The 47685-nt window shown below is 60.2% G+C and carries 39 protein-coding genes; 17 read left to right on the top strand and 22 right to left on the bottom strand.

Annotated elements, in window-relative coordinates:
• Nucleotides 1-23: 23 nt before the first annotated feature.
• The 4 genes from boxA to EOS_RS06285 all read right to left on the bottom strand — a co-directional run bounded on the left by boxA (nucleotide 24) and on the right by EOS_RS06285 (nucleotide 5630).
• A complete protein-coding gene (boxA, locus tag EOS_RS06300; RefSeq protein ID WP_047845748.1) occupies nucleotides 24-1274 on the bottom strand; it encodes a benzoyl-CoA 2,3-epoxidase subunit BoxA in 1251 nt (416 codons plus the stop codon).
• Nucleotides 1275-1352: 78 nt separating this feature from the next.
• Nucleotides 1353-2780 (bottom strand): benzoyl-CoA 2,3-epoxidase subunit BoxB, encoded by a 1428-nt coding sequence (boxB, locus tag EOS_RS06295; RefSeq protein ID WP_047845747.1) that lies wholly within the window; start codon nucleotides 2778-2780, stop codon nucleotides 1353-1355.
• A gap of 65 nt (nucleotides 2781-2845) precedes the next feature.
• On the bottom strand, nucleotides 2846-4585 hold the full coding sequence (gene boxC, locus EOS_RS06290; RefSeq protein WP_075645290.1) for a 2,3-epoxybenzoyl-CoA dihydrolase: 1740 nt from the start codon (nucleotides 4583-4585) through the stop codon (nucleotides 2846-2848).
• Between the two features lie 109 nt (nucleotides 4586-4694).
• Complete coding sequence (locus EOS_RS06285; protein WP_047845746.1) at nucleotides 4695-5630, bottom strand: helix-turn-helix transcriptional regulator; 936 nt, start codon at nucleotides 5628-5630, stop codon at nucleotides 4695-4697.
• A 162-nt stretch (nucleotides 5631-5792) separates the two neighbouring features.
• Here EOS_RS06285 and EOS_RS06280 point away from each other — a divergent pair, with 162 nt between their 5' ends.
• The 8 genes from EOS_RS06280 to EOS_RS06245 all read left to right on the top strand — a co-directional run bounded on the left by EOS_RS06280 (nucleotide 5793) and on the right by EOS_RS06245 (nucleotide 17080).
• The gene (locus tag EOS_RS06280) at nucleotides 5793-6275 is read left to right on the top strand and encodes a DUF4863 family protein (protein ID WP_047845751.1); all 483 of its coding nucleotides are present in this window, start codon (nucleotides 5793-5795) and stop codon (nucleotides 6273-6275) included.
• A gap of 44 nt (nucleotides 6276-6319) precedes the next feature.
• Nucleotides 6320-7915 (top strand): 3,4-dehydroadipyl-CoA semialdehyde dehydrogenase, encoded by a 1596-nt coding sequence (locus EOS_RS06275; RefSeq protein WP_047845745.1) that lies wholly within the window; start codon nucleotides 6320-6322, stop codon nucleotides 7913-7915.
• Between the two features lie 129 nt (nucleotides 7916-8044).
• Entirely contained in the window at nucleotides 8045-9646 is a 1602-nt protein-coding gene (locus EOS_RS06270; RefSeq protein WP_047845744.1) for a benzoate-CoA ligase family protein, read from the top strand.
• A 30-nt stretch (nucleotides 9647-9676) separates the two neighbouring features.
• Nucleotides 9677-10504, top strand: a complete 828-nt coding sequence (locus EOS_RS06265; protein WP_047845743.1) for an alpha/beta fold hydrolase — start codon at nucleotides 9677-9679, stop codon at nucleotides 10502-10504.
• A gap of 119 nt (nucleotides 10505-10623) precedes the next feature.
• Nucleotides 10624-11871 (top strand): NRAMP family divalent metal transporter, encoded by a 1248-nt coding sequence (locus tag EOS_RS06260; protein WP_047845742.1) that lies wholly within the window; start codon nucleotides 10624-10626, stop codon nucleotides 11869-11871.
• A gap of 384 nt (nucleotides 11872-12255) precedes the next feature.
• Nucleotides 12256-13224 (top strand): ferritin-like domain-containing protein, encoded by a 969-nt coding sequence (locus tag EOS_RS06255; protein ID WP_047845741.1) that lies wholly within the window; start codon nucleotides 12256-12258, stop codon nucleotides 13222-13224.
• 748 nt (nucleotides 13225-13972) lie between these two features.
• On the top strand, nucleotides 13973-15724 hold the full coding sequence (locus EOS_RS06250) for an ABC transporter permease (RefSeq protein WP_047845740.1): 1752 nt from the start codon (nucleotides 13973-13975) through the stop codon (nucleotides 15722-15724).
• Nucleotides 15725-15736: 12 nt separating this feature from the next.
• Nucleotides 15737-17080 carry an ABC transporter ATP-binding protein gene (locus EOS_RS06245; RefSeq protein WP_082163236.1) on the top strand — a complete coding sequence of 448 codons (1344 nt, stop codon included), beginning with the start codon at nucleotides 15737-15739 and terminating at the stop codon, nucleotides 17078-17080.
• Nucleotides 17081-17114: 34 nt separating this feature from the next.
• Here the strand turns inward: EOS_RS06245 and EOS_RS06240 are convergent, their stop codons facing one another.
• The gene (locus tag EOS_RS06240) at nucleotides 17115-18527 is read right to left on the bottom strand and encodes an aminotransferase-like domain-containing protein (RefSeq protein ID WP_047845739.1); all 1413 of its coding nucleotides are present in this window, start codon (nucleotides 18525-18527) and stop codon (nucleotides 17115-17117) included.
• A gap of 152 nt (nucleotides 18528-18679) precedes the next feature.
• Between EOS_RS06240 and EOS_RS06235 the strand changes: the two genes are divergently transcribed.
• Nucleotides 18680-18988: a DUF2917 domain-containing protein gene (locus EOS_RS06235; protein ID WP_047845738.1), complete on the top strand. Its 309-nt coding sequence runs from the start codon at nucleotides 18680-18682 to the stop codon at nucleotides 18986-18988.
• Nucleotides 18989-19092: 104 nt separating this feature from the next.
• On the top strand, nucleotides 19093-20331 hold the full coding sequence (locus tag EOS_RS06230) for a pyridoxal-phosphate-dependent aminotransferase family protein (protein ID WP_047845737.1): 1239 nt from the start codon (nucleotides 19093-19095) through the stop codon (nucleotides 20329-20331).
• Between the two features lie 21 nt (nucleotides 20332-20352).
• Here the strand turns inward: EOS_RS06230 and EOS_RS06225 are convergent, their stop codons facing one another.
• From EOS_RS06225 to EOS_RS06210, 4 genes are all read right to left on the bottom strand, one after another.
• Nucleotides 20353-21258 carry an ABC transporter permease gene (locus EOS_RS06225; RefSeq protein WP_047845736.1) on the bottom strand — a complete coding sequence of 302 codons (906 nt, stop codon included), beginning with the start codon at nucleotides 21256-21258 and terminating at the stop codon, nucleotides 20353-20355.
• Nucleotide 21259: 1 nt separating this feature from the next.
• Nucleotides 21260-22174 carry an ABC transporter permease gene (locus tag EOS_RS06220; RefSeq protein ID WP_047845735.1) on the bottom strand — a complete coding sequence of 305 codons (915 nt, stop codon included), beginning with the start codon at nucleotides 22172-22174 and terminating at the stop codon, nucleotides 21260-21262.
• Nucleotides 22175-22242: 68 nt separating this feature from the next.
• A complete protein-coding gene (locus tag EOS_RS06215) occupies nucleotides 22243-23481 on the bottom strand; it encodes an ABC transporter substrate-binding protein (protein WP_087881893.1) in 1239 nt (412 codons plus the stop codon).
• A gap of 147 nt (nucleotides 23482-23628) precedes the next feature.
• Entirely contained in the window at nucleotides 23629-24687 is a 1059-nt protein-coding gene (locus tag EOS_RS06210) for an ABC transporter ATP-binding protein (RefSeq protein WP_047845733.1), read from the bottom strand.
• A 314-nt stretch (nucleotides 24688-25001) separates the two neighbouring features.
• Here EOS_RS06210 and EOS_RS06205 point away from each other — a divergent pair, with 314 nt between their 5' ends.
• From EOS_RS06205 to EOS_RS06190, 4 genes are read left to right on the top strand one after another with little or no spacing between them, the layout of a single operon-like run.
• Nucleotides 25002-25988, top strand: a complete 987-nt coding sequence (locus EOS_RS06205) for a polysaccharide deacetylase family protein (protein WP_047845732.1) — start codon at nucleotides 25002-25004, stop codon at nucleotides 25986-25988.
• Nucleotides 25985-26722: a GntR family transcriptional regulator gene (locus EOS_RS06200; protein WP_047845731.1), complete on the top strand. Its 738-nt coding sequence runs from the start codon at nucleotides 25985-25987 to the stop codon at nucleotides 26720-26722. Before EOS_RS06205 ends, EOS_RS06200 begins: the two co-directional genes overlap by 4 nt.
• Before the next feature lie 20 nt (nucleotides 26723-26742).
• Nucleotides 26743-27333: a flavin reductase family protein gene (locus EOS_RS06195; protein ID WP_047845730.1), complete on the top strand. Its 591-nt coding sequence runs from the start codon at nucleotides 26743-26745 to the stop codon at nucleotides 27331-27333.
• An 18-nt stretch (nucleotides 27334-27351) separates the two neighbouring features.
• Nucleotides 27352-28938 (top strand): gamma-glutamyltransferase family protein, encoded by a 1587-nt coding sequence (locus tag EOS_RS06190; protein ID WP_047845729.1) that lies wholly within the window; start codon nucleotides 27352-27354, stop codon nucleotides 28936-28938.
• A 54-nt stretch (nucleotides 28939-28992) separates the two neighbouring features.
• Here EOS_RS06190 and EOS_RS06185 read toward each other — a convergent pair whose 3' ends face one another.
• Nucleotides 28993-30285: a hypothetical protein gene (locus EOS_RS06185; RefSeq protein ID WP_152693085.1), complete on the bottom strand. Its 1293-nt coding sequence runs from the start codon at nucleotides 30283-30285 to the stop codon at nucleotides 28993-28995.
• 323 nt (nucleotides 30286-30608) lie between these two features.
• On the opposite strand from EOS_RS06185, the gene cysC reads away from it, so the two are divergent.
• Nucleotides 30609-31211 (top strand): adenylyl-sulfate kinase, encoded by a 603-nt coding sequence (cysC, locus tag EOS_RS06180; protein ID WP_047845727.1) that lies wholly within the window; start codon nucleotides 30609-30611, stop codon nucleotides 31209-31211.
• A 226-nt stretch (nucleotides 31212-31437) separates the two neighbouring features.
• Here cysC and EOS_RS06175 read toward each other — a convergent pair whose 3' ends face one another.
• The 10 genes from EOS_RS06175 to EOS_RS06130 all read right to left on the bottom strand — a co-directional run bounded on the left by EOS_RS06175 (nucleotide 31438) and on the right by EOS_RS06130 (nucleotide 43407).
• Entirely contained in the window at nucleotides 31438-32463 is a 1026-nt protein-coding gene (locus EOS_RS06175; protein ID WP_053063779.1) for a class 1 fructose-bisphosphatase, read from the bottom strand.
• A 97-nt stretch (nucleotides 32464-32560) separates the two neighbouring features.
• Nucleotides 32561-34009, bottom strand: coding sequence for a glucose-6-phosphate dehydrogenase (zwf, locus tag EOS_RS06170; protein ID WP_047845726.1), 1449 nt, complete (start codon nucleotides 34007-34009; stop codon nucleotides 32561-32563).
• Between the two features lie 66 nt (nucleotides 34010-34075).
• Nucleotides 34076-35128, bottom strand: a complete 1053-nt coding sequence (gene fba / locus EOS_RS06165) for a class II fructose-bisphosphate aldolase (protein ID WP_047845725.1) — start codon at nucleotides 35126-35128, stop codon at nucleotides 34076-34078.
• Between the two features lie 153 nt (nucleotides 35129-35281).
• On the bottom strand, nucleotides 35282-37318 hold the full coding sequence (gene tkt / locus EOS_RS06160; protein ID WP_047845724.1) for a transketolase: 2037 nt from the start codon (nucleotides 37316-37318) through the stop codon (nucleotides 35282-35284).
• Nucleotides 37319-37388: 70 nt separating this feature from the next.
• Nucleotides 37389-38090 (bottom strand): dihydroxyacetone kinase subunit DhaL, encoded by a 702-nt coding sequence (gene dhaL / locus EOS_RS06155; protein ID WP_047845723.1) that lies wholly within the window; start codon nucleotides 38088-38090, stop codon nucleotides 37389-37391.
• A complete protein-coding gene (locus EOS_RS06150) occupies nucleotides 38087-39091 on the bottom strand; it encodes a dihydroxyacetone kinase subunit DhaK (protein ID WP_047845722.1) in 1005 nt (334 codons plus the stop codon). Before EOS_RS06150 ends, dhaL begins: the two co-directional genes overlap by 4 nt.
• A 26-nt stretch (nucleotides 39092-39117) precedes the next feature.
• Nucleotides 39118-39885 (bottom strand): SDR family oxidoreductase, encoded by a 768-nt coding sequence (locus tag EOS_RS06145; protein WP_047845721.1) that lies wholly within the window; start codon nucleotides 39883-39885, stop codon nucleotides 39118-39120.
• A 15-nt stretch (nucleotides 39886-39900) separates the two neighbouring features.
• Nucleotides 39901-40902: a substrate-binding domain-containing protein gene (locus EOS_RS06140; protein WP_047845720.1), complete on the bottom strand. Its 1002-nt coding sequence runs from the start codon at nucleotides 40900-40902 to the stop codon at nucleotides 39901-39903.
• Nucleotides 40903-40945: 43 nt separating this feature from the next.
• Nucleotides 40946-41932 carry an ABC transporter permease gene (locus tag EOS_RS06135; protein WP_047845719.1) on the bottom strand — a complete coding sequence of 329 codons (987 nt, stop codon included), beginning with the start codon at nucleotides 41930-41932 and terminating at the stop codon, nucleotides 40946-40948.
• On the bottom strand, nucleotides 41929-43407 hold the full coding sequence (locus EOS_RS06130; protein ID WP_087881892.1) for a sugar ABC transporter ATP-binding protein: 1479 nt from the start codon (nucleotides 43405-43407) through the stop codon (nucleotides 41929-41931). Before EOS_RS06130 ends, EOS_RS06135 begins: the two co-directional genes overlap by 4 nt.
• 289 nt (nucleotides 43408-43696) lie before the next feature.
• Between EOS_RS06130 and rpiB the strand changes: the two genes are divergently transcribed.
• Complete coding sequence (rpiB, locus tag EOS_RS06125; protein ID WP_047845717.1) at nucleotides 43697-44167, top strand: ribose 5-phosphate isomerase B; 471 nt, start codon at nucleotides 43697-43699, stop codon at nucleotides 44165-44167.
• An 87-nt stretch (nucleotides 44168-44254) separates the two neighbouring features.
• The gene (locus EOS_RS06120) at nucleotides 44255-45241 is read left to right on the top strand and encodes a sugar-binding transcriptional regulator (protein ID WP_047845716.1); all 987 of its coding nucleotides are present in this window, start codon (nucleotides 44255-44257) and stop codon (nucleotides 45239-45241) included.
• A 30-nt stretch (nucleotides 45242-45271) separates the two neighbouring features.
• Here EOS_RS06120 and EOS_RS06115 read toward each other — a convergent pair whose 3' ends face one another.
• A complete protein-coding gene (locus tag EOS_RS06115; RefSeq protein ID WP_047845715.1) occupies nucleotides 45272-46411 on the bottom strand; it encodes an ABC transporter substrate-binding protein in 1140 nt (379 codons plus the stop codon).
• 94 nt (nucleotides 46412-46505) lie between these two features.
• On the bottom strand, nucleotides 46506-47519 hold the full coding sequence (locus EOS_RS06110; protein WP_047845714.1) for a zinc-dependent alcohol dehydrogenase family protein: 1014 nt from the start codon (nucleotides 47517-47519) through the stop codon (nucleotides 46506-46508).
• Nucleotides 47520-47685 lie beyond the last annotated feature (166 nt).

Below are 47685 nucleotides of genomic sequence, written 5' to 3'. Positions count from 1 at the left end.
CGGCGATGCCGTTTGGAAAGCGCTCAATAGGTCTCGAGATGCAACCGTCCATCGCGCTTGAGCGTGCGCCATAACGGATCCCATTCAATGCCGTTCTGCTCGGCGATATCCCGCAGCGCCTGAAGCACCCCGTCCTCCATCCCCTTCAGCCCGCACACATAGATGTATGTGTTGTCATCGCGCAGCATCTGCCCGACATCGGTCGCACGTTCGCGCATGGCGTCCTGTACGTAGCGCTTCGGCTGGCCCACGGTGCGTGAAAACGCCAGCGTGGTATCGATGAAATCCTTCGGCAGGTTCACGAGCGGCCCGAAGTAAGGCAACTCCTCTTTCGTGCGCGCGCCGAAAAACAGCATCAGCTTGCCGGTCGCGCCTTTCAGACGCCGGCGCCGGCGATACTCGGTCATTGCGCGCATGGGTGCCGAACCGGTGCCCGTGCAGATCATGAGCAGATGCGAGTTCGGATGGTTCGGCATCAGGAACGTGCTGCCGAACGGACCGATCACATTGACCTTGTCGCCCTTCTTCACGTCGCACAAATAGTTCGAGCAGACGCCGTCGGCTTCATTGCCGCGATGGTCCTGCGTGACGCGTTTGACCGTCAGCGACAGGTTGTTATAACCCTCGCGTTCGCCGTCCCGCGGACTGGCTATTGAGTACTGACGCGCGTGATGTGTCTTGCCGTCCTTCGTCGTGCCCGGCGGCAAGATGCCGATCGACTGGCCTTCGACAACCGGAAACGGCGTCGTGCCGAAATCCAGCACGATGTGATGAATATCGCTTTCGGTGGACTCGCCCGTGAGGCGGTAATTGCCTACGACCGTCGCCACCACCGGCAGCTTGTGCGTGTACAGATTCACGTAAGGCTTGGCCGCCGACCAGGGCGGCAGCGTCGAGCCACGCACCGTATCCATGTCGATGCCTTCCGACGTTTCGCCGGTGCTCTCCGCCTCATCGGCATCCGCCTGCGGCAGGCTGTCCAACGCCGCGCTTGCCGTCGTGTTCTGCGCCGGCAGCTCGTCCCACGTGAACTGCTCTTCAATGCTGTACGCCTGCGACTTTAGCACCGTGCGCCAGTTGTCGATGGAGCCGGTCGGGCACGGCGAGATGCATGCCATGCAGCCGTTGCAGACCTCTGCCTTGACGACGTAGTTGTTAGAGTCGTGCGTGATGGCGTCGACCGGGCACGTCTCTTCGCATGTGTTGCAGCGAATGCAGATTTCCGGGTCGATCAGATGCTGCTTGAGGACTTCTATCGGGGCTGGACCATTCATTGTTATCTCCACCTGCACCCGGGCCGCCGCGGCGTACTACAACATGCCGCGACATCCCGGACGCACCTCCTGCATTGCTTAATTGAAGCGCACGTATTCGAAATCGACCGGCTGGCGGTTGATGCCCATTGCCGGAGGCGCGATCCAGTTGGCGAACTTGCCCGGCTCGACCACGCGCCCCATCAACGAGGCAACGTATGCACGATCTTCCGGCGTCGGCAGCCATTTTGCCTCGTTCGCCTTCCATTCGTTCTCGTTGACCACGCGGCCATCCGGCGCCACGCGCACGCCGGCGAAGGTGCCGATCTGCCGGTTGAACGCTTTGTGCGGCACGGTCAGGCGAACGTCGATACCCGCCTTTTCCAGCACCTTGTTCCAGCGTCCGACGCCTGCCACCGAGTCCTTGATGTAGTCGTCGCGCAGCACTTCGTTCATGGCGTTGAGCATGGGCACTTCACGCTCGACCAGCTTGCCGTCTTCAACGTCCAGCAACTTGTAGTGCTGGCCGTTCAACTGATGATCGTCGTCGCGTTTGGTCTCTTCGTAACGGCCCTTAAGTCCAGAGCTATAGAAGGTCGCTGCATTCGACGAATGATCCGCACCGAACAAATCGATGGTGACCGAGTAGTGGAAATTCAGATACCGCTGGATGGTCTCAAGGTCGATCACGCCCGCGGCGCGCACCTTGTTGACGTCGTCGGTCTTCAGTTCGTTCATGACCTGAGCGGTGCGCTGGATCACGCGCGAGACGCCCGATTCGCCCACGAACATATGATGCGCTTCTTCCGTCAGCATGAACTTGGTCGTGCGCGCGAGCGGGTCGAAACCGGATTCGGCGAGTGCTGACAACTGGAACTTGCCGTCGCGGTCCGTGAAGTACGTGAACATGAAAAACGCGAGCCAGTCGGGTGTGCGTTCATTAAACGCGCCGAGAATGCGCGGATTGTTGTCATCGCCTGAACGGCGGTCAAGCAATGCTTCGGCTTCCTCACGACCGTCACGGCCGAAGTAGCGATGCAACAGGTACACCATCGCCCACAAGTGACGCCCTTCTTCCACGTTGACCTGGAACAGGTTGCGCAGGTCGTACATCGACGGCGCCGTCAGACCGAGATGCCGTTGCTGTTCGACCGATGCCGGTTCCGTATCGCCCTGCGTCACGATAATGCGCCGCAGATTCGCACGATGTTCACCCGGCACGTCCTGCCACGCCGCTTCTCCTTTGTGCTCACCAAAGCTGATCTGACGATCCGCCATGCCCGGTGCAAGGAAAATGCCCCAGCGATAGTCCGGCATCTTCACGTGATCGAAGTGCGCCCAGCCGCCGGCATCCACGCTCACCGCCGTGCGCAGATACACGTCGTAGTTCGGCGAGCCTTCGGGCCCCATGTCGCCCCACCACGACAGGAAGTTCGGTTGCCATTGCTCGAGCGCGCGCTGCAGCGTGCGGTCGTCGGCGAGGTTGACGTTGTTCGGGATCTTTTCGCTGTAGTTGATCGTGGACATGGTTATTTCCTTAAGCCGTGACGTTGATGAACGCTTGAATGGTCGAGACCGGGACGTAAAACGCGTCAGACGCGGTTGAGGTCGAACTGCGCCTTGCTGCCCTTGCCGTAGACCTTGAGGGCACCCTTCTCGCCCACGGCGTTCGGCCGGTTGAAGATCCAGTTCTGCCACGCAGACAAACGTCCGAAGATGCGCGTTTCCATCGTCTCGACGCCGTTGAAGCGCAGGTTGGCTTCCAGGCCCGTCAGCGCATCCGGCGACATGGCCGCGCGTTCTTCAATGGCGATGCGGATCTCGTCGGCCCAATCGATGTCATCCGGCGACGCGGTGACCAGCCCAAGACGCTCGGCCTCGACCGGCTTGACCTGCTGGCCGATTTGCTGGTGCGCCGCGTTCATCGGCTCGGTTTCATCGTAGAAACGGCGGCCGAGACGTGACTGGCCGGTGATCATCGGATAGAGGCCGAAGTTGGCCTCGGAGAGCGTCAATGCCGGCTCTTCGTCCTCGTTGCTCGGCAACGCGGCCATGTAGCTGCGGTCGCAGGCGAACGCCAGTTCGGCGAAGGTCCCGGCAAAACACGAGCCCGGTTCGATCAGCGCAAACAGCGTGCGCGACGAGACATCGATACGCGCCAGCGTGCGGCGCACCATGCCGATGGTTTCGCGCACGAACCAGTGATTGCGATGCTCAATGAGCGTGGCGTCAGCGGCAAGCAGCGTGCGTGCATCGCCTTCCGTCTTGAAGATCCACGTGCCGATATCGAGTTCATTCGTGCGCATGCACAGGATAGCGTCATCGAGTTCGCGGGCGAACCGCAGGGGCCACCAGTTGGCGCCTGCCTTCAAGATCGATTCAATATCCGATTGCGGATTCACCGACGGCGCTTTGGCCGTGAACGTCGCTGTGCGGCGAACACGATCGATGCTGACATCGACGGTTGCGTAGCCCAGACCATCTTCGCGATCGGACCGTTCAATACGCGTCAGCACGGTGCCTTGTGCATCTGCCGGCCGGTCGCTTTGCGCAGCCAGTTCCAGCGCGCGCGCCTGAACCGTCTCCTTGAATACGTTCGGCTTGACGACTTCATCGACGAGGCGCCACTGCTTCGCACGCTCGCCGCGCACGCCTTCGACGATGGTGCAAAAGATATCGGCGCGATCGTGACGGACCTTGCGTTTGTCAGTCACACGCGTGAGACCGCCGGTGCCCGGCAGCACGCCGAGCAGCGGCACTTCCGGCAACGCGACAGATGACGAACGATCGTCCACCAGATAGATTTCGTCGCAGGCAAGCGCCATTTCATACCCGCCGCCGGCGCACGCGCCATTCACCGCTGCGAGAAATTTAATGCCGGAATGACGCGACGTATCCTCAATACCGTTACGCGTCTCGTTAGTGAACTTGCAGAAGTTGACCTTCCACGCATGCGATGAAAGGCCGAGCATGAAGATGTTGGCGCCCGAGCAGAACACCCGGTCCTTGAGACTCGTTACCACTACCGTGCGTACTTCCGGATGTTCGAAACGCACGCGCTGGAGGGCGTCGTGCAATTCGATATCGACGCCCAGATCATACGAATTGAGTTTCAGCTTGTAGCCGTCGCGAATGCCGCCGTCTTCGGCAATATTGATGCCGAGCGTCGCGACCGCGCCGTCGAACGTCAGCGACCAGTGTTTGTAGCGGGCGGGCTCCGTACGGTAATCGACGCGCTGGCTGGTGGACGGCGCTGCCGATTGAGCTGCGGGCTGGGCCGCCGGGACCGCGCCGTTGACGCCTACCTGCTCCGTTGATTGAGCGACTGACATGGATGTCTCCTTCGTACACTGGATATGATTTGTGTACGATAGTGCATCTTAAGAATCGCTGCAAGCACTTTAATGCTCTTATCGGGTTAATGCTGAGTCCACGCGCCCGCTATTCGGACGCAAGTCGCGCGGCCAGCCTGTCTCGCAGCGATAAATAGCATTCCGCCAGCGATTTTCCGCTGGTATCGAAGGTCATGTCGGCGCGGCCGTACAGCTCGCTGCGCCCAGCCAGGATGCGCTTCAGGTCATCCATCGATTCCTTGTTGCCCGACATCGGCCGCAAGTCGCCCTGGGCAACTACGCGGCGCATGTGGTCTTCGGGCGTCGCCTGGAGCCATACGGTAAAGCAGTGCGTCAGCAAGGCGTTCAAGGTGGTCGCCTCGGACACCAGCCCGCCCGGCGACGCAATCACCGCACGCGGATGCTCCTGGATCACCGCTTCCAGCGCGCGATGTTCATATCGACGGTAAGCCGTTGCTCCATATAGCGCGTGAATCTCCGACGGCGGGCAGCCGGCCAGTTGCGCGATGACCCGGTTGATCTCGACGAACGGCACTTTCAGTTCGTCGGCGAGCATGCGGCCGAGCGTCGACTTACCCGCGCCGCGCAAGCCGATCAACGCGATCCGTTCCAGCCGGTGCGGATCCTGCGGCGCCGTGGCCAGCATCTCTTCCAGCGCGATCCGTGCGCGCTTTAGCGTGTCGTGATCGCGGCCGTTCAGCAATTCCCGAATGCGCAGCCAGTCGGGTGTCAACGTGGTTTCGTCACCCACGATCTCTGCCAAGGTGCAGTTTAATGCCTTCGTCAGTTGCCGGAGAAACAGCACCGAGGCATTGCCAACGCCCGATTCGAGGTTCGCCAGATATCGCTCGGATACGTCGGCCTCTTTCGCGAGTGCTTTTCTCGTCAGTCCACGACGCGCACGCAGCAAACGAACGCGCTCGCCCATCCCGACAAGGAACGGATCGCGGCTCTCGCGCTCTTTTTCGATGTCCGCGCCCTGATCTCCGCCCTCAATTGGCTGTAAAACGGCGGTTTGCTTCATATCTATGAATCCCTTTAGGATATTTTATGTACTATAGTGCTTGACATGCACTGTGTCGCAAGCTAAGTTTAATGCACTCAGCACGAGAAAGTTGGGCTGCCTTCGCGAATGCCGCAAGGCGCGTCCAGCGTCCAACAGCGCTTTAGCGCGACGGAGATACGCATGTTCCCCAATGAGTTCCAAGGCTTTATCGCGCGCGTGACGGAAAGGATCGCGTCCCGGCCACTCGATGCGAACCTCGAAGCGTGGTTGAACGCCGAGTACCCGGCCGGCAGCGCGGAATATACCGAACTCGCCAATGCAATCCGCGCCGGCGTGGAAGAAGGCTGGCTCGCCGATCGAGAAGCAGGCGGCATCCGCTACGGGCGCATCTTCAAAGCCCTGCCTGACACCCATGGTTTCTCTGTCGACGTTGTGCGGATGAGCGACATCGCCGGCCCGCATCACGTGCATCCGAACGGCGAAATCGACCTGATCGTGCCACTTACCGAAGGGGCCACATTCGACGGCCATCCCGCCGGCTGGTGCGTGTACGGACCCGGCAGCGCGCATCGGCCGACCGTGGCTGGAGGCAGCGCGCTTGTGCTTTATCTGTTGCCCGAGGGCGCCATCGAATTCACGAAGCACGCGGCAAGCGCCACTTGAGCGAACGCACGCCAACTCTTTGCATGACCAACAAGGGCATTTGAATGGCCGAACTATTGAACAACTATATTGCCGGCGAACGAGTCGCTGGCCACGGAGACGGCACAACGCTCATCGATCCGGTCACAGGCGAAGCCCTGGTCCGCGTCTCAAGCGAAGGCCTCGATCTGCGCGCTGCATTCGACTATGCGCGAACGCATGGGGGTGCGGCACTGCGTGCCTCGACATACGCCGCTCGCGCCGCCCAGCTTTCGGAAGTTGCCAAACTGCTGCAAGCACACCGCGACGACTACTACGCCATTTCGCTCGTGAACTCGGGAACGACGAAGAACGATTCGGCGGTCGATATCGACGGCGGCATTTTCACGCTTTCTTATTACGCAAAACTGGGCGCCTCGCTGGGCGATGTGCAAGCGTTGCGCGACGGTTCGCCCGCAAGCCTGAGCCGCGACCAGAGTTTCAAGTCGCAGCATGTGCTGACGCCCACGCGCGGTGTTGCGCTGTTTATCAACGCGTTCAACTTTCCGTCGTGGGGCTTGTGGGAGAAGGCCGCGCCTGCGCTCTTATCGGGTGTGCCGGTGATCGTCAAGCCCGCCACCGCGACGGCGTGGCTCACGCAACGCATGGTGGCCGATGTCGTCGATGCGGGCATCTTGCCGGCCGGCGCGTTGTCGGTGATCTGCGGCAGTTCGGCGGGCTTGCTCGATCAGATCGAAACATTCGATGTGGTCTCGTTCACAGGCTCCGCGGAAACAGCCGCGAAGCTGCGCGCCCATAGCGCATTCGTCGCGCGCGGCGCTCGGCTTAACGTGGAAGCCGACAGTCTCAACAGCGCCATCTTAGCCACCGATGCCTCGCCGGGCACCGCTGCGTTTGACCTATTCATCAAGGAAGTCGTGCGCGAGATGACCGTGAAGTCGGGCCAGAAATGCACGGCCATCCGCCGTGCGTTCGTGCCGAACGAATATCTGGGCGCCGCGGCCGATGCGCTCGTCGCAAAGCTCTCGGCCGTGACCGTGGGCAACCCGCGCAACGAGTCCGTGCGCATGGGCTCGCTCGTCAGCCGCGCACAATACGACGCGGTTCGCGCCGGCATCGCCTCTTTGCGCGAAGAAGCGCGCCTGGCGTTCGACGGCTCGCAGGTTCAGCTCGTCGATGCCGATCCGGCCATCGCTGCATGCATCGCGCCGCATCTGTTCGTGATTGACGACGCAAGCAGCGCCGTGCGTGTTCACGACGTCGAAGTGTTCGGTCCCGTCGCGACACTCTGCGGTTATGAAGTCACGACGGCCGATTCGCGTCTCGAGGAATCTCAGGCCGTCGAACTCGCGCGGCGCGGTCAGGGTTCGCTCGTCGCTTCGGTGTATTCGAATGACGACACGCGCCTTGCCCGCATCGCGCTGGAACTCGCCGACACACACGGCCGCGTCCACGCCATTTCTCCCTCGGTCGCTCAGAGTCAGACAGGCCATGGCAACGTCATGCCGATGTCGCTGCATGGCGGTCCGGGCCGCGCCGGCGGCGGCGAGGAACTCGGCGGACTTCGCGCACTGAATTTTTATCATCGCCGGGCCGCGGTCCAGGGACCGGCTGCTTCGATCGACGCGCTCATCGAGTCGACGGGTCAGATCGAAATTTGAAGTAAAGCGGGTCGGCTGTTGAGGCTTCACCGGCCCGCGACGATCCGCGCGTCAAACAAAACCGAATGCATGGCGGACGGCACTATCCGTTGCGACTATGCATCGCCCCATCATCAGGAAGGAGACATCATGGACGCCATCATTGCGCCGCCCGCTACCGCTGAAAAACCGGCTGCCGATACACCGCCAGTCAAATTCAACTTCGCGACGCATCTGTTTGCGTTAAACGAAACGCGGGCGCAGAAGGTTGCGTACATCGACGACGACGGGACCACGACGTATAGCGAATTAGCGGAGCAGGCGCGCCAGTTCGCATCGGTGCTGAACACACTGGGCATTCATCCCGAGGAGCGCATCCTGCTGGTGATGCTCGACAGCGTGGACCTGCCCATCGCGTTTCTCGGGGCGTTATATGCGGGCGTCGTGCCGGTTGTCGCGAACACCTTGCTGACCCCGCCGGACTACGCCTACATGCTCGAGCACAGCCGGGCGCGTGCGGTCATTGCATCGGGTCCGTTGCTGCCGACCATCGCACAAGCACTCGCCGATACGGCCAACGAGGGCTGTGCGCTGATCGTCTCTCAAACGCAAGAGGACAACCTGCCGGGAGCGCGCGTATTCAAGCGGCTGTTGGCCGCTGCAGAACCTCGTTCCACGCCGTTCGTGAGCAGCGCCGACGGCATCGCATTCTGGCTGTATTCGTCGGGCTCGACGGGTAAGCCCAAGGGCGCCGTCCATACGCACGCCAACTTGTACTGGACCGCGGAACTGTACGCGAAGCAAGTGCTTGGCATCCGTGAAGACGACGTCGTCTTTTCCGCGGCCAAGCTGTTCTTTGCGTATGGACTGGGCAACGCGCTGACCTTCCCTCTTTCGGTTGGCGCGACGGCCGTGCTCATGGCCGAGCGCCCCACGTCGGCTGCCGTCTTCGCGCGCCTCACGCAATACAAACCGACTATTTTCTGCGGCGTGCCCACGCTCTACGCCAACATGCTTGCATCGCCCGATATGCCGGCGCGCGCCGATCTTCGCTTGCGGATGTGCACGTCAGCGGGAGAAGCGTTGCCGCGCGAGATCGGCGAGCATTTTGCAGCGCACGTGGGCTGCGAGATTCTCGACGGTATCGGCTCGACGGAGATGCTGCACATCTTCTTGTCGAATCGTGCAGGCCACGTCGCATACGGAACAACGGGCACCGCCGTGCCCGGTTACGAAGTCGAACTACGCGACGAAAATGGCCAGCCGGTCCCGGACGGCGAGATCGGCGATCTGTATATCAGGGGCCCAAGCGCCGCGCTCATGTACTGGTGCAACCGCGAGAAGTCCCGCGCGACGTTTCTTGGCGACTGGCTGAGGAGTGGTGACAAATATCGCCGCCTGCCCAACGGGAACTACGTCTACGAAGGCCGCGGCGATGACATGCTGAAAGTGAGCGGCCAGTTCGTGTCACCTGTCGAAGTCGAGATGGTACTGATGCAGCACCATGACGTTCTCGAAGCGGCGGTCGTCGGCGTTACGCGCGATGGTCTCGTCAAAACGCGCGCGTTCGTGGTGGTTAAACCCGGCATACCGGCGACAGAAGAACTTGCCGCCGAACTCAAGGAGTTCGTCAAAGCGAGGATGGCACCTCATAAATACCCGCGCGAGATCCGGTTCGTTGACGATCTGCCGAAAACCGCGACTGGTAAAATCCAGCGGTTTAAATTGCGCGAACCGACCCTCGATGACTGAAGGTCTCCCTCCATTGTCTGGCTGCGAGTTATGGACCGATTAGTACAGCACACCCCTGCGATCTCCGTTGCCGATCTGCCCGCAAAGGACGGTCGCGAATCACTTCGTCTCGAGTATCAATGGTTGAATGCCGGCCGGACCGATGCCCCCGTCATCGTGTTTTTGCACGAAGGGCTTGGATCGATTGCCATGTGGAAGGACTGGCCGCAGAAGGTATGCGAGCAACTTGGGTTCCGCGGCCTGGTCTATTCGCGCCCGGGTTATGGCGGTTCGACCCCGCGTGAAGCCGATGTGAAATGGCCGGTCGATTTCATGCATCGCCAGGCTTATGACGTTCTGCCGGCCTTGCTCGATGCCATCGGGATAGACGATGCCGAACGTGCCCGCATGTGGGTTATCGGACATAGCGATGGTGGTTCTATCGCGCTGCTTTATGCGGCGGCTTTTCCTGACGCGCTTGGCGGCGTGATCGCAATTGCGCCGCATGTGTTCGTTGAAGATGTGTCCGTCAAAGCGATCGCCGAAGCGACGGTTTTATATATGCAAGGCGACTTGCGGGACAAGCTGTCGCGTTATCACACCGATGTTGATTCAGCCTTCTACGGATGGAACGATATCTGGCTGAACCCGGAGTTCCGGCAGTGGGATATCACGGGCGTTCTCTCTTCCATTCAGTGCCCGCTGCTCGCCATCCAAGGTCATGACGACGAGTACGGAACCATGGCGCAAATCGACGCGATTGCATCGCACATACCGCACGCGCAGTTGACCAAGCTGTCCGCTTGCGGGCATTCTCCCCACCGGCAATGCCCCGCGATGCTCGATGCCGCGATAGTCGCATTCGTCAAGAGTATCTGAAGGTCCGCCTGTAGTAACGATGCGTAACGATGCAGGTTGGGCGCCACGCGCCCAAATGGGTAGCCGAAATCTCGCTACAATCGGTCTCCCAATACACCTTTCGCATCCTTCCAAAACGCATGGCTGGTTCCTCGCTGCTCAAACCGAAGGTCTCGCCCAGCCTGCGATGGCTTACTCTATGGGGACCCGGGCTGCTCGTCATGCTCGCGGACTGTGACGCCGGAAACGTGGTGACGGCGGCGCAAAGCGGCGCGCAATGGGGCCCTCAGCTCCTGCTGGTTCTCCTGGCGCTCATCCCCTTGCTGTACATGGTCCAGGAACTCACTGTCCGGCTGGGCATTTTTACCGGACAGGGCCACGGCGAGCTTGTCCGGTCGAACTTTGGTCCCTTATGGGCATGGATATCCGCAGGCGGCTTAGGCATTGCCGTGCTGGGTTCGCTGGTGACCGAGTTCACGGGAGTCGCCGGCGTGGGAGAGATGTACGGCGTCTCCCGGTCCGTCTCGTTGCCGCTCGCCGCCGCCTTCCTGGTGGCCATCGTGTTCACCGGTTCGCATAAGCGCGTGGACAAATTCGCCATCGTCATTGGCGCCTTCGAATTGTCCTTCTTCGTGGTCGCCTGGCATGCCCACCCGGACATCCACGAGATGTTCCGGCAAATGGTCAAGCTTCCGCTGTCCAATCCCCATTACGGATATCTCGTGGCAGCGCTGATTGGAGCGACCTTCAATCCCTGGATGATCTTCTATCAGCAGGCCGCGATCGCCGATAAAAAACTAGGCGCGCAGGACTATTCCGCCGCTCGATTCGAAACCGCCGCCGGCGCTGTCCTCACGCAGTTGTTGACGGCCGCTGTACTTGTCGCGGTTGCGGCAACGCTGTCGAGAGACGGTCAGCAACACGCCTTTCAAAGCGTGGGTGAAATCAGCAGCGTCCTTGCAACGGCCGTGGGGCCACGCGCCGGACGTTTCCTTTTCAGCGCGGGTGTTTTGGGAGCGTCGATGGTGGCGGCCATCGTCTGCTCGCTGTCTCTGGCGTGGGGACTCGGTGAAGTCGCGGGATACAAGCGCTCGCTTGAAGACCAGCCGGCGAGCGCGCCGTGGTTCTACGGCGTGTATGTTGCCTCGGTCGTCGGCAGTGCGGCCATTGTCTGGCTGGCGCCCAACCTCGTGTCGCTGAACGTGGCCGCACAGGTCGTCAATGCGCTGATGCTGCCGCTAGTAGTGGGCTTGCTCATCGCCCTCAGTGTCACCGCGCTGCCGCCTCAGCACCGGCCTCGTGGTATCTATCTATGGCTTGTTTCCGGCATTGCCGCGGTGGTGTGCGCGGCAGGTGTCCTGGGTGCAAGCCTGAGCTTTTTCTCCTGAGAAGCTCCGTCGTGGTCTCGCGTTCACGCAGTGTCTAGTTGCAACGCCGCGTGACCGCGCATCCCATGAGTGTCGGTATCGAATACCGGATCAAGCACTCTGCAATACGTCAAAACGACCAACGGTATCTTTCACCCTCCTCCCCCGGTAAGCACTCGAAATATTTTTGACCGCGCACGCATCCGTCTTGAGGTCGGCCTGCGTATCCAATCGTACGTGACATGAGAGGTGCCGGATCAGCCCTGCTGCTCCGCGCCGTGCTTCGTCACGAGTTCGTGATTCACGTTTGCCTCGTCGCCTGCTGGCCGCTGCTTTTCTGTCTCTGGCTTTCATCGGGTGCAGTCGCCGTATCAGTTAGTTTACAGAACGGTTCAGGGAGAAATCATGTCAGAAGATTCAACGGTCATGGATGTGCTCGTGCGGCGTGCCGACAAGCTCGCAAAACGCAGGCAGTTCTTCAGAAGCGCAGGCGGCGTCGGTCTTGGGCTCATCGGCGGCACGATCCTGGGTGCATGCGGCGGCGGTTCGTCGAGTGCATCGGCGCAAAGCGGCCCGACCGATCCGGAAATACTCAACTTCGCGCTCAACCTCGAATATCTCGAAGCGACCTTCTATGCCTACGCGACCACCGGCGCGGGCCTCTCGTCCAGCCTGATGAGCGGTGCAGGTACCCCGGGCACGGTCATTCCCGGCCATGCCGTGACCTTCACGGACCCCGTGGTCCAGGCGTATGCCAATGAGATCGCCAAAGACGAACTCGAACACGTCACGTTCCTGCGCACAGCGCTCGGTGCATCGGCGGTGGCCATGCCGGCCCTCGATGTCGGATACCAGAACCCGAGCGGTGCGTTCTCGAAAGCGGCGCAGGCGGCCGGCCTGGTTCCCGCGGGCACGGCCTTCGACCCTTACCTGAACGATGAGACCTTCCTGCTCGCCGCCTTCATCTTTGAAGACGTGGGCGTGACGGCCTACAAGGGTGCGTCGCCGCTGATCACGAACAAGACCTATCTGGAAGCGGCTGCGGGTATCCTGGCGGCCGAGGCGTATCACGCCGGCCTCGTGCGCACCGTGCTCTATGCAAAAGGTATTGCGAACCCGTCGCTCGGCCTTATTGCGTCGGCCGGTGCCGTCTCCAATGCACGCAACGCGCTTGACAACGTGGGCAACGACGATCAGGGCATTGCAGGAGCAACATCAAGCATCTCGAACATCGTGCCGCTCGATGCCAACGGCATAGCGTTCAGCCGCAATTACGCGAATGTCCTGAACATCGTCTACCTCACGAGCGCGGCGGTCACGCAGGGCGGCTTCTTCCCGGTGGGTGTCAACGGCACCCTGCACATGAGCGCCTGATCGAAGGCGGGGAAAGTTTTTGCAGCACCGATGCCGGATTCCGCTGCTTGAGGCGAAGTCCGGCGCGGCTTGTAAATGGACGGACGATTGAGTCCAAAAGAACAAAAGCATAACTAACTTCTTTCGGTCAACATGGCGCACCTCAAGCGCGGTGCCATAAGTAATGCCTCCCCGCGACCAGCGCTCTGGCGCTCTGGCGCTCAGGAAAAGTGCGCGCTGCCGCCGGCCTAAGGCGAACAGAATCCAAACAGTCTCACGCACATTCCTCAACGCGCCCGAAAGGCAAACGAAATACTCATGTTTCTATTTAGCCTTCAAAAAGCCAACAAACACCTTTAGCGTTCAGATGCGTTAATCGATACAGGCCCAACCCCAAGTACCGCGCCGAAGCACTCGCTTTGCACGTGCTCATTCAATTAAAGACCTCTGTACATATAAATTTTCGAGCGCAAACGTATAAGTTTGGCCTCCGAGGTTGTGCCTGAAACACGCTTTGTAGTAGTGTCGGGCCGTCCAGACAGAGCGGTCGGAATAAACCGGATAACCCGTGCCCGGGCTGGCCGCGTGCACGCTATTGCTTAGCCGCACTCCTTAACGATTACAGCTTACAGTTCGCGAATTATCGCGGCTCAGTCAAATACCGATGCCTTCATATCTTTGCATCGGCGGATCAACGCATGGTGGCAACTCGAGGCTTGCGCCTCGATGGGGCCTGCCATGTTTTCAAGCGTAGCTGTTCGGAGAATATATGGACTTCGGATTCAACCTGAACCGCACCGCTAACGCGTCCGCCTGGCGGCTGTTGCCTAATCGCTGGGACTTCGTCGCATTCCCCCTGATCATCAGTTTGATCGCGATGGCGGCTATCGGTTTCCATCAGACCATGGCGCCCATTGCTACGCTCAAGACGCAAGCCATCTCGCTCGATCCGTCGAGCCTGCCTGAATACGCGCTGCGCACGACCTTGCGGATGCTCGCGGCCATGTTTGCATCGCTCGTTTTCACGCTGATATACGGCACGCTCGCGGCCAAGAGCCGCCGCGCGGAAAAGGTGCTGGTGCCAATCCTGGACATCCTTCAGTCGGTTCCGGTCCTTGGCTATATCTCGTTCACGGTCACGTTCTTCATTGCGTTATTTCCGACGCGCGTAGCGGGTGCCGAGTGCGCCGCGATCTTCGCGATCTTCACGAGCCAGGCGTGGAACATGACGTTCAGCTTCTATCAGTCGCTGCGGACCACGCCGCGCGACCTGGACGAAGTCGCGCGCAGCTTCCACCTCACCGCATGGCAGCGATTCTGGAAGCTGGAGGTGCCCTTCTCCATGCCGGGCCTCATCTGGAACATGATGATGTCCATGTCGGGCGGATGGTTCTTCGTAGTTGCATCCGAAGCCATCACCGTCGGCAACAATACGATCACGCTGCCCGGCATCGGTGCGTATCTGGCGCAGGCCATCACTGAAAAGAACATGGGCGCGATAGGTTGGGTCATTCTCACCATGACCATCGTGATCCTTGCCTACGACCAATTGCTGTTTCGTCCGCTCGTCGCATGGGCCGACAAGTTCCGCATGGAAACCACCAGTTCCGGCGTTGCCCCGGAGTCGTGGTTGCTCGGCCTGATTCGACGCACGCATTTGATTCACCGCTTGCTCGTGCCGGCCGGCTGGGTCTTCGCCAGCGCCGCGCGTATACCGCTGCGCCTGCCCTCGTTCGATCGCGCGAATCTGCGTGTCACGAAGCGCAGGACGCCGTCGCGCATCGGCGACATTATCTGGAGCATTGTCGTCATTGCGGTCACGATTTATGTGGTCTGGCGCGTGGTCAGCTATGTGCGCACCGGCGTCGCTCTCGATGAAGTCGGCCACGTGTTTTTCCTTGGCTTGATCACGTTGCTGCGCGTGGTGATCCTGATCACCATCTCGTCGCTCATCTGGGTTCCGCTCGGCGTGATGATCGGATTGCGCCCTGCGCTCGCCGAGAAGGTGCAGCCGCTCGCGCAATTCCTGGCGGCTTTTCCGGCGAACCTGCTATTCCCCATTTTCGTGATCGTGATTGTTCGCTTTCACCTGAACCCCGATATCTGGCTGTCGCCGCTCATTGTGCTCGGCACGCAGTGGTACATCCTGTTCAACGTCATCGCGGGCGCCACGGCTTATCCGAACGACTATCGCGAGGTGGCAACCAACTTCAGGATTCGCGGCTGGCAATGGTGGCGCCAGGCCATATTGCCCGGCATCTTCCCGTATTACGTGACGGGTGCGATCACCGCTTCCGGGGGCGCGTGGAACGCAAGTATCGTTGCCGAGTTCGTGCAGTGGGGCGATACCAAGGTATCAGCGCACGGGCTCGGCTCGTACATCGCGCAAACCACCGCTGCGGGCGATTATCCGAAGATCATCTTGGGCATCGCCGTCATGTCCTTGTTCGTCACACTGTTCAATCGCCTGCTGTGGCGCCCGATGTACACCTTTGCCGAAGCCAAGCTTCGAGTCGATTGAGGACCTATCTCCATGCCAAACTCAGATTTCAACGTGGCTTCCCGTGTCGGGTCGACGACCCCGGCCGCCCGTACTTCGGAAGAGATCCTGAACATCCGGAACGTCTCCCGGGGCTTCAAGAAAACCCAGGGCGACCTGCTCGTGCTCGACGGCGTAAACCTCTCCCTGCGCCAGGGGGAGATCGTCGGGTTGCTTGGACGCTCGGGCTCGGGCAAGTCAACGCTGCTGCGTATCATCGCGGGTTTGATCGAGCCCACCGATGGCGAGGTCACGTACAAGGGCAAGCCGCTTGAAGGTCCCGCCGACGGTGTGGCAATGGTGTTCCAGACCTTCGCGCTGTTCCCGTGGCTAACGGTGCTGCAGAACGTGGAAGCGGGCCTGGAAGCACAGGGAGTGGGTGCGGCCCCTCGACGCGAACGCGCGCTTGCGGCCATCGACCTGATCGGTCTGGACGGGTTCGAGAACGCGTATCCCCGCGAACTGTCCGGGGGCATGCGCCAGCGTGTAGGCTTCGCTCGCGCGCTGGTGGTCGATCCCACGCTGTTGCTGATGGACGAGCCCTTCTCCGCGCTCGACGTGCTGACCGCCGAAAACTTGCGTACCGACCTGCTCGATCTCTGGACGCAGGGCAAGATGCCGATCAAGTCGGTGCTGATCGTCACGCATAACATTGAAGAAGCGGTGTTCATGTGCGACCGGATCATGGTGTTGTCGTCGAACCCAGGCCGGGTGATCGCCGAGATCGAGGTGCCGTTCAAGCATCCTCGCAATCGTCTCGATACGGCGTTTAGATCGCTCGTCGACGAGATCTACGCCAAGATGACGGCCCGGCGATCCGATGAGGCCACCAAGCAGACGCTCGAATTCGGCAGCCGTTTGCCGCATGTATCGACCAACCTGCTGGCCGGTCTGATTGAAACGCTCGCGGTGGCCCCCTACAACGGCCGCGCGGATATGCCGGTCATTGCCCGGTCGCTGCATCTCGAAGTCGATGACCTGTTCCCGATCGCGGAAATGTTGCAGCACCTGGGTTTTGCTGAACTGCGCGAAGGCGATATCTTCCTGACGCCGGCGGCACACGTGTTCGCCGACCTGGGTACGCATGAACGCAAGATGATGTTCGCCGATCATCTGTTGAAGCACGTGCCGCTGGCTGCGCGTATCAAGAAGGTGTTGAACGAGCGTCCGGGACACCGGGCTCCGCGGGTGCGCTTCGAACAGGAACTGGAGGATTTCCTCTCCGACGGTGCCGCCGAAGACACGCTCGACTCGGTGATCAACTGGGGGCGCTACGGGGAAGTCTTTTCCTACAATGACCAGACCGAACTGTTCAGCCTGGAGGACGTGGAGTCCTGATTGTTTGTTGGAACTTATGGTGAACGGCGCGAGGTTATCGTTTGCCCGCGCCCTTTCCCATGTGTTCGAAGAATCGAATGGCCCGCGGGTCGTCGGCATGCGCCGTGTTGATCCGGACCCAGGGCGACGCCTCGCCGCTCGGGCGATAGTAGCTGCCCGGCGCAAGCGTAATGCCGAATTTCAACGCATGGTCGACCAGGACCATGGAGTCCTCAATACCGGGCACGCGGGTCCACACGAATTTGCCGCCGCTGGGTTCGTCGAAGACTTCCCAGCCGTTTTCCTCAAGACGCAAAACTGCTGTTGAGAGCGTATCGCGAATCCGGCGACGCAGCCGCTCGAGATACTTGCGATATGTGCCGCGTTCGAGCAAGGCCGCCACCACACATTCGCTAAAGCGGGAACCGCCCAGGCTAGTCAGCACCTTCACATCAACAAGGTCCTTGATCAGCTCGCGCTTGGCCGCCAGATACCCAATCCTCAGCGACGACGACAGCGTCTTCGACAATCCCCCCACATAGATCACGTGATCGAGTTGATCCAGCGACGCAAGCCGTTGAGTCGGCGTGGCCTGGAAGTCTGCGTAGATGTCGTCTTCAACGATCGTGAAGTCATGCTGCTGTGCGAGTTGCAGTAACTTGAAGGCCACTTGTGGCGCGACGTTCGTCGCGGTCGGGTTGTGGAAGACGGTGTTGATGAAGAACAGTTTCGGCTTGATGGTCTTAAGCAGATATTCGGCGACGTCGACATCTGGCCCATTAGCCAGCCGCGGAACGCCCACAATCCTGACACCCTGCAGCTTGAGCAACCCGAACAGGTTGTAATACCCCGGATCTTCTACAAACACGGTGTCTCCCGGCTTGAGCATGAACCGGACAATCAGATCGAGCGCTTGGCTCGCGCCGTTGGTCACAACAATGTTCGACACATCGGCTTCAATACCGACCATTCCCAGGCGTATCTGGATCTGATACCTGAGATTGGCGTCGCCATGCGGCATTGCATAGTCGATCACGCTGCTCGGGTCCATCCGCATGACCTGGCGCATGGTCTGGGTGATGCCCTCGATATCCCGCCACACCTCGGGCACGAAACCGCTACTCAGCTTCAAGGCCTCGCCGGGGTAATTGAACTGCAGCATGATCTGGTGCGATTCTTCTTCCGCGAGACGCGGGTCCGAGCCGCCCGAAGCGCTGCTCTCGCTACCCATGTGATTCGCCACGTAGAAGCCCGAACCATGCTTCGGCACGATAAAACCCAGTGATGAAAGCCGGTCATACGCCTCGATGACCGGAAAGCGGCTGATCTGCTGACTGGCCGCAAGCGCCCGGATGGACGGCAGTTTCACCCCGGCCAAAAGCTGCCGCGAGCGGATCAGGGTCGAGATGCCGGTCACGAGCTGATCGGTCATGGGAACGCCGTTTTGCGGATCGATAACGAGGTTCATCGCGTGATCTCTTTGAAGTGTGCAGGGAAATTCACTGAACAGTGCGGCGCAACTGTTCGTGACTGTACATTCCTAAGATTGGAGTTTAAATAAATAATGTAGTCAAGAGGCCGTCTCTCTGTGAGCGGCCATGTTGGAGATGGGAGAAGGCCATGCGTGAAATCCGGACCTTGGAGCAGGAACCCCATGATGCGCCAGCCTGCTGGCTCATCGATCGCCCCCACACCCTGACGGTTTGCCGGGGTACGGTGTGGCTGACTATTGAAGGCGAGCCTGACGACTGGTGGCTGCGAGCCGGCGAAACGCTGGAGCTTGCGCCGCGCACGAAGGTCTGGATCAGCGCATCCGAATCGAACAGCCGTTTTATTTTGGCATCGGCACCGGTATTTTCGCCCACGCGACGGTTCGCTTTTTACTGGTTGCTGATCCGGTTCGGCCAGCGCAGATCGCGGGCGCTGTGAGCGCGTGTAGACTACCGGCATCCGACAGCAGCGGGTAAACCGCAAACGATTCGCTTAGCTAAGCAATTTGGCCGCCCCACAACGCAACCATTCAACCAGCCTCGATGAACGATCGACATTCCTTCTCCGCAGATTCCGGCACACCGGATACGTCCAGCGTCGCTTGCCCGACGGTCCTGCCGCTCTCTTCCATTCTTCCCGAAGAGCCTCTGCTGATGATGGGTGCCGGTCCCGTGCCAATTCCCGACGCCGTGGCGAAAGCCAACGGCGTCGTGATCAATCATCTTGGCTCGACGATGGCCGCGGTCATCGGCCAGGTCAAGACGATGGCGCGGTACGTGTTTCAGACCGAATCGAAATGGGTGATGGGCGTTGCGGGACCGGGATCGGCGGCCATGGAAATGGCCATCACGAATCTTGCCTGGAAAGGCTCGCGGGTCCTCTGCATCTGCAATGGGTTCTTCAGCGAGCGCATGGCGGAGATGGCGAGGCGAACCGGCGCCCAGGTGGAAACGCTGAACGTGGTCGACGGCACCGCGGCGGACACGGAAAAAGTGACGGAGGCTATCGACCGGTTACGCCCGGAGATTGTCACGATCGTGCATGGCGAGACGTCGAACACCGTCTGGAATCGCAGCCTCGAATCGATCTCTTCAATCGCCCGCGCCGCCGGTGCGCTGGTGATTGTCGATGCGGTCTGCACGCTGAGCACCATGCCGCTCCCGATGGATGCATGGGGTATCGACGCCGTAATCACCGGGGGCCAGAAAGGGCTGTCGTCGATTCCCGGTGTTTCGCTGCTCGCGTTCTCCGAAGCCGCCTGGCAACGAATCAAGACGCGCCCGGTGGCGCCTACACACTGGTGCCTCGACGCGTCGCTGGCAGCGAACTTCTGGCACAACGCGTCGTACCATTACACGGCGCCGGTGTCCGGTGTGCTCGCGCTCCATGAAGCACTGCGACTGGTCTGCGCGGAGACCCTCGAGCGCCGGTTCGCGCGTCATCTCAGGTGTTCGAACGCGCTGCAGGCAGGCATTGAGGCGCTCTCGCTCAAACTCTACGTTCCGAAACAGAGCCGGCTGAATTCGGTGGTCGGTATCGAGTTGCCGAAGGGTCTCAGCGGCACTGACGTATGCGCTCATATCTCGCGTCATCATCACGTCGAGATTGCGGGCTCCTTCGGTGCGCCCATCGTACGGATCGGTCAGATGGGCGAGCAATGCCGCGAGCATCATCTTTTTAGAACCATCCATGCCCTCGGCCGGACGATGGTCGACCTGGGCGTGCCGGTGGATCTTCCCGCCGGCGTGGCCGCGCTCGAACGGTCGCTATCGGCGGCGTAACTTGAGAGCGCCTGGCAGCTATCAGCCGGCAAGCGCCCGCGAACGTCGCCGGCTCAGCCATTGCACCGTCAGCAGCCCGACCACCATCACGGTCAGGGACAGCATCGTGGTCATCGTGCCGAGCGCGTAGATCACGGGCGTTGTCACGGAAGTCGTGAGTCCCTGAAGCTCGAGCGGCAGCGTGTTCTGGTCGCCGATAGCCTGTGACGTGCGCGCAATTTCGTCCCAGGACAGCGTAAAACCGAACATCCCGACGCCAATCACCGACGGCCCGATGATCGGCAATACGACATGGCGAAAGTTCTGCCACGGCGACGCACCGAGGTCGCGAGCCGCCTCTTCGTACGCGGGGTTGAAGCGGTTGAATACCGCAAACATCACGAGCAACCCGAAGGGCAGCGTCCAGGTCAGATGCGCGCCGAGCGCCGAGGTATAGAGGCCCATCGACGTTGTGTAGTTGTCGGCAAACGACTGATGACCCCACGCGCCTGCAAGGTACTTGACGCCGTTGTCGAGCAGCCGGAACGTCAACCCGATACCCAACGACACGATGATCGACGGCATGATCAAGCTCGCGACGGACACGTAGAACACGGCGGTATCGCCGCGAAAGCGCTTGCGAAACGCGAGTCCCGACGCAACCGAGAACAGCACCGTCAACACTGTAACAACTGCCGCGAGGCGCACCGAGCGCCCGAACGCGGCCCAGATGTCGATGTCGCCAACGCCCTGCCGCAACACCGCGAACCAGTGCAACGAAACCCCGCGCATGGGGAACGTGAGACCGCCTTCCGGTCCCTGGAACGACAAAATAAAGATGGTGATGACCGGCCCGTAGAGGAACAGCACGAACAGCGCGAACACGAGCGCGAGCCAATAGAAACTGGCTGGCCGGCGTTCGCGGTGTTTCAGACGAATCGCAGCCATTTCAAAGCTCCTTGCGGATATCGACTACGCGCGTGAGGCCCCAGACGATCATCAGCACGACGGCCAGCAGGATGATTGCGTTAGCTGCAGCGGCGGGGAATTGCAGGTAGCCGGTCTGCACCTGGATGATCTTCCCGACCGATGCAATCTGCTGACCGCCCATGACACCGACCGTCAAGAAATCACCCATGACGATGGTGATCACAAAGATAGAACCGATCACAATGCCCGTCTTCGACAACGGCAGCACCACTTCGCGGATCACCTGCCAACCGCTCGCGCCTGCGTCGCGCGCGGCTTCGAGCAGCGAGCGGTCAATGCGCATCATCGCGTTGAAGATCGGCACGATCATGAAGAACGTATAGAGGTGCACAAAGGCGAGCACGACCGAGAAGTTCGAATACAGCAGCCATTCGAGCGGTTGGTCGATCATGTGCGAGGACAGCAGCGCCTGGTTCACGAGCCCGTTGCGGCCGAGCAGCGGTATCCACGAGATCATGCGAATCACGTTCGAGGTCCAGAACGGAATCGTGCAGACGAGGAACAATACCGTCTGCATGCCGGATGAACGGATATGAAACGACAAGAAGTACGCGATCGTGAAACCGAGCACCAGCGTCACCGCCCAGACGATCGCGCAAAACTTGATCGTCGACCAGTAGGTCTTGAATGTCACGCAGACATCGGTCATCGAGGAACAGCCGTCGAAGATCGCCGCGTAGTTCTTGAACGTGAACGCGGGGATGATCTGGTATTCGTTGAAGTCCCAGAAGCTCACGATCAGCGTGATGACCAGCGGCACAAGGAAGAACAGAACGAAGGTCAACGTGAGCGGCGTCGCCTGTAGCCATGCGGCCGCGCGCCGGTGCTTGACCGGTGTGTCCAGCGGTTGGATGGGAAGCTCGATCGATGCCATCGCGGATTACCTGTTGAAGAAACGGAGGCTGCCGGCGTGCCTGATATGCATCAGGCACGCTACGCGTATCAGGCTGCGATGAACTCGTTCCATTTCTGGACCATATAAATGTTCTCGTCCATCACCGCGTTCCAGCAAGCGATCGCCCCCATGCGCTGGTTGTACGAACCGCCGTCGCGCACCGTGCCGACCTTTTCCAGCAACTGGCCATCGGGCGCCTTGATATCCTGCGCGGCCGGTTTGCCTTCGATCCAGTAGTCCCACTCGTACGGCTGCATATGCGTCTTGGCGGTGTCGAGCACGCCCGCGTAATAGCCCTGGCGCATGAGATACGCGCCAGCCCAACCGTCCTGGAACCAGTTGATGAACTCGTAGGCCGCGTCGAGCTTGCGGCCCTGCAACGACCGCGGCAGCCCGAAGCCTGACGCCCACGAGCGATAACCCTCCTTGAGCGGCTGGAACTTGCACGCAATGCCCATCGTGCGGACCTTCGTGACGGCGGGTGACCACATCGACTGGATCACCACCTCGCCGGAAGCCATCAGGTTCACGCTCTCGTTGAAGTCCTTCCAGAACGCACGGAACTGGCCAGCGCGCTTCGCCTCGATCAGGATCTTGATGGTCTGGTCGATCTCGGCCTTGGTCATGTTGCCCTTGTCGCCGTACTTGACATGACCCATCGCCTCGATTGCCATGGCCGAGTCCATGATGCCGATCGCGGGAATGTTCAGCAGTGCGGCCTTTCCCTTGAACTCGGGGTTCAGCAACTCGGACCAGCTATTGATCGGACGTTTGATCAGGTCGGGACGGATGCCGAGCGTATCGGCGTTGTAGGTCGTCGGGATCAGCGTCATCCATTCGGTGGGTGTAGCCGAGAACTGTGTCGACTGCGCGCCGGTCAGGAACATCACCTTCTTCGGCGCCGTGCCCTGGTCGCCGATCTTCTTGCCGTCGACCTCGCCCCGGGTAAGCACCGGCGTGATCTTGTCGGCGAGCTTGATCTTCTTTGCGTCCATGCCGGCCAGCGTGCCGGCGGGGATCAGCTTCTTCAGCGAGAAATACTCGGTGTCGACAATATCGAACGAATTCGGCTGCGTGATGATGCGCTTGGCGACGTCGTCGGTGGTCACCGGGATGTACTGGATCTGGATGCCGGTGTCTTCCTGGAATTTCTTGGCGATGTCCGAACTCTGGTTCACCGCCGTGCCCAGGTAGCGAAGCGTGATCTTTTCCTGCGCATGCACGTACGGAAACCCGGCAATACCCGCTGCGGCGACCGCGCCCTTGAGCAAGGTGCGGCGCGACATGCCCTTGCCCGCGCCGAGGCTGGATTCAGTGTCTGCGGCGCTCGCCGGCGTCTCGCTCGTGCTGGGATCGGACGGGTGTTCGTAACGCTCGGTCATTGCAATCTCCCTTGGTTGAAATCGTCGTTCAGTGCCGCAGAAAGCAGCCTCTTATGCCGCGAATGCATGCGCGTCCTGCTCGTTCCACCAGACCACGACACGCGCGTCCGGTCCCAGGCGTTGCGGGTCGTATTCGTTGTCGGGGAGCAGTGAAACCAGGTCGGGCGAACCGTCGAGCGGCGCGAGCGTCATGCGCAGGTGGGTACCCTGATATTCGGTCTCTCGAACCGTGCAAGGGATACCGCCGATGCGGCTGAAGCCGGTTTCGCTCGCGGGCGGCTGAACCGGCGTGACCCCGTGCGGCGCAATGCGCAGATGATCGGCGCGCACGGTGAACGCGCGGCCGTTCGCCGCGAGCACGTTGTGGCCACCCAGGAATCGCGCGACGAATTCCGTGCGCGGCCGGTTGAAGACCTCGTGCGGCGAGCCGCTCTGCTCAATGCGCCCGTGGCTCATGACCACGACCATATCCGCGAGCGCCAGCGCTTCTTCCTGCGAGTGCGTCACGTGCACGAACGTGATGCCCAGCTCCTTCTGCCACCGCTTGAGTTCGGCACGCATCTGCACGCGCAGGAACGGGTCGAGTGCGGACAGGGGCTCGTCGAGCAGCAGGCAGCGCGGTTCGTTCAACAGCGCGCGGGCAAGCGCGACACGCTGTTGCTGGCCGCCCGATAGCTGCGATGGCTTGCGTTCGGCAAAGGCGCTCATCGCGACGAGTTCCAGCAGTTCGCCTGCGCGCTTGCGACGTGCGTCCTTCGCGACGCCGCGCATCTTCAGGCTGAACGCGACGTTGTCGAGTGCGGACAAGTGCGGGAACAGCGCATAACTCTGGAAGACCATCGCGGTGCCGCGCGTGGCAGGCTGCGCACGCGTGACGTTGCGCTGGCCGATGAGGATGTCGCCGTCGGTGATCGATTCGTGGCCGGCGATCATGCGCAGGGTCGATGTCTTGCCACAGCCAGACGGTCCGAGCAGGCAGCAGTACTGTCCACCGGGAATCCGCAGGTCGATCGAATCGACGGCGAGCGCATCGCCATATTGCTTCGATACGTGCACCAGTTCGATATCGGCGGCTTCGGTTTTAAGCACGGCTGAAGTGGACTGACTCATGCAGGGCGTTTCCTGAATTAGAACGGCAACGAGCGGCGACACGCGACGAACGGAAGGTCTTTGCATGCCTCGAATGCAAGACATATGCCAATTCGTTCGCATAATCCAAACTTGGTTGCCAACTATCTCCTCTATTGAACGTAGACGATATGGCGTGTAAATTGCACACAATCCAAAATCGATCTGTTGGCAATCAAGCCGGCTAATCCGCACGATTGAGGTGCGCCGCCGGTCCGCCACGGGGCGCGATCCACCAAAAAGGTTCACGCGCAACGCCATCCGCGCCACATGTTCGTCACTCAAGGCTTTTGCACATGGACACCAACCGCCACGCTTGTGCATCGCAGGAACCTGCGTTCGGTCCGCTCGCCACGCACGGCCGCTTTCCGTACCGGCCGATCACCGACACCGATTCGTTTCGATGGCCCGGCGACACCGGGCTCGCCGTCTATCTCGGGTTCAACATCGAGCACTTCGCGTTCGGCGAAGGACTCGGCGCGACGCTTGGCCCGGTCTCGCCGCAGCCCGACGTGCTCAACTACAGCTGGCGTGAATACGGCAACCGCGTGGGCGTGTGGCGCTGCCTCGAACTCTTCGACCAGCTCGACATGCCGTCGGGCACGCTGATCAATACGGCACTCTATGACCACTGCCCGGAGGTCATCGACGCCTGTCTCGCGCGCGGCGACGAACTCATTGCACACGGCCATACGAATACCCAACGCCAGAGCGACCTGGACGAAAACAACGAACGTGCCTTGCTGCTGCATTGCCGCGAACGCATCGCAGCACATACCGGCACGCCGCCTTCGGGCTGGCTCTCGCCGTGGATCTCCGAGTCGCGCGTTACGCCAGACCTGCTCGCGGAAACCGGTTACGGCTATACCCTCAACTGGTGCCACGACGACCGCCCGGTGCGCATGGCGACACGCAACGGCTCGTTATGGTCCATCCCCTATCCACAGGAACTCAACGACTTGCCGATGATGGTCGGCCGCCATCTCGACGCGTGCGCCTTCGCCGACATGATCATCGACCAGTTCGACGAAATGCTCGACCAGGCGAACCGAAGCCGCCATCCGCAGGCGCTCGTGATGGGCATCGCGCTGCATCCCTATCTCGTCGGACAACCTTACCGGTTGCGGCATTTGCGGCGCGCGCTACAGCACATTGCGGCCGCCCGCGCGAACGGCAACGTATGGATGACGACACCCGGCGCGATCGCCCGTCACATGGACGAGATGGAGCGCCTGGGCCTCGCCGGCACGCCGCAACCAGCCCACCTTCCCGTAGAAAAATGACCTCGAAACCCGCACTGAGGGTCGCTGCAAAGCCCCTGAAAGAAGCCGTGCGCGGCACAACCCAGGACGCCGATGCCCACCTTTACCAGGCCATCTTCGACGGCGTGCTCAACCATCGCCTGACGCCCGGCACCAAACTTCCAGAGCCAGAGTTGTGCCAGTTGTTCGGCGTGGGCCGCGCGGTTGTGCGGCGCGTGCTGGAGAAGCTTGCCTACGAGGGCATCGTTGCATTGCGGCCGAACAAGGGCGCGGCGATCGCCGAGCCGACGCCTGAGGAAACACGAGAGATTTTCGAGGCACGCCGCTCGATGGAACGCGTGCTGGTGGAACTGGCCGTGCAACGCGCGAGCGCAGGCGACATCAAGGAACTCCGGCGTCAGCTAGCCGATGAACACGAAGCGATGCATCGCTTCGACCAGCCTTCATGGGCCCGGCTTGCAAGCGACTTTCATCTGCGTATCGCGGCGCTTGCAGGCAACTCGATCCTGCAACGCTACCTGACGGAACTCGTGTCGCGATGCTCGCTGATCGTGGGCGTGTACGAGCCGCCGGGCCATGCGCCCTGCGAACACGATGAACATGCAGCGATCGTCGACTGCATCGAGGCGCGCGATGCTGAAGGCGCAATCACTCGCATGGAAGCCCATCTTCGCGAACTGGAAGAACGCCTGGAGACATCGCGCATGCAGGGCGAGAAAAGCCTTGGGGAATTGCTCGGCATGATCCGGACGTAAGCTCACTCACACAGGCCATCATGGAAATCGACTTCGAAGCCATCACCGAATATCAGCGATACAAACTCATGGCGAGCCTGATCGTGCCGCGCCCGATCGCGCTGGTTACGACCTTGAGCGCGAGCGGCACGATCAACGCCGCGCCGTTCTCGATGTTCAACATGCTGGGCGAGGAACCGCCCATCGTGATGATCAGCATCAACCGTCTCGACGATGGCTCGCTCAAGGACACCGCTGTGAATATTGCGCGCAGCCGCGAGTTCGTCGTGCATCTCAGCGACGAGGCGATGGCGGAAAAAATGCATCGCTGTGGAGAACGCCTCCCGCCCGATATCAGCGAGCTCGAGAAGGTCGGGCTGACGCCGGTCGCAAGCTCGCGGGTCGCGCCGCCACGGATCGCTGAAGCGCCGGTGGCGTTCGAATGCACGCTGTGGGAGACGCTCGAGACCACGAGCCGGCAAATATTTATCGGACGTGTTCACAGGCTACATGCACGCGACGAATTGATCGATATCGAAACATGGCGCGTGCGGCTTGAACACTATTTCCCGGTCGGACGGTTTGGCGCGAGCGACTACGTGACCACCCGCGAGCGCTTCACGCTCGGCTGACCGACCCACGGAGCATCGATGCACAACAAGACACTGGCCACGTCCACCGAAGGCATGGTCACCAGTCCCCACGCGCTCGCGAGCGCCGCCGGACTAGAGGTGCTGCGCGCGGGCGGTAACGCGATTGAAGCGGCCATTGCTATCGGCGCGGCGCTGAGCGTGACGTATCCGCATTTCACCGGTCTCGGCGGCGATGCATTCTGGGTCATCGGCGACCGGACGGGCATGCTGCGCACGTTGTCGGGGATCGGCCAGGCGGCGCAGAATCTGCCCGCATACTCCGGCGCCATTCCGCTGCGCGGCGCCGGCTCGACCCTGACCACCGCAGCCACCGTCGACACCTGGCATCAGGCGTATGCGATCAGCCAGGCATCGTGGGGTGGCCAACGCGCGTGGTCGTCGCTGTTCGATCGCGCTATCGAATATGCATCGGAGGGATTTCCGGTCACGCCATCGCAGCACTTCTGGCAGCAGTTTCGCGCCGATGAATTGCACGCTTTGCCGGGCTTTTCGACGGTGTTTGCTCCGGGCGGCCAGCTACCGGAGATTGGCGGGCGCTTCGTTCAACCGGCGCTTGCGCGCAGTCTCCAACGCATCGCGACCTATGGCGCGCGCGAGTTCTACGAAGGTGAGCTCGCGGAACGCATTGCACGCGGCTTGCAGCAGGCCGGCTCGCCGCTCACGCAAGCCGACCTCGCCAAGACCCGCGCACGCGACGAAGCGCCGCTACGCGTGGCGTATCGCGGCGGAGAACTGGTCAGCCTGCAGCCGCCGACGCAAGGCGTCACCACGCTGCAGATCATGGGCACGCTGGCCCGCTTCGATTTGTCGTCCATCGCCGAGGGCAGCGCGGACTATTACCACTTGCTCGTGGAAGCGGTGAAATGCGCGTTCGTGGACCGGGACCGCTTTGTCTCGGACCCGGAGTTCAATCGCGTTCCCGTCGACGACATGCTCTCGGCTGGAACGCTCAATGCCCACGCACGATCGATCAGCCTGCACAAAGCGCGCGCCTGGCCGCACGTGTTTCGTCCCGGCGATACGGTGTTTATCGGTGCAACGGATCGTGAAGGCCGTAGCGTCAGCCTGCTGCAGACGGTGTACTTCGACTGGGGCAGCGGTATCGTGGCGGGCGATACCGGGATTCTCTGGCACAACCGCGGCGCGTCGTTCAGCGTCGATCCCGCGCATCACAATGCCTTGCAGCCGGGCAAGCGCCCGTTTCATACGCTCAATCCCGGCATGTACCTGAAGCATGGCCGGCCGCACCTGCTGTTCGGTACGCAGGGCGCGGACGGCCAGCCGCAGACGCTGGCAGCGGTCCTGACGCGCCTGATCGACTACGGCATGGACCCGTTGAGCGCACTGGCTCGTCCGCGTTTCCTGCTCGGCAAGACCTTCTCGGATAGCCGCGATGCGCTGAAGCTCGAGGAGGATGCCAGTGCCGAGGTATTCGCGACACTGGCCGCGCGCGGGCATGAGGTGAGCGCTATCGCAGCGCAGAGTCCGCTCGCCGGCCATCCAGGGGTGATTCGAATTGAACCGGACGGCGTGGTGTACGGGGCGCATGACCCGCGTAGCGATGGTCGGGCGATGGGACTTTAAGGGCACGTGGTTCTCGCGTGCGCATTCTAACGGGTCACTCGCGCCTCGGCGTTTTCAACCATTCCCCAAGCCTCGCACCAAACCCCGCCACGTCGACAATGCCCCAGGAAAAATGCGATATTCGCAGGCCCCCGGCGAGTCCCAATGCGTAAATGCCAGCACTCGTAGCTGGGAAATCTCCTTTTGCAAAGTATCTACGAGCGAATCCGGAGTGGGCGGCATGGCAGTCCTTCCAGCGGAAAGGGCTGCCATGACTTCCGATCGAGCATAACCACATGCGCAAAACAGCTGCGCGACCTCGTTCTCGATACTTTCGTAAAAGCACGCCTCCGTTTCCGAAAACATCGAGTTTGCCAGCTTCGCATCGTTGAATTCCAATCTGCCAACGCCGGCAAGCGCTAACGCACGCGTCACACGCGCACGGTAGTCAACGTCGTTGAGCTTGTTGATGCAAATTGTTTCGGACGTGTGCCGCTCGTACTCGATGAACGCATAAAGCCACATGCCGAAAAACGCGAGATAGCTTTCTCGCGAACGCATTGGATGGTTCCGGTAAAAGCGGATCTCTCTGTTCACCGAACGTCCTCGGAAACGGCGGATGCCAGCAAGCACTCTGATTTTGCTCAGGACCGCGGGTAACTGAAATGCATTGTAGGTCGCCTGGGTGGCTGCATCAAAATAGTCAGAGATTTTATATGACCACCACTGCCCGCGAGGCTCTCTCCACAGATGAATGTGAGTGCCACCGAATTCATGCTTGAGCGCTTCGATGCGCCCAGCACTACGGCAAAACTGCAGCAACGGTCGTTTTGGCGCTGCTTCGATCAACGTATCGAAATATTCCTTTTGCGCATCGGGAAGTCGTGACCCCGTGAAATATTCGTCGTAACTGAACGATTTTCTGAACAGACCTTTCAGCCGATCGCGGATACAGTGAAATTCATAAAAATAGGGTGCAGTAAGCGTTGGATGCCGCAGCATGCGGCTGTCATAGTCAGGAGATTTTAGAAACCCGTCGGGGTGAATATCCAGATCGATAAGTGCTTCATTGCATGGTTCCTGATAACAGTAAAATTGATCTGCATGACGAAACTTCTCGAAGAGATACGTGCTACCGGACCGAAATAGTGAGTGCAGGAATATGGGGGATTTCGCTGGCGTTGTCTTTTGCATAAGTAATCTCGAGCCAGGCAATGGCACGTGTTGGCATGCACCGCCGATGGCCAGCATCGCTTGAGCGACAATAGTCGAGATGCTAATGTATGTAAAAGTCGTGCGGTCTTTTTTTAGTTTTTTCTGCAACACGCCGTAATACTCCAGCGGCGCCAGCCAAAGCCAAATGAGCAAGAGCCGGGATCTAGCGGGGCCGAAGCAGTAAACGGCTGTAACACGATGCTGTTTTGACGCTATTTTCGATAGGCCCAGTGTTCAAGCTTAGTCGGGAGGATCGCTTCCGCACGCATTAATTTGCGCCTTCATTATTCAAACCTTCAACTAGTTTTCAGAAAATTGCTTCTGGTAACGAGGTGTAACTGTTGCTGGCTTCACTGTAACGCGCCTGCCGAAGCATCCAACTACACTACCCGTCGACCCAGTACGGCGCTTCGAGCTTTCCTATTGGAACAGCGGCGCTACTGAAGCCATGTTATGCGAAACAGCGCGGAGGTTAAATGGACCTGCCGATCAATAGCACACCTCACATTCACCCACACGCCTTCGCAGTAAGTGCGAGGGAACGCGCGGAATTGCTTCGACAGACTCCCGGCATCGTGTGGTTCACTGGGCTGTCCGCGGCTGGAAAGTCCACCATCGCGAGCGCCGTGGACGTGGTGCTCCATAGAAACGGCAAACACAGTTTTCTATTGGACGGAGATACTTTGCGCACCGGACTATGTCGAGATCTCGGTTTCTCCAACGAACATCGGCATGAAAACATTAGGCGGGTGAGCGAAGTCAGTCGACTGATGGCCGACGCCGGCCTGCTGGTGTTGGTCTGTTCCATCTCACCCTTTGCTGCCGATCGCCAACTGGCACGAGCGATTGCCGGACCTCACCGGTTCATAGAAGTCCACGTGCATGTTCCCGTCGCTGTTGCAGAAAGGCGCGATCCCAAAGGCCTTTATAAGCTGGCAAGACAGGGAGCAATCAAGGATTTCACGGGTATCGATTCCCCCTATGAAGAACCGACAACCCCCGATATTCGCATCAATACCACTCAGTGTTCGGTAGCGGATGCGGTGGCCTTGATTGCTCGTCGATTGGGCAGAACCTGAGCGACTCTTCACCGGGATGACCTATCAAGTCGACACTCATCCCGGGCGTTAGCCCGGTTTGGGCCTACTGGCTCGTCGGATCGATATCGGCGATCATGGTCGGGCGGAGACATACGCACTCCAGACGTCATACGGTCACATAGGCGGCAGCTGCGTTTGCGCAATCAACGGTCAACCATGCACGAACAGCGGTGCGATTAAAGTTCGCTGAAACAGGTCAGCGAACTCAGTGAGTCAACGTCTCACCGTGGTACTGGATCAGGCGCTCTACTTCCAGTTTTGATCCAAGGATGACCGGAATGCGCTGATGAACCTGATCCGGCTGGATTTCCATGATCGGGGCCCCGCCAGTCGTGCTCATTCCGCCGGCCTGCTCAACGATGAAGGACATCGGATTGGCCTCATACGTGAGCCGCAGCCGCCCCGCGAGCTGGGAATTCTTGCTGTCCCGCGGGTAGAGGAAAATGCCCCCGCGAATCAGGATACGGTGCACCTCCGCGACCATGGACGCAATCCATCGCATGTTGAAATTCGCATGCCGTGGTCCTGCGGCACCGGCGACGCACTCCCGGACATAACGGCGCACGGGTTCGTCCCAGAAGCGTTCGTTGGACATGTTTATCGAAAATTCTCTGGTACTTTCAGGAATCCGAATCTGTGGATGGGTCAGCACGAACGCTCCCGATTTCCCGTCGAAGGTGAACCCGTCAACGCCTTGCCCGGTGGTCAGTACGAACATCGTAGTCGCGCCGTAAAGCGCATACCCCGCGCAGACCTGCTTCACACCTGGTTGCAGAAAATGACTCTGGTCGATTTCAGCGCCGGACTCCGGGGCGGCAAGCACGGAAAAAATGCTTCCGACAATTCCGTTGATCTCAAGATTGGACGAGCCGTCGAGCGGGTCAAAGAGGAGCAGGTAACCGGGATTGTCCGCTGAACGTCCATGCTGGATCACCTGAATCGAGTCGAGTTCTTCGGAAGCCAGTCCGCGAAGACAGCTGACCTGCTCGACGCTGCTGATCATGATCTCGTTCGACACGACATCGAGCTTCTTTTGCGCCTCTCCGTGAATGTTTTCGGAATGCGCATTTCCGCACGCGCCGTCGAAGACGCCTCGTTCCACGGCCGTTGCGATGGCCGAACAAGCGCCGGCGACTGCTTCGACGAGCGTGGCAAGCCCTGCCGGGACGCCTGCCACGTTAGCGAGAAACGAGGGCAGCGTGATGGGTTCGATGGGGGTTGTGTGGATCATGTTCGGTCCGCTTGAAAGGAAAGGGACGGCTTGGCGATCGAGCCGGAGTCAACGGGCTCTGGACAGTTCCAGCATCGTGTGCACAACGAAGATGGGCTCACGCGTCGCATGACGCGACATGGCCCTGCCCGACGAGCGCAAGCGCAGCATCGGGGCCGGCACTTCCCGCGGCATAGGGCTCCGGATGGTCCTGTTCATGCCACGCCTGGATCACGGGATCGATCCACTGCCATGCGGCGTCGAGTTCGTCGCCACGCATGAAGAGCGTGAGTCTGCCGCGGATCACATCGAGCAGAAGTCGCTCGTAGGCATCGCGTCGGCTCGTCGAAAATGCCGTCGCAAATTCAAGATTCAGACTCACGGGCCTGACTGTCATCTCGTCGCCTGGCGCTTTGGTCATCAGGTAGAGTTTCAAACTCTCATCCGGCTGCAGCCGGATGACGAGACGGTTGCCGCGAGTGTCCGTCGCGGGCACGCCGAAAACCGAGTGCGGCACATCCCTGAAATTGACAACGATCTCGGCAACGCGGCTCTGAAGCCGCTTTCCGGTACACAGGCAGAAGGGCACTCCCGCCCAGCGCCAGTTGTTCAACTCCACTTTCAGCGCAACGAATGTTTCCGTCCTGCTGTCGGTGTGAATGTCAGGTTCATCCAGGTAACCGGCGACCGGCGCACCATGCATCTGGCCGGCCGTGTATTGACCGCGCACGGTCTGCCGGACCACTTCATCCCGGCCAAGTGGTTTGAGCGAGCGAAGAACCTTGAGATTTTCGTCGCGTACCGCGTCCGCTTCGAGACTCAGCGGCGGCTCCATGGCGAGTATGCAGAGCAACTGGAGCAGATGATTCTGGACCATGTCCCTCATCGCGCCAGTGCGTTCGTAGAACGCGCCACGCCCCTCGACTCCGACCTGCTCCGCAATGGTGATCTGGACATCGCGAATCCCGTCACGATTCCAGAGGCGTTCAAACAACCCATTGCCGAAACGCAGTGCAAACAGGTTTTGTACGGTCTCTTTGCCGAGGTAGTGATCAATCCGGTAGATCTGGTTCTCGCTAAATATTGTGCCGACTTCCCGGTTGATGTGTCGCGCGGAAATCAGATCATGTCCCAGCGGCTTCTCGAGCACGACCTTCGAGGTGACCGAAACCAGGCCGGCCCGGTTCAGTTCGGCGCATATCGGAATAAACAGTTCTGACGGCGTCGCAAGGTAGAAGATACGGGCTGGCCTGCCCTGCACTCGCAATGTGTCCGCAAGCCGTTCGTAGTCCGATGAAATAAGCGCATCAAGCTGGACGAAGTCGAGGCGCGATGAGAATATGGCCCAATGTGCATCGTCAAAGTCGTCGACGGGTACGAACTGACGCAACGCGTCACATACCTTCGCAAGATAGGCGTTTCGATCGAAACCCTCCCGGCCGACGCCGACAATGCGCATACCGTCCGCAAGCGCGCCCTCTCGGTGATTCTGATACAGGGCGGGAAGGAGTTTGCGCATGGCAAGATCTCCGGTGCCCCCAAAAATGACCAACACCTGTGCTTTCATCGATGTAATCCCGACAAGGTTCCTGAGTCCGCTGAGCGGATCGCACGTCCGTGCCAGTTGGACACGTCAACCATGGTGCGCATGGGCGTAGCGCTCCGCCATCGCCGGCAGCGCAAGCGGCTTGATCTTGTGTGCCTGTCCGGCACTGCCGAACGCTTCGAAGCGGGAACGGCACAGATCGCGGGCGGCGGCCAGTGCATCCGCCAGGAATCGTCGAACATCGAACTCGGACGGATGCTGCACAAGCGAGCGCCGTATTGCCCCGGTCATCGCGAGCCGAATGTCCGTATCGATGTTGATCTTGCGTACTCCATGACGAATGCCTTCGCAGATTTCTTCCACGGGAACGCCATACGTTTCCCGGATTTCCCCGCCGAACTCGCGAATGATATCGAGCCACTCCTGCGGAACCGAACTCGATCCGTGAATGACGAGATGCGTATTGGGCAGGCGGCGATGAATCTCCTTGATCCGATCGATCGCGAGAATATCTCCTGACGGCTTGCGGGAGAATTTATAGGCGCCGTGCGACGTACCGATCGCGATCGCCAATGCGTCGACCCCGGTACGCCGCACAAAATCAGCGGCTTGCTCAGGGTCGGTCAGCAGCATGTCGTGGGTCAGAACGCCTTCGGCGCCCGAGCCGTCCTCTTCGCCGGCCATACCCGATTCGAGGGAGCCCAGACATCCAAGTTCGCCCTCGACCGATACGCCGACCGCGTGCGCCATATCCACCACAGTCCGCGTCACTTCTACGTTGTAGTCGTAGGTCGCAACCGTTTTCATATCCGGCATCAGCGAACCGTCCATCATCACGCTGCTGAATCCGCTGCGGATCGCTGCCTGGCAAACGGCCGGCGATGCGCCATGATCCTGATGCATCACCATTGGAATGTCGGGATACGTCTCGACTGCCGCTTCGACGAGGTGCCGCAGGAAGGCCTCCCCGGCGTATTTGCGCGCTCCGGCAGACGCCTGCATGATGACCGGACTGTCGCAACCGGAGGCGGCCTGCATGATCGCCTGAACCTGCTCGAGGTTATTGACGTTGAATGCCGGCACGCCATACGCATGCTCTGCCGCATGGTCCAGCATTTGTCGCAATGAGATCAGCGCCATGTCATTTCCATGAAATAGTCCCGCCGTACGGCGAGTTTGAAGGTATGAGTCACGATGCCTTCCGACGCAACACGTTCTCTTTCCTCGACAAGGATCGACGAGTGCGCAAACGTATCGCGGCCGAAAAACACTAGCCTCTATGACGCGGCCCCGCTAGTCGACGGTATCGGGTTCAACCTCGAGCGTGCTACACACCGCGCTCACAATCGCGCTTACGGTAATACCGAACTCCTCGTACAACACTTCAGCCGCAGCGGATTCACCGAAGTGCGATAACCCGACCACTGCACCGCTCAGACCAACGTACTTGCGCCAGAAATCACTGGCAGCGGCTTCGACCGCGACGCGCCGGATCTTCGGCGGCAGGACGGAAAGCTGGTACGCCAGCGGCTGCTTGTCAAAAGTCGTGGTCGATGGCATCGACACAACTCGCGCAGCGATGCCCTGATCAGCGAGCTCCGCCTGTGCCTTCAGCGCGAGTTCAACCTCGGAGCCTGTCGCGATCAGAACGATGTCCGGTTTGCCACCGGTGGCTTCCGACAGCACGTACCCGCCCTGACGAATTTGTTTCCTCGCCTGCGCGGTGCGTGAAAGCGGCGGCAGATTCTGGCGCGAAAGCAGCAGCGCGGTCGGCGAATCCGTGGTCTCGAGTGCCACAGCCCATGAAAACGCCGTTTCAACCGCGTCCGCCGGGCGCCACACGTTCATCCCGGGAATCATGCGCAGCATTGCCGCATGCTCGACCGGCTGATGGGTGGGCCCGTCCTCGCCGAGTCCGATCGAATCATGGGTGAAGACGTAGACACATTGCAGGTGCATCAATGCCGCCATGCGAAGCGCATTCTTCGCGTAGTCGGAGAACACGAGGAAGGTGCCGCCGTACGGAAGAAAACCGCCATGAAGCGCAAGGCCGTTCATGATCGCGGCCATGCCGAACTCACGAACACCGTAGTGAATGTAGTTTGCATGGCCCGACCGGTCGTCCGCTGCGACTGCGCGGGAGGTCGGCACCATGGTGAGGTTTGAAGGCGCAAGATCCGCCGAGCCGCCCAGCAGTTCAGGTATCTGCGCGACCAGAAGTTCAAGGCACTTTTGCGACGCCTTGCGGGTTGCCATTTTCTGTTCGAACCAGTCGCTTCTTTCCAGCAGGCTCTCGATCACGTCGGCTGATCGCTCGCTGCAGCCGCTGTGCATACGCAGCTCGAAGCGGCTGGCTTTTTCGGGAAAGCGCGTGCGATAGGCCTCGAACAGCGTACGCCAGATCATGTGGTAGTCGCGGCCCGCGGCTCGCGCATCCCATGCGCCGCGAATCGCGTCGGGAATCTCGAACGGTGCGTGACTCCAGCCGAGATATTCACGTGTCGCCGCGACTTCGGAGGCTCCCAGCGGCGCACCATGCACATCGCGACTGCCCGCCCGATTGGGCGACCCGTGCCCGATCACGGTCTTGCAGCAGATCAGCGACGGCCGGTCACGTTCGGCACGGGCCTTATCGATTGCGCGCTCGACTGACAGCGGATCGTGGCCGTCGACGCCCTCGACGACATGCCATCCGTAGGCACGAAAACGCATCGCCGTCTGGTCAGTGAACCAGCCCTCGACATGTCCATCTATCGAAATGCCATTGTCGTCGTAAAAGGCAATGAGCTTGCCCAGGCCCCAAGTGCCCGCCAGCGAACACGCTTCATGCGAGACGCCCTCCATCAGACAGCCATCGCCGAGAAACACATACGTGTAGTGGTCAACGATGTCGAATCCCGGCTCGTTGAACTGGGCGGCTAGCAGCCGCTCCGCCAACGCCATGCCTACGGCATTGGCCAAGCCCTGCCCCAACGGACCGGTGGTGGTCTCGACACCCGGAGTCAGGCCCCGCTCGGGATGCCCTGGCGTAATGGACTGCCACTTGCGGAACCCCTTCAGGTCGTCGATTGACAGCTCATAGCCGGTCAGATGCAACACGGCATACAGCAACATCGAGCCGTGGCCGTTCGACAGCACGAAACGATCGCGGTTAACCCAATCGGGCGCCGACGGATTGTGCATCATGTACTTACGCCACAGCACTTCGGCGATATCGGCCATGCCCATTGGCATGCCGGGATGTCCGGAATTCGCGGCCTGAACCGCGTCGATCGCCAGAAAGCGGATGGCATTGGCAAGCTCAAGCCGAGTCGGATTAACGTAAGACATGCATCACCTATAATTTGGATACCTAACAGTAACAACGAAAAACTCGCTTCGTTGTGCGAGTCTTCCGTTGCTAGTCTGTCTGCACGCTCACGGCCACCCCACCCGATGCGGAGGTGGCGCTATTCAGCAAACGTGTGATCGACTCACCCATGCTGTGCAAAATCAGGAAGCAGGAACAGGCGCCGGCGTCCAGCACGCCAATCGAACGATCGCCAAGCCGGGCTGCGCGGCCGACACGGGCGCGCAGGTCCCGCGTCGAGTTCATGCCGGCTTCCGCGGCGGCCACCATCGCGTTGAGGCATTCGCGAAAGCTCTTGTCCGCCTTCAATGCGGACTCGTACGCGATACGTGCCGGAACCAGCGTATCGATCAGCGTCTTGTCACCGACCTTCGCTTCGCCAATTTCCTGAACGGAGGCAATACCGTCGGTGAGCGCACGGTAAAACAATGCCTTGTCGAGTTCGATGTGGTCCGCGAATGCGTCGCTCATGCCGAGAAAAAAGGTGCCGTAAAGCGGGCCCATCGAGCCACCGATGCCTTCCATGAGCGCCGTCGACAAATCGCCCAGCGCCACCGGCAGCGACGGCATGGCGCCGCGTGCCGCCATATGCTCACCGCACTGAGTGAAGCCCTTGCTCATGTTGATCCCATGATCGCCGTCACCAATGGCGCCATCAACTTCACTCAGGTACTGACGATTCGCGTTGACGGTGCGAACAAGATCGACAACGACTTCGCCGGCGTCGGCCAGTTTGACTGTTTCGGTCATCATGCTTCTCCCACGGTAAGTCCGATGCTGCGACACGGATGTGCGAGGCAAGCACTCAGTTCAGCGTCGAGTTTCGTCAACGTAAGCGTTACCCCCATCATCTCCAGGGACGTGAACAGATTGCCCACGAAGGAAAACTCGATGTCGATGCCGGCCTCGCGCAGACAGTCAGCTACCTCTGCATACAACACATACTGCTCCATCAAGGGCGTCGCGCCGAGGCCGGAGAGCAGCACCGACACCTTGTCGCCCCGGGCAAAGGGCAGGTCCGGCAACAGCTTGTCGAGCATCAGCTTCGCCATGTCTTTCGCGGGCACGGTGCGTTGGACCAGGATGCCCGGCTCGCCATGATGGCCGATGCCGACTTCCATTTCCCCATCCTTGATCACGAAATTGGCCTTGCCGACCGCAGGAATCGTGCATGCGGACAGTCCGATACCGATTGAGCGGGTCGCGTCGACGGCCTTGCGCGCAGCGGCGACCACTTCGTCGAGCGATGCGCCTTGAGCCGCGCGCGCTCCACCGACCTTCCACATGACAATTTCACCGGCAACACCGCGCCGCTTTTCGATCTCGTCTTTCGGTGCCGACGCGGCGTCATCGTTCGCGACGACCGTGCGCACGCGAATCCCTTCGCGCTCGGCCAGCTTGATCGCCATCTTCACATTCATGTTGTCGCCGGCATAGTTGCCGTAAAGGCATGCAACGCCGGCACCGCTATCAGCCGCCTTGAAGGCGTCAAAGAACGATTTGGCGGTCGGTGACGAAAAGATTTCGCCGATAGCCACGGCGTCCACAAGGTTGCGCCCGACGTAACCGATGAACGCCGGTTCATGCCCCGATCCGCCGCCGGTCACGATACCCACGCGGCCCGCCTGACGCGCTTGTGCATGCGACACGACGCGAGGATTTGCCGGCGCCGCACGCAGTTCGGGGTGTGCGGCAAGGATGCCGCGCAGCATGTCCTCGACAACGAGATCAGGGTTGTTAATGACGCGATTCATACCGTTCCTTTGCATCTTGAGTGTTGTTACTGGGCGGTGTAACCGCCATCGATCACGATATTCTCGCCATTGATCATGGCGGCCGCGTCGCTGACCAGATACAAAATCAACGCGGCGATTTCGTCAGGGCGTGCGAATCGTCCGGCAGGTATTTTCGCCTTCATCGCTTCGCCCACCTCGCCGGCCCATGCCTTCCTGCCGAGCTCGGTATCGACGACCGTTGGCGAAACGGCGTTGACCGTTATGCCGTGTTTCGCCCATTCGAGTGCAAGCACCTTGGTCATGCCGACGATCGCGGCTTTACTTGCACAGTACGCCACGTGACGCTCCAGCGCGACAACACTTGCCTGGGAGGCAAGATTGACGATCCGGCCGGAGCCGCGGCTCAACATCTGCTTGCCTACCGCCTGCGCAAGAAGAAACGGAGCCTTGAGGTTGATCTCCATTGTCCTGTCCCAGGCCTCCTCGGACAATGCTTGCGCATCGTCGAGCAAAGCGACGCCGGCATTGTTGACCAGGATGTCGATCGCGCCCAGCGTCTCGGTCACGCGCCGGACCAGAGCGTCCGACGCTCCGGCGACGGTGATATCAGTAGCGATACCCACATGCCGGTCCGGACCGCCAGGAAGCGACTGGGCGACCGCGTTGACTGCCGGGTTGATATCGAGCAGCGCAACACGCGCACCCGCTGCGGCAAGGCACTCGGCAACGGCAAGCCCAATACCGCTTGCCGCACCTGTCACGACCGCGACGCGGTCCGTGATATCGAAAAGGGTCGTTGAATTGACCGGCATCGCTCAACTCCTTAATTAATTACTCTTGGGAATCTTGTTGAGAATCTCTTGCGCATTTGCCGGCGTGACCTCCGTCCATGGCACCGAGTAGGATTTCTCCTTGCCGTCGGCCCAAGGCATTTTCGCACCATATCCGGCCCAGATTTCCGAGCGCGGTTTGTACGACGGGCCCATCACCGTATGCAGCGCAACATCCAGCGCGCCTTGCGCTTGGGCCTGAGAGTCCTGGAAGAAGCTTGTCATGTCGCCGCGTTTCACCGCTGAGATGCCATCGACAATACCGTCGATGCCGGCCACGGGCACTTTCTTCGGATCGATACCTTTGGACTTCAATGCCTGAATGGCTCCAAGTGCCATATCGTCATTCTCCGCAATGATCCCGCTGATCTGGTCTGGATGCGCGGTCAGCCAATTCTCGACGAGACCCAGCGACTCGGCACGCGACCAGTTCGCCGTTTTATGCTCGATAACCTTGACGGCGGGGGTCTTCGACAGCGCCTCCTGGATTCCCTTCGAGCGGTCGATCTGCGCAGACTGGCCGATCGGGCCCTCGAGGATCACCACGTTGCCTTTCCCGCCAATTGCCTTGACGATAGCCTCTGCTTCCATCCGCCCGGCGACGACGTCGTCGCTCCCTACATACGACGTAAGCTTGTCACCTGAAACAAGCGTATTCGACCCGATGACCGGAATGTGTGCCGCAGCGGCCTTTGCCACCGCAGCCGCACCGGCCGCCTTGTCGATCGGCACAAAAATGATTGCATCGTATTTCTGCGTGATCATCGTGTCGAACTGGTTGCTTTGGGTCAGCGCGTCATAGTTCCCGTCGAAGACCGTCAGTTGCACGGTACCGTCCTTGACCGCCGGGTGCGCCTTCAGTGCATTGGTCCACATCTGCATGAATTCGCCCTTGAGGCCGTACACGGCCGCACCGACGCGGATGGGTTTCGCCTGCGCCACGGTACAGGTCAGGCCCATCACCGCACAGGCCAGAACGGCTTTTTTCCACGAAATCATTTAAGTCTCCTGAGTTTCCGGGTTGTTTCTTTTTGGGTTGATGTTATTGCTTCTTGCGCGAAGCATCGAGAAGGACAGCGCCGACGATAATGACGCCCTTTACAACTTGCTGGTAATACGACGACACGCCCAGCAGATTCAAGCCGTTATTGATAACGCCGATCAGCAGCGCGCCGACGACCGTACCGCCGAGTGACCCCGAGCCGCCCGAAAGACTCGTCCCGCCGATCACTACAGCCGCGATCGCGTCCAGCTCATAGGACAGGCCAGCCTGCGGCAAAGCCGAGGTCGTGCGGGCGGCGAGGATGATCCCGGCGAGGCCCGCCAGCAGTCCGCCGATCACATACACGGAAAAGATGATCTTTCTGGTCGAGATGCCGCTCGTTTTGGCGCTCCTTGCGTTGCCACCCACCGCGTAGATGTAGCGGCCGTAAGTCGTATAGCGCAGGACAAACCAGAAGATCACGACGACGAGGGCAAAAATGATGATCGGCACGGGTACTCCGGCAATCGCACCCGTGCCGATATTCAGGTATCCGTCCGGCAGATCCGTCACAGGCATGCCGTCGTTATAGATAAAGGTGAGACCCCGCGCCGCGCTCAGCATGCCGAGCGTCGCGACAAAGGGCGGTATAGATAGCCGGGCAACGAGCAGTCCGTTGATTGCACCAACGGCCACGCCGACAACGAGTCCCGCCGCCAGCCCGAACATCACGCTGTGCGGATGCGCGCCGGTAACCAGACTCGCGCTGACGATGCCCGCAAGCGCGAGCGTCGAGCCGACAGACAGGTCGATGCCGGCCGTGAGGACAATGTAGGTCATCCCGACAGCAAGGATGCCATTGATCGACGTCTGTCGAAGGATGTCCGCGATGTTGCCAACCGTCAAAAAGTACTGGTTCGCAAAAGACAGCACGACGCACAAGACGATGAGCACCGCGACAATACCGTAGCGACGATAGACTTCGCGCATATGCGCCGCGCGGCTTTGAACCACGGGGACTTTCAGGGAAGTAGTTTCAGTATTCATGATGCGAGGTGAAGAAGATCTTCCTGAGTGGTGGTATGGCCGTCGATCACGGTGACCAACAGCCCCGACTTGAAAATGGCGACTCGGTCGCTGACATCCAGAATTTCCTGAGCCTCCGAAGACACCACAATGGCGGCGCCCCCTTTCGAGACGAAGTCGTCGAGAAGCCTGTACACCTCGCGCTTGGCGCCCTCGTCGATGCCTCGGGTTGGTTCGTCGCACAACAGGCACGTCGGCTCGGTTGAAAGACAACGCGCGAGCACGACCTTCTGCTGGTTCCCCCCGCTCATCGACGATACCGGCAGCAATACGGAACTGGTCTTGATCCGCATGCGCGCGACCATCGACTCGACGAGGGCTTTGACCTTTCGCCGATTGATGAAGGACAGGCGAGACAGTCGTTTGTAGGCGGAAAGCGCGATGTTGTCCCGTACGGAAGCGGACAGCACAAGACCCGTCTCCTTGCGGTCCTCGGTCACCAGCGACAGTCCCGCCTGAATTGCCTTGCGCGGATGCCCAACCGGCAATGCGCGGCCATTGAGCCTGACTTGACCGCTGTCGGGGCGGGTCAGCCCATAGACGCAGTTGAGATATTCGCTCCGGCCTGCACCCATGAGTCCGTATATGCCGAGGACTTCCCCTTGGTGAACAGTGAGCGAAATATCGTTGAATTCCGACTCCCGCGAGAGCCCCGTCGACTCAAGCACGGGCTTGCCGGCAGGCCTGCGGGTTTTTTCGGCTGAATTGAGCTTGCGCCCAACGATCGTGCTCACCAGGTAGGAGCGGTCGATGTCGGCGATGCGCCCGCTGTCGACATATCGTCCGTCGCGAAAGACCGTGTAGTCATCGGCGATCTGGAATATTTCGGAGAGCCGATGGGAAACGTAGATGATCCCGGCCCCATGCGCCGTCAGGTTGCGAATCGCACTGAACAGCACCTCGGTCTCGCGCTCGCCGATGGCAGAGGTCGGCTCGTCCATGATCATCACGTCGCAGTCGTGGCTAAACGCCTTGGCGATCTCGACGAGTTGAATCTGCGCCAGGCTCAACGACGACATTCTCGCGCGAGCGTCGACTGGAAAGCCGAGCCGGTCCAGCAGATCCTGCGCTTGCTTGATGAGCGCCGCATACCTGACCAGGACACCAGCTCTGCGGGGCTCGCGGCCGAGATACAGGTTTTCGGCGACCGTCATGCCGGGAATCGGCGACAGCTCCTGGGTAATGATCGCGATACGGTTAGCCAGCGCTTCAGCGGGCGACTGGAAATTGACACTCCGCCCCTTGAAGAGGATTTCTCCGGCGTCGCGCTGGGTAATACCCATGACGATGCCAAGGAAGGTCGATTTGCCTGCGCCGTTCCCGCCACATAGCGCATGAACGCTTCCGCGCCGCAATCTCAGACGGCCGTCATCTATTGCCCGAACGCCATTGAATGCCTTCTGCACACCCGTGGCTTCAACAAGAAGGTCGCTCACTTTGTCTCCTAACATTTGCTCGTTATTGAACATTTGAGCAGTTAGATGACATCGTAGGTTGGGACCAAATGCGTGTCAATCTCCGTGGCCACGTGGTTAACCCGTATGCACTAAACATGCAATACCACAGAGGCTTTCAGGCAATTATTCGCCGTCGGTTTTGCGCAGGTAATTGCAAAAACCATCCTCATTGCGACCTTGACATTCGGGCAAACTGAAATGAGAATTTGATCACTGATGAACATTTGTTCGTCCCCTGTCAGGTGAATTTGGAAAATCGGAGTCAAATATGAAATTGGCAATCGGATGTGATGAAGCGGCGCTTGACCTGAAGGAGTTGATCAAGCGATATTTGGTCGACAAGGGCGTGGATGTCGCCGACTTCGGCACGCACGGCACGGAGCCCGTGAACTATCCAAACATCGCGTTCGCGGTGGCTGAAAGCGTCGCGCGAGGTGAATTCGAACGAGCCGTTCTGCTGTGCGGGACCGGGATTGGGATGGCGATCGCAGCCAACAAGGTGCACGGAATTCGCGCCGCCCAATGCCACGATACGTATTCGGCGGAGCGCGCAAGCAAGAGCAACGACGCGCAAATCATTACAATCGGCGCTCGCGTCGTAGGCCCCGAGCTGGCGAAAGCGATTGTCGACACCTGGCTTGGAGCACGCTTTGACGGAGGGCGCTCTGTCCCGAAGGTAAACCGCATCAAGGAATACGAGGATAGTCATCAATTACCGCGCGGCGACGAAACTGTGTAACCGGGTCGGTCAGCTCATCGGCCCATCAGGACACCGGCACGTGGCAGGCCACGTTGCATTTAGCCGCATGGGAATGAGATAAACCATATGACCACTGACGAACTGACTCGTCTGGCGACGCTCTACTATGTCGACGGACTCACACAGGAAGATCTGTCCAAACAGTTCTCGCTTTCGCGCGCCAAGATAGGCCGTCTCCTGAAACGCGCGCAGGAGGAAGGTATCGTCGAGATTCGCGTGAAGCACCATCCACGCGATACGCGCGACCTCGAGCGTGAATTGATCGCACGATTCGGCATCGAGAAAGCGATCGTGTCGATCAATCACAAGGATCAGGACAAGCAGCGCGAACTTCTCGCTGGCCTCGTCGCAAGTCATCTCGACCGCATTCTCGCCAACGACATGATTGTCGCTGTCGGCATGGGGCGCAATATCAACGCGATCTCGGAGCACGCGATCTCCTCGACGCAGCGCTCTTCTACGTTCGTCTGCGCAATCGGCGGCTTCTATCGTGGCGGCGAGATCATGAATGCCGATCACATCAGCCGACGGCTCGCGGCGCGTTTTGGGGGCGACAGCGAGACGCTTTATGCGCCTGCGCTGGTCGGCGACCCGGAGGTCCGGAAGGGATTGCTCCACAATGACGCCGTCAAACCCACGCTTGATAAGGCACGCAGAGCGCACGTCGCGCTCGTCGGTATCGGCGACATCAACGAAGATAGCAACATGGTCCGCACCGGCTGGTTTTCGACAGACGAGATCGCCGAGCTGCGGCAGTGCGGGGCAGTCGGAGACCTGATGGGTTACCACTTCATCGACATGGCAGGCCGTCCAGTTATCACTCCCGTACGCGATCGGGTCATCGGTCTCAGCCTGGAAGATCTGAAGCACATTCCGAACGTCATTGCCGTAGCCAGCGAAAATACGAAAACGACTGCCGTTCTAGGTGCGTTACGAACGGGCGTGATCACCACGCTCGCCACAACCGAAGCTATTGCTCAATCGATTGTTAGCCTGGAAGACGCCACGCGCGGTCAGTTTTTTTCACAGCAATCCGATGTGGCCACCCAATAGGCGGCGCAGTCCCAATCGGGCATATAAGGCCTACTTCCCGACCTGGTCGAGAACCGCAAGCTTGCTGCCCCGTATTCCGACGATCTGCATTGCGGTGTGGGAATGATTGTGCTCATCCATGGCAAAAGTTCCGCCAAGCATGGAGGGCATCTGCGTCGATCGCAGCGCCTGCTGTACTGCGGCAGGATCGTCTGACTTCGCGCGGCGAATCGCGTCGACTACCAGCTGTGTCGCCTCAAACGCAAAGATCGAACGCTGGGTCGGAGCGAGTCCGTATTTCGCCCGATAAGACGTCATGAACGCTTGCACGGCGGGTGTAGGAACCGAGGGCGTAAACACTGAAATCCCCGCTGCTTGATCGAGCCCGCCGGCCGCCATGAACTGGGGAGACAAGTTCGCAATGGCCGACGCGAAATCAATGCGTCCGGCAAGAGGGATGCCCTCGCCGCTTTGCTCATACGCACGGAAAAACGCCGCACTGGACACGCTGAGAAGAGTGACGATGCGATCTGGATGCAGCGCCGTCAATCGCTCAAGAGCCGGCGCAAGATTCGTCGTTCCCTTCGCCACTATTTCGCTGGATAAGGTCCTTATATTCGCGGCCGTCGCGGCTGCTTCCATCGCCGTCGCGTTGGCGCGGTTGAAGTCGTTGTCATCGGTAAGGATAACTATGCGCTGCACGTTCCTGGTCTTCAGCCACTGCATCATCGCAGTCGCAACATCGCCGTCGGAGGGACTGGTTTTGAACACGTAGTCGTAACCGCCGGAGCCGGCGGCGTCGACGAACTCCTGGCCGGCCGAGATGTCGATCACAAGCGGCACCTTCGCCGCATTTGCTACCGGCATCACCGCCCGCGTCACCGGAGTCACCAGCGCACCTAACAACACGGAAACACGCTGCTGTTCAATAAGTTGCTTCGCCGCCGCAATGCCTGCTGCCGGGTCGGCGGCGTTATCGGCGTAAAACGCCTCGACAGGCCTGCCGAGCACGCCACCGGACTCGTTGATGCGCTGCAACGCCAACTCGACGCCGTACTGCTCGCTCTGTCCGCGATCGGCATTTGGGCCGCTGAGGATGGTTGTGACGCCGATTCGAACGGGGTCCGCGGCGAATGCCGAGCTAACAGTAATGGCATACCCCACCGCCAACAACGCTGACATCAATCTCATGCACGACTCCTTTGCTGATGGCCTCAGTGACAATCACAGCGGAACTACGCCTGGGAAGGCGATCCGTTTGCCGGAACGGAAGAAGCACATCGCGCTATGCGCGCACGTCGACTGCCACCTTGCCGAAATGCCGCCCGCCCTCGAGATACTCATAGGCGGACGGAGCTTCGTCGAAGGAGAAGACTCGGTCGACGGTTGGGGTGATCTTATTGACGTCGACGAAGCGGACGAGCTGCTCGAGCATCGCGCGGCTACCGGCTGTCATGCCGACCAGACGCTTGGCCCCGCCGATAAGCGCACCCGGCTCGATCGAGACACCGCCCCCGCCGCTGACCCGGCCGATAACGACGATGGTCCCGCCTGCCCCCGCAGCCTTCAGTGATCGTGCCAATGTGCCTTCGCCACCGACTTCGACCACGACATCGACCCCACCGGTGAGCCGCAACACTTCGTCCTGCCATTCCGGCGTCGTCCGGTAATTGATCGTCGCGTCAGCCCCGAGTGAGCGCACTCGCTCGAGCTTTTCATCTTGCGATGACGTTACGATCGTAAAAAGGCCGGCGGCTTTGGCAAGCTGCAGTGCCCAGAGCGATACCCCGCCGGTGCCCAGGAGAAGCACGCTTGCACCCGGCTTGACCGCGCCGGCAACGAACAGGGCATTCCACGCCGTCACGCCGGCGCATGGGAGTGTCGCAGCAGCGATTGCATCGAGACTGTTCGGCGCCAGAACGAAACCATCCTCGTTCGCAACGAGTTCTTCCGTAAGCGTGCCGTCAATCTGCGCACCAAAGGAGACGGCCGTCTTGGCGGACGACAATGCACCATCGATCCATCGCGGGTAGTAGCTCGTGATGACGCGATCGCCTTCCTTGAAACGCGTTACCGCCGGGCCTACGGCGACAACGTCCCCACATCCGTCCACGAGCGGCACGAGCGGATAGCCGGGGGGATTGTAGAACTGTCCCTTCGCGAAACTGAGATCGCGATAGTTGAGTGCTGCGGCGCTGACACGCACTCGAATCTCACCAGCTTCGAGCGCACGGCTGACGCGCTCGACCCGTTTAAGCCCGGCAATTCCGGTGCCGGCCTGGATTTGATAAGCCTTCATCATTCTTTTCCTGAAGATTTCCCGGCAGACTGCTCGAACAAACAGCCCGATCTCATCGACTCTCTTTGTTGCAGGCGCTATGGCGTTATCGGCACGCGACTCGGCGATACGGATGCCAGGCGTGGAATTTACAGTTTCACCGGATAAGCGATAATCCCCTGACTAG

The sequence above is a fragment of the Caballeronia mineralivorans PML1(12) genome (genome assembly GCF_001028175.1).
Taxonomy (GTDB): Bacteria; Pseudomonadota; Gammaproteobacteria; order Burkholderiales; family Burkholderiaceae; genus Caballeronia; species Caballeronia mineralivorans.
Note: the sequence above shows the minus strand (reverse complement) of the source record. Positions and strands in the feature narration are given on the sequence as shown.

Excerpts from the sequence above, each read along its gene's own strand:
- EOS_RS06255 (WP_047845741.1), top strand. The coding sequence starts at position 12,256 with ATGTCAGAAGATTCAACGGTCATGGATGTGCTCGTGCGGCGTGCCGAC.
- EOS_RS06110 (WP_047845714.1), bottom strand. The coding sequence starts at position 47,519 with ATGAAGGCTTATCAAATCCAGGCCGGCACCGGAATTGCCGGGCTTAAA.
- cysC (WP_047845727.1), top strand. The coding sequence starts at position 30,609 with ATGGACCTGCCGATCAATAGCACACCTCACATTCACCCACACGCCTTC.
- EOS_RS06195 (WP_047845730.1), top strand. The coding sequence starts at position 26,743 with ATGGAAATCGACTTCGAAGCCATCACCGAATATCAGCGATACAAACTC.
- EOS_RS06210 (WP_047845733.1), bottom strand. The coding sequence starts at position 24,687 with ATGAGTCAGTCCACTTCAGCCGTGCTTAAAACCGAAGCCGCCGATATC.
- EOS_RS06200 (WP_047845731.1), top strand. The coding sequence starts at position 25,985 with ATGACCTCGAAACCCGCACTGAGGGTCGCTGCAAAGCCCCTGAAAGAA.
- EOS_RS06270 (WP_047845744.1), top strand. The coding sequence starts at position 8,045 with ATGGACGCCATCATTGCGCCGCCCGCTACCGCTGAAAAACCGGCTGCC.
- boxB (WP_047845747.1), bottom strand. The coding sequence starts at position 2,780 with ATGTCCACGATCAACTACAGCGAAAAGATCCCGAACAACGTCAACCTC.
- EOS_RS06225 (WP_047845736.1), bottom strand. The coding sequence starts at position 21,258 with ATGGCTGCGATTCGTCTGAAACACCGCGAACGCCGGCCAGCCAGTTTC.
- EOS_RS06285 (WP_047845746.1), bottom strand. The coding sequence starts at position 5,630 with ATGAAGCAAACCGCCGTTTTACAGCCAATTGAGGGCGGAGATCAGGGC.
- EOS_RS06275 (WP_047845745.1), top strand. The coding sequence starts at position 6,320 with ATGGCCGAACTATTGAACAACTATATTGCCGGCGAACGAGTCGCTGGC.
- EOS_RS06260 (WP_047845742.1), top strand. The coding sequence starts at position 10,624 with ATGGCTGGTTCCTCGCTGCTCAAACCGAAGGTCTCGCCCAGCCTGCGA.
- EOS_RS06220 (WP_047845735.1), bottom strand. The coding sequence starts at position 22,174 with ATGGCATCGATCGAGCTTCCCATCCAACCGCTGGACACACCGGTCAAG.
- EOS_RS06240 (WP_047845739.1), bottom strand. The coding sequence starts at position 18,527 with ATGAACCTCGTTATCGATCCGCAAAACGGCGTTCCCATGACCGATCAG.
- EOS_RS06250 (WP_047845740.1), top strand. The coding sequence starts at position 13,973 with ATGGACTTCGGATTCAACCTGAACCGCACCGCTAACGCGTCCGCCTGG.
- EOS_RS06120 (WP_047845716.1), top strand. The coding sequence starts at position 44,255 with ATGACCACTGACGAACTGACTCGTCTGGCGACGCTCTACTATGTCGAC.
- EOS_RS06235 (WP_047845738.1), top strand. The coding sequence starts at position 18,680 with ATGCGTGAAATCCGGACCTTGGAGCAGGAACCCCATGATGCGCCAGCC.
- EOS_RS06215 (WP_087881893.1), bottom strand. The coding sequence starts at position 23,481 with ATGTCGCGCCGCACCTTGCTCAAGGGCGCGGTCGCCGCAGCGGGTATT.
- EOS_RS06175 (WP_053063779.1), bottom strand. The coding sequence starts at position 32,463 with ATGATCCACACAACCCCCATCGAACCCATCACGCTGCCCTCGTTTCTC.
- EOS_RS06145 (WP_047845721.1), bottom strand. The coding sequence starts at position 39,885 with ATGCCGGTCAATTCAACGACCCTTTTCGATATCACGGACCGCGTCGCG.
- EOS_RS06190 (WP_047845729.1), top strand. The coding sequence starts at position 27,352 with ATGCACAACAAGACACTGGCCACGTCCACCGAAGGCATGGTCACCAGT.
- fba (WP_047845725.1), bottom strand. The coding sequence starts at position 35,128 with ATGGCGCTGATCTCATTGCGACAAATGCTGGACCATGCGGCAGAGCAT.
- EOS_RS06135 (WP_047845719.1), bottom strand. The coding sequence starts at position 41,932 with ATGAATACTGAAACTACTTCCCTGAAAGTCCCCGTGGTTCAAAGCCGC.
- dhaL (WP_047845723.1), bottom strand. The coding sequence starts at position 38,090 with ATGATGACCGAAACAGTCAAACTGGCCGACGCCGGCGAAGTCGTTGTC.
- zwf (WP_047845726.1), bottom strand. The coding sequence starts at position 34,009 with ATGAAAGCACAGGTGTTGGTCATTTTTGGGGGCACCGGAGATCTTGCC.
- tkt (WP_047845724.1), bottom strand. The coding sequence starts at position 37,318 with ATGTCTTACGTTAATCCGACTCGGCTTGAGCTTGCCAATGCCATCCGC.
- EOS_RS06230 (WP_047845737.1), top strand. The coding sequence starts at position 19,093 with ATGAACGATCGACATTCCTTCTCCGCAGATTCCGGCACACCGGATACG.
- EOS_RS06205 (WP_047845732.1), top strand. The coding sequence starts at position 25,002 with ATGGACACCAACCGCCACGCTTGTGCATCGCAGGAACCTGCGTTCGGT.
- boxA (WP_047845748.1), bottom strand. The coding sequence starts at position 1,274 with ATGAATGGTCCAGCCCCGATAGAAGTCCTCAAGCAGCATCTGATCGAC.
- boxC (WP_075645290.1), bottom strand. The coding sequence starts at position 4,585 with ATGTCAGTCGCTCAATCAACGGAGCAGGTAGGCGTCAACGGCGCGGTC.
- rpiB (WP_047845717.1), top strand. The coding sequence starts at position 43,697 with ATGAAATTGGCAATCGGATGTGATGAAGCGGCGCTTGACCTGAAGGAG.
- EOS_RS06245 (WP_082163236.1), top strand. The coding sequence starts at position 15,737 with ATGCCAAACTCAGATTTCAACGTGGCTTCCCGTGTCGGGTCGACGACC.
- EOS_RS06140 (WP_047845720.1), bottom strand. The coding sequence starts at position 40,902 with ATGATTTCGTGGAAAAAAGCCGTTCTGGCCTGTGCGGTGATGGGCCTG.
- EOS_RS06150 (WP_047845722.1), bottom strand. The coding sequence starts at position 39,091 with ATGAATCGCGTCATTAACAACCCTGATCTCGTTGTCGAGGACATGCTG.
- EOS_RS06265 (WP_047845743.1), top strand. The coding sequence starts at position 9,677 with ATGGACCGATTAGTACAGCACACCCCTGCGATCTCCGTTGCCGATCTG.
- EOS_RS06115 (WP_047845715.1), bottom strand. The coding sequence starts at position 46,411 with ATGAGATTGATGTCAGCGTTGTTGGCGGTGGGGTATGCCATTACTGTT.
- EOS_RS06280 (WP_047845751.1), top strand. The coding sequence starts at position 5,793 with ATGTTCCCCAATGAGTTCCAAGGCTTTATCGCGCGCGTGACGGAAAGG.